The 57,671-nt window shown below is 62.8% G+C and carries 43 protein-coding genes and 1 pseudogene (2 of these 44 only partly in view); 13 read left to right on the top strand and 31 right to left on the bottom strand.

Annotated features, from left to right (window positions below; genetic code table 11):
- A protein-coding gene (locus tag EKO19_RS00270) for an aldehyde dehydrogenase family protein (RefSeq protein ID WP_217705050.1) crosses the window boundary here: on the bottom strand, nt 1-1,054 show its 5' portion. Its footprint begins 356 nt before the window's first position; only the first 1,054 of its 1,410 coding nucleotides appear in the window; it begins with the start codon at nt 1,052-1,054; the stop codon falls past the left edge of the window.
- Between the two features lie 142 nt (nt 1,055-1,196).
- On the opposite strand from EKO19_RS00270, the gene EKO19_RS00275 reads away from it, so the two are divergent.
- The 5 genes from EKO19_RS00275 to EKO19_RS00295 all read left to right on the top strand — a co-directional run bounded on the left by EKO19_RS00275 (nt 1,197) and on the right by EKO19_RS00295 (nt 8,957).
- Nucleotides 1,197-4,076, top strand: coding sequence for a TonB-dependent receptor plug domain-containing protein (locus EKO19_RS00275; protein ID WP_129774419.1), 2,880 nt, complete (start codon nt 1,197-1,199; stop codon nt 4,074-4,076).
- 76 nt (nt 4,077-4,152) lie between these two features.
- Complete coding sequence (locus EKO19_RS00280) at nt 4,153-5,142, top strand: DUF6282 family protein (RefSeq protein WP_129774420.1); 990 nt, start codon at nt 4,153-4,155, stop codon at nt 5,140-5,142.
- 97 nt (nt 5,143-5,239) lie between these two features.
- Entirely contained in the window at nt 5,240-6,589 is a 1,350-nt protein-coding gene (locus EKO19_RS00285) for an MFS transporter (protein ID WP_129774421.1), read from the top strand.
- 8 nt (nt 6,590-6,597) lie between these two features.
- Complete coding sequence (locus EKO19_RS00290; RefSeq protein ID WP_129774422.1) at nt 6,598-7,602, top strand: alpha/beta hydrolase; 1,005 nt, start codon at nt 6,598-6,600, stop codon at nt 7,600-7,602.
- On the top strand, nt 7,599-8,957 hold the full coding sequence (locus EKO19_RS00295; protein ID WP_217705051.1) for an MFS transporter: 1,359 nt from the start codon (nt 7,599-7,601) through the stop codon (nt 8,955-8,957). The genes EKO19_RS00290 and EKO19_RS00295 overlap by 4 nt, the downstream gene beginning before the upstream one ends.
- Here the strand turns inward: EKO19_RS00295 and EKO19_RS00300 are convergent.
- From EKO19_RS00300 to EKO19_RS00335, 8 genes are read right to left on the bottom strand one after another with little or no spacing between them, the layout of a single operon-like run.
- Complete coding sequence (locus EKO19_RS00300; protein WP_129774423.1) at nt 8,954-10,735, bottom strand: ABC transporter ATP-binding protein; 1,782 nt, start codon at nt 10,733-10,735, stop codon at nt 8,954-8,956. The genes EKO19_RS00295 and EKO19_RS00300 overlap by 4 nt on opposite strands.
- 18 nt (nt 10,736-10,753) lie before the next feature.
- Nucleotides 10,754-11,782, bottom strand: coding sequence for an ABC transporter substrate-binding protein (locus EKO19_RS00305; RefSeq protein ID WP_129774424.1), 1,029 nt, complete (start codon nt 11,780-11,782; stop codon nt 10,754-10,756).
- Nucleotides 11,763-13,595 (bottom strand): extracellular solute-binding protein, encoded by a 1,833-nt coding sequence (locus tag EKO19_RS00310; protein ID WP_129774425.1) that lies wholly within the window; start codon nt 13,593-13,595, stop codon nt 11,763-11,765. The genes EKO19_RS00305 and EKO19_RS00310 overlap by 20 nt, the downstream gene beginning before the upstream one ends.
- The gene (locus EKO19_RS00315) at nt 13,592-15,169 is read right to left on the bottom strand and encodes an ABC transporter ATP-binding protein (RefSeq protein WP_129774426.1); all 1,578 of its coding nucleotides are present in this window, start codon (nt 15,167-15,169) and stop codon (nt 13,592-13,594) included. The genes EKO19_RS00310 and EKO19_RS00315 overlap by 4 nt, the downstream gene beginning before the upstream one ends.
- Complete coding sequence (locus tag EKO19_RS00320) at nt 15,166-16,260, bottom strand: ABC transporter permease (RefSeq protein WP_407676631.1); 1,095 nt, start codon at nt 16,258-16,260, stop codon at nt 15,166-15,168. The genes EKO19_RS00315 and EKO19_RS00320 overlap by 4 nt, the downstream gene beginning before the upstream one ends.
- Nucleotides 16,261-16,282: 22 nt before the next feature.
- Nucleotides 16,283-17,302, bottom strand: coding sequence for an ABC transporter permease subunit (locus tag EKO19_RS00325; RefSeq protein ID WP_129775930.1), 1,020 nt, complete (start codon nt 17,300-17,302; stop codon nt 16,283-16,285).
- A gap of 29 nt (nt 17,303-17,331) precedes the next feature.
- Complete coding sequence (locus EKO19_RS00330) at nt 17,332-18,414, bottom strand: ABC transporter substrate-binding protein (protein ID WP_129774428.1); 1,083 nt, start codon at nt 18,412-18,414, stop codon at nt 17,332-17,334.
- Nucleotides 18,415-18,448: 34 nt separating this feature from the next.
- A complete protein-coding gene (locus EKO19_RS00335) occupies nt 18,449-20,653 on the bottom strand; it encodes a TonB-dependent receptor (protein WP_129774429.1) in 2,205 nt (734 codons plus the stop codon).
- Nucleotides 20,654-20,945: 292 nt separating this feature from the next.
- Here EKO19_RS00335 and EKO19_RS00340 point away from each other — a divergent pair, with 292 nt between their 5' ends.
- On the top strand, nt 20,946-22,013 hold the full coding sequence (locus tag EKO19_RS00340) for an ABC transporter substrate-binding protein (protein ID WP_129774430.1): 1,068 nt from the start codon (nt 20,946-20,948) through the stop codon (nt 22,011-22,013).
- Nucleotides 22,014-22,030: 17 nt separating this feature from the next.
- Here EKO19_RS00340 and EKO19_RS00345 read toward each other — a convergent pair whose 3' ends face one another.
- The 7 genes from EKO19_RS00345 to EKO19_RS00375 all read right to left on the bottom strand — a co-directional run bounded on the left by EKO19_RS00345 (nt 22,031) and on the right by EKO19_RS00375 (nt 31,282).
- Nucleotides 22,031-22,675, bottom strand: coding sequence for a response regulator (locus EKO19_RS00345; RefSeq protein ID WP_129774431.1), 645 nt, complete (start codon nt 22,673-22,675; stop codon nt 22,031-22,033).
- A 51-nt stretch (nt 22,676-22,726) separates the two neighbouring features.
- Nucleotides 22,727-24,646: a hypothetical protein gene (locus EKO19_RS00350; RefSeq protein WP_129774432.1), complete on the bottom strand. Its 1,920-nt coding sequence runs from the start codon at nt 24,644-24,646 to the stop codon at nt 22,727-22,729.
- A 26-nt stretch (nt 24,647-24,672) separates the two neighbouring features.
- Nucleotides 24,673-25,605 (bottom strand): hypothetical protein, encoded by a 933-nt coding sequence (locus EKO19_RS00355; RefSeq protein WP_129774433.1) that lies wholly within the window; start codon nt 25,603-25,605, stop codon nt 24,673-24,675.
- Between the two features lie 61 nt (nt 25,606-25,666).
- The gene (locus EKO19_RS00360; protein WP_129774434.1) at nt 25,667-26,512 is read right to left on the bottom strand and encodes a hypothetical protein; all 846 of its coding nucleotides are present in this window, start codon (nt 26,510-26,512) and stop codon (nt 25,667-25,669) included.
- Nucleotides 26,513-26,563: 51 nt separating this feature from the next.
- Nucleotides 26,564-27,316 (bottom strand): hypothetical protein, encoded by a 753-nt coding sequence (locus EKO19_RS00365; protein ID WP_129774435.1) that lies wholly within the window; start codon nt 27,314-27,316, stop codon nt 26,564-26,566.
- A 39-nt stretch (nt 27,317-27,355) separates the two neighbouring features.
- On the bottom strand, nt 27,356-30,121 hold the full coding sequence (locus EKO19_RS00370; RefSeq protein ID WP_129774436.1) for a TonB-dependent receptor: 2,766 nt from the start codon (nt 30,119-30,121) through the stop codon (nt 27,356-27,358).
- 114 nt (nt 30,122-30,235) lie between these two features.
- A complete protein-coding gene (locus tag EKO19_RS00375; RefSeq protein WP_129775931.1) occupies nt 30,236-31,282 on the bottom strand; it encodes an aromatic ring-hydroxylating dioxygenase subunit alpha in 1,047 nt (348 codons plus the stop codon).
- Nucleotides 31,283-31,371: 89 nt separating this feature from the next.
- Between EKO19_RS00375 and EKO19_RS00380 the strand changes: the two genes are divergently transcribed.
- Nucleotides 31,372-32,361: a LysR family transcriptional regulator gene (locus EKO19_RS00380; RefSeq protein ID WP_129774437.1), complete on the top strand. Its 990-nt coding sequence runs from the start codon at nt 31,372-31,374 to the stop codon at nt 32,359-32,361.
- A gap of 5 nt (nt 32,362-32,366) precedes the next feature.
- Here the strand turns inward: EKO19_RS00380 and EKO19_RS00385 are convergent, their stop codons facing one another.
- The 4 genes from EKO19_RS00385 to EKO19_RS00400 form a co-directional block, all read right to left on the bottom strand.
- Nucleotides 32,367-33,986, bottom strand: a complete 1,620-nt coding sequence (locus EKO19_RS00385; protein ID WP_129774438.1) for a serine hydrolase — start codon at nt 33,984-33,986, stop codon at nt 32,367-32,369.
- Nucleotide 33,987: 1 nt separating this feature from the next.
- Complete coding sequence (locus tag EKO19_RS00390; protein WP_175596909.1) at nt 33,988-36,429, bottom strand: TonB-dependent siderophore receptor; 2,442 nt, start codon at nt 36,427-36,429, stop codon at nt 33,988-33,990.
- 92 nt (nt 36,430-36,521) lie between these two features.
- Nucleotides 36,522-37,520 carry a FecR family protein gene (locus EKO19_RS00395; protein WP_129774440.1) on the bottom strand — a complete coding sequence of 333 codons (999 nt, stop codon included), beginning with the start codon at nt 37,518-37,520 and terminating at the stop codon, nt 36,522-36,524.
- Complete coding sequence (locus EKO19_RS00400) at nt 37,517-38,092, bottom strand: RNA polymerase sigma factor (protein ID WP_157995033.1); 576 nt, start codon at nt 38,090-38,092, stop codon at nt 37,517-37,519. The genes EKO19_RS00395 and EKO19_RS00400 overlap by 4 nt, the downstream gene beginning before the upstream one ends.
- Before the next feature lie 152 nt (nt 38,093-38,244).
- On the opposite strand from EKO19_RS00400, the gene EKO19_RS00405 reads away from it, so the two are divergent.
- Nucleotides 38,245-38,703 (top strand): phosphate-starvation-inducible PsiE family protein, encoded by a 459-nt coding sequence (locus EKO19_RS00405; RefSeq protein ID WP_157995034.1) that lies wholly within the window; start codon nt 38,245-38,247, stop codon nt 38,701-38,703.
- Entirely contained in the window at nt 38,700-39,476 is a 777-nt protein-coding gene (locus EKO19_RS00410; protein ID WP_129774443.1) for a bestrophin-like domain, read from the top strand. Before EKO19_RS00405 ends, EKO19_RS00410 begins: the two co-directional genes overlap by 4 nt.
- 9 nt (nt 39,477-39,485) lie before the next feature.
- Here EKO19_RS00410 and ppk2 read toward each other — a convergent pair whose 3' ends face one another.
- From ppk2 to EKO19_RS00435, 5 genes are read right to left on the bottom strand one after another with little or no spacing between them, the layout of a single operon-like run.
- Nucleotides 39,486-40,277, bottom strand: coding sequence for a polyphosphate kinase 2 (ppk2, locus tag EKO19_RS00415; RefSeq protein WP_129774444.1), 792 nt, complete (start codon nt 40,275-40,277; stop codon nt 39,486-39,488).
- A 10-nt stretch (nt 40,278-40,287) separates the two neighbouring features.
- A complete protein-coding gene (locus EKO19_RS00420) occupies nt 40,288-41,412 on the bottom strand; it encodes an ABC transporter permease (protein WP_129775932.1) in 1,125 nt (374 codons plus the stop codon).
- A gap of 2 nt (nt 41,413-41,414) precedes the next feature.
- Complete coding sequence (gene rbbA / locus EKO19_RS00425) at nt 41,415-44,213, bottom strand: ribosome-associated ATPase/putative transporter RbbA (RefSeq protein WP_129774445.1); 2,799 nt, start codon at nt 44,211-44,213, stop codon at nt 41,415-41,417.
- 8 nt (nt 44,214-44,221) lie between these two features.
- Nucleotides 44,222-45,268 (bottom strand): HlyD family secretion protein, encoded by a 1,047-nt coding sequence (locus tag EKO19_RS00430; protein ID WP_129774446.1) that lies wholly within the window; start codon nt 45,266-45,268, stop codon nt 44,222-44,224.
- 4 nt (nt 45,269-45,272) lie between these two features.
- Nucleotides 45,273-46,808 carry an efflux transporter outer membrane subunit gene (locus EKO19_RS00435; protein WP_129775933.1) on the bottom strand — a complete coding sequence of 512 codons (1,536 nt, stop codon included), beginning with the start codon at nt 46,806-46,808 and terminating at the stop codon, nt 45,273-45,275.
- A gap of 256 nt (nt 46,809-47,064) precedes the next feature.
- Here EKO19_RS00435 and EKO19_RS00440 point away from each other — a divergent pair, with 256 nt between their 5' ends.
- On the top strand, nt 47,065-47,769 hold the full coding sequence (locus EKO19_RS00440) for a VPLPA-CTERM sorting domain-containing protein (protein WP_129774447.1): 705 nt from the start codon (nt 47,065-47,067) through the stop codon (nt 47,767-47,769).
- 46 nt (nt 47,770-47,815) lie between these two features.
- On the opposite strand, the gene EKO19_RS00445 is transcribed toward EKO19_RS00440, so the two are convergent.
- Entirely contained in the window at nt 47,816-48,064 is a 249-nt protein-coding gene (locus EKO19_RS00445) for a hypothetical protein (RefSeq protein WP_129774448.1), read from the bottom strand.
- 125 nt (nt 48,065-48,189) lie between these two features.
- Between EKO19_RS00445 and pgm the strand changes: the two genes are divergently transcribed.
- Complete coding sequence (gene pgm / locus EKO19_RS00450; RefSeq protein ID WP_129774449.1) at nt 48,190-49,824, top strand: phosphoglucomutase (alpha-D-glucose-1,6-bisphosphate-dependent); 1,635 nt, start codon at nt 48,190-48,192, stop codon at nt 49,822-49,824.
- A 147-nt stretch (nt 49,825-49,971) separates the two neighbouring features.
- Nucleotides 49,972-50,400: a hypothetical protein gene (locus EKO19_RS00455; RefSeq protein WP_129774450.1), complete on the top strand. Its 429-nt coding sequence runs from the start codon at nt 49,972-49,974 to the stop codon at nt 50,398-50,400.
- 400 nt (nt 50,401-50,800) lie between these two features.
- On the opposite strand, the pseudogene EKO19_RS00460 reads toward EKO19_RS00455, so the two are convergent.
- Nucleotides 50,801-51,673, bottom strand: a pseudogene (locus EKO19_RS00460) (alpha/beta fold hydrolase); the annotation flags it as partial.
- 142 nt (nt 51,674-51,815) lie between these two features.
- Between EKO19_RS00460 and EKO19_RS00465 the strand changes: the two are divergent.
- On the top strand, nt 51,816-52,721 hold the full coding sequence (locus tag EKO19_RS00465; RefSeq protein ID WP_129775934.1) for a LysR family transcriptional regulator: 906 nt from the start codon (nt 51,816-51,818) through the stop codon (nt 52,719-52,721).
- A gap of 12 nt (nt 52,722-52,733) precedes the next feature.
- On the opposite strand, the gene EKO19_RS00470 is transcribed toward EKO19_RS00465, so the two are convergent.
- The 4 genes from EKO19_RS00470 to EKO19_RS00485 form a co-directional block, all read right to left on the bottom strand.
- A complete protein-coding gene (locus EKO19_RS00470) occupies nt 52,734-55,676 on the bottom strand; it encodes a S8 family serine peptidase (RefSeq protein WP_157995035.1) in 2,943 nt (980 codons plus the stop codon).
- Between the two features lie 148 nt (nt 55,677-55,824).
- Nucleotides 55,825-56,538: a DUF6445 family protein gene (locus EKO19_RS00475; protein WP_129774453.1), complete on the bottom strand. Its 714-nt coding sequence runs from the start codon at nt 56,536-56,538 to the stop codon at nt 55,825-55,827.
- Nucleotides 56,539-57,258 (bottom strand): SapC family protein, encoded by a 720-nt coding sequence (locus EKO19_RS00480; RefSeq protein ID WP_157995036.1) that lies wholly within the window; start codon nt 57,256-57,258, stop codon nt 56,539-56,541.
- A gap of 20 nt (nt 57,259-57,278) precedes the next feature.
- Nucleotides 57,279-57,671: the end of a tryptophan halogenase family protein gene (locus EKO19_RS00485; protein ID WP_129774455.1), read on the bottom strand. The gene runs 1,152 nt beyond the window's last position; 393 of the gene's 1,545 nt are visible here — the last part of the coding sequence; its start codon lies beyond the right edge, outside the window; the stop codon is at nt 57,279-57,281.

Below are 57,671 nucleotides of genomic sequence, written 5' to 3' on the forward strand. Positions count from 1 at the left end.
GCCTGTTCAGCGCCGCGCCTCCCGCCAGCGCGCGCCCGCCCCGACTCAGTGCATCGTCGATCAGACCCAGGACACGCTCGAACTGGGGGCGATTCTGAACCGGCCCCAGCTCCACCCCCGGCTCGAAGCCATCGCCGACTTTCGCCTGTTTCGCCAACTCGGCCAGCGCCGCACCGAGCCGGTCGAGTAGTGACTCGTGCACCAGCACTCGTTTGATGGCCATGCACCGCTGGCCGCTGTTGGCGAACGCCGCCGAAAAAATTTTCGGCGCGATCGTCTCGACCTCGGCGTCGGCCAGGACGATGGCGGCATCGTTGCCGCCGAGCTCGAGTGACACCCGCTTGAGATTCGACGCGGCGGCACTGGCCAGCACGCGTTTGCCGGTCGCGACCGAGCCCACGAAGCCGATCTTGTCGATGCCGGGATGTTCGGTCATCCATCGGCCCAGATCGTTGCCTCCGGACAGCGTGTTGAAGAGGCCTGGCGGCAAGGTCCTCGCTGCAATCTCTCCCAGCTGCAGCGTCGCGAGCGGCGTGAACGGCGAGGGTTTCAGGATCACGCTGTTGCCGGTCACCAGCGCCTGCGCGGCAATCTGTGTCGCCAGCAACACGGGCGAGTTCCAGGGCGCGATCGCCCCCACCACTCCCATGGGCTGGTAATCGAGTACCACACGGCCGCGTTCATCGGCGCGCAACGTTTCGGGAGTCAACTCGAATGCGAGCAGTCCTTCGATTCGAGCCGCGGTGGATTCGATCTCGCGAACCGCCGCCGCCAGCGGTTTGCCCTGCTCACGAGTCAACAGCGGTGCGAGGATCTGCGTCTCGGCGCGAATCGCCGCGGCGAATCCAGACAGGATTTCTCGTCGGCTCGCCGTTGGAACCGCTCGCCAGCGTTGGAACGCGCGCCGTGCCGCCTCCACCGCCAGGTCGAGCTGCGCGTGACTTGCGTCCGGCGCCTGAGCGAACGCACTGGCGGTTGCCGGGTTGATGACATCGAAGAGCCCGACTCCGTCGACCGGGCGGCCGTCGATGGTGTGTGTATGTCTCATTGCCATGAAAGAACTGTAGCTATGTCAGCCAGGCTGATCAATGTGCGTTGACAAGCCGCCCGCCATATATCATCTTAGCTGATATCAGCTCGGCTTACATAAGATCGAAACAGATCATCAGCTCTGCAGATGCAGATAAGGGGGAAAGATGCTGAAGAAAAGGAACGTTCCCGCGCGGGGTTCGCGCATGGGGATGCCGTTGCGTGAGACGCTGCTGGCAGCGACTGCTCTGGGCGCGATGCCCGCCCTGGCGCAGGACACGCCTGCGCCGGAAACGGCGGAGCTCGTGGAAATCGTAGTCACCGGTACCCGCGCGGCCCGCGACGGCTATCAGGCACCCAGCCCGACCAACGTCATCAACGCCGCGGTCATCGACAATCAGGCCGCCACCGGCCTGGGCGAAATTCTCGAACAGACCGGCATGGTCAAGGGCACTCGCAATCCCAATTCGAACGCGGTCAACACGGCCAGCCCGGGTCAATGGACCGCCGACCTGCGCGGCCTCGGCGGGCAGCGAACGCTGGTGCTGGTCGACAGCTCGCGCATCGTGCCCTTCGCGCCGGCGAGCAATCTGTCCGTGCCGACCACGACCGATCTGAATCTGATCCCGACCTTGATGGTGGAACGGGTCGAAACCGTCACCGGCGGCGCCTCGGCGCAGTATGGTTCCGATGCCGTGTCCGGCGTCGTGAACATTCTGTTGCGCCGTGAATTCGACGGTGTCCGCGTGCGTGCGCAGACCGGCATCTCCGAAGAAGGCGATGCCGAGGAAAATCGCGTCGGCGTGCTCGGCGGCTGGAATTCGGACAGCGGTCGCGCGCATGTGGTCTTCAGCGCCGACTGGGTCGACAGCGAAGGCATGGGCGACATCTACACCCGCGATTGGGGCCGTCGCGAAACCATGATCGTTTCGACACCCGGCAACCCCTCGCTCACCTGGGGCGACAACGTCCATACCGCGCTCGGTGTCGGCGGCGTCATCGGCCAGGGCCGCAATGCCGCCAACACGGCCAACGCGGCATTTACGTTGACCGGTCAGACCTTCAATCCCGACGGCTCGATTCGTCCGTTCCAATACGGCTATCCGCTGGCGCCCGGCGCCACCTCCAGCACCATGATCGGCGGCGAAGGCGAGTCCATCACCAAAGGCGTGTCGCAGGTCCCTGGCGTCGAACGTGCCTCGACCTATGCTCGTTTCGGCTTTGACTTCAGCGACCGTCTGTATGGCTACGCATCGCTCGGCTACTCGCAGTCCAAGGGATTGTTGACGGCGGCCCAACCGCGCCTCACCTCCACACAGCTGTTCATTCGAGCGGACAACGCGTTCCTGCCCACGGCCGTCCGAGATGCGATGACCGCGCAAGGTGTCGGCGGCTTCCGGATGACGCGTCAGGGCAACGACCTTGGCAACAACTCCTACGACGTCGAAAACAAATCGCCGCGCTTCTCGGCGGGCCTCGAGGGTTCATTCGCCAACGGCTGGGACTGGGATGCGCACGTTTCCTATGGGCGCAACGACTACAACTACGATTCCGAAAACAATCCCATCACGGCCAATCTGGCATTCGCGGTAGACGCGGTCCGCGACGGCAACGGCAATATCGTCTGCGCGGCGACCATTCCCGGCCACGCCCGCTTCAATGCCGCCGCCGCCGGCTGCGTCCCGCTCAATCTGTTCGGCGAAGGCAACACCTCGGCCGAAGCGCGCGATTATTTCCAGGGCAATCCGCACGCCGAAGTGGTCTACAAACAGAAGACCTTCGGCGCGAATCTGAGCGGCAAGCTGTTCGCCACCTGGGCGGGCCCGATTGCCGTTGCCACGGGTGTCGAATATCGCGATGAAGAGGAAGATGTGACGGCGGATCCGATCGCCACGGCGGGCGGATTCTTCACCGGCAACAACTCGCCGTACTCGGGTTCCTTCGACGTGTCGGAAGGCTATGTCGAAGCGATCGTCCCATTGGCGCGCGAGAACAGCTTCGCCAAGCTGATCGACCTCAACCTCGCCTACCGTTACGCCGACTACAGCACGGTCGGCGGGATGGAAGCATGGAAGACCGGCCTGGTGTGGGAACCGTTCGATTTCCTGCGCCTGCGCGTGAGTCAGTCTCGCGACATCCGCGCCCCCGCCATCAATGAGCTGTACAGCCCGGGCGCCGCCGTGACCAACAACATCACGATGATCAACATCAACGATCTGGGCACCGCCAACCCGACCGTGCGCAACTATGTGATTCCGCAACGGACCGCGGGCGGCGACGTGAACGTGCAGGCCGAGGAAGGCGACACCACGACCATCGGCTTCGTGTTCTCGCCCAATTACGGGCCGCTGACGGGTTTCAATTTCTCGGCCGACTACTACGACATCCAGCTCGACAAGGCGATCACCAATCTGAACGGTGCGAACATCGCGAACTTGTGCATCTCCGGCGTGCGCTCCTTCTGCAACCTGTTCACGTTCAACGCGGCGGGCGATCCCACCGCGTTGAATGCGGGCTCGATCAACCTCGGCAGCTTCGAGCAACGAGGCTACGATCTGCAGCTGGACTACTCGCATGAGCTGTTCAACGGCACGTGGACCATCGGCTACACCGGCACGTTCGTCACGGACTCGATCGTCGACACCGGCCTGCCCGGTGCCGTTCCGGTGGACCGCGCCGGCGAGCATGGCGCAGCCAACTTCGCAGCAGTGCCGGACTTCCGCGGCAACCTGACGACCAGCTTCAAGACCCATACCTGGTCGACCACGCTGCAAGCGGTCCACGTCAGCGCGGGCAAACTCGACAACCTCTACAACACGCCGGGCAATCCGACGATCAGCAAGAACGATATTCCTTCCTACGTTCTGTTCAACGTCTACGGCTCGTACACCATCAACGACCGGGTCCGACTGTTCGGCTCGATCCGGAACGCGCTGAATCGCGATCCGGTGATGACGCCCTACACGGTGCTCAACACTCCGGTGTACGGCGCCTACTACGATAAGGTGGGACGTCAGTACTCGCTCGGCTTGGACGTGACCTTCTAGCTCCGCGGCGACGACGGGCGCTTTTCTCAAACGCCCGTCGTTGCATTCGCGGTATGTACAGGCAGGAGAACGCGCGATGCCCACGGTTAGCAGGCGCAAGTTGATCGGGATGGGCGCCGGCCTGGCGTTGGTGACGAGCGCGGCATCGTATGCGCAGGAGGCGAGCCCCGCCGCACGCGCCTTGTTACGCGACGCTATCGACGTTCATACCCATCTCGACCCCGACAGTTTCGGTCCCCACAGCAATCAAGCGGCCCGTTCGCTCGATGTCCTCGACATGGCCCATCGCGCGCAACGCGCGGGCATGCGCGGCTTTGTGATCAAACAGCATTACGATCAAACCGCGCACCTCGCTTATCTCGCTCGCAAGGCAGTTCCTGGTGTTGAAGTGTTCGGCATGCTCTGTAGCAACCGGACCGTCGGTGGCCTGAATCCCGAGGCGGTACATCATTTCGCCGAAGTCCTTGGCGGGCATGCGCGCATCGTCAGCATGCCGACCTGGGATGCCGAGAATTACGTGCGTCAGTCGAAGAATCCCGCTCGTCCGGCGGTTCCCATCGCGCGTGACGGCGTGCTTCTGCCTGAAACCGTCGCACTGATAGAAACCATCGCTCACGCGCAGGTTCGTGATAGCAACGTCAAACTCGCCCTGGCCACCGGTCATGTGTCCGCTGCAGAGGCGCTGCTCGTCATTCGCGAGGCCCGGCGACGAGGCATCGAGCGGATCGTCGCGACACACGCGATGGGCCATCCGATCAACATGAGCATGGCGCAGATGAAAGAAGCCGCCGGGCTCGGCGCGTATGTCGAATTCGTCGCCAACTTCCTGAGCGGCCCGCGCGGCAGCTTCACCGTCCGGCAATATCATGACGCGATCCGCGAGATCGGACCGGCGCGAGTGATTTTGAGCAGCGACGGCGGCCAGGCCAATCGGCCGTTCCCCGACGATCTGATCGCGCAGGCCGCTCATCAGTTGCACGAGCAGGGCCTGAGCACCGCCGAGTTGCGCACGATGCTGGTCGAGAATCCGGCGACGTTGCTCGGTCTGCCACAGCGGCCGGGCTGATGCGCATGATGCGCCTTCGCGATGCTTCGAGTTTGCATGGATAATATCAGACAGGCTGATATCATCGGCCCAACCATTTGAGAGAGGAGAGCATCGTATGGCGGCACCCTCCACGTCCGGGGTGAAATCGATTGGCCAGGATGGGCCGCTCACGTTCTGGCAGATCGCCGTCGTCGCTCTGTGCGTGCTGGCGAACATCTGCGATGGCCTCGACACCACCTCGATCGCCTACGCCGCGCCGACGCTGCTGCGTGAATGGAACATCTCGCCGCAGGCTTTCGGCATCGTCCTGAGCGCGGGCGCTCTGGGCATGCTGGTCGGCGCCATCCTGGTCGCGCCACAAGCCGACAAAGTGGGCCGCCGCGCCATCATTCTCGCCGCCACCACCACCTCCTCGATCTGTATGTTCGGCCTGGCCGCCAGTCAGAACCTGACCCAACTCATGATCTTCCGATTCATGGTCGGCACCTGCGTCGGGGCGCTGCTGCCATCGCTGAGCATCATGGTGGTCGAGTTCTCGAACGAGAAACGTGGCAACCTCTTTCTGGCCCTGGTGCACATCGGCTTTGCCATCGGCGCGATCCTGGGCGCCGCGATCGGCGCGACCGTGGTCGAAACCTATGGCTGGCGAGCAATATTCCTTACGGGTGCGATCGTCACCAGCATTACGACGCTTGCCTGTTACGCCGCCCTGCCCGAGTCGGTGAACTTTCTGCTGGCGCGGCAGCCGCCGAATGCGTTGGCGCGCGTCAACAAGATTCGCGAGCGCTTCGGCCAATCGCTGCTGACCGAGCTGCCGCCGAGGCCGCAAGCCAAGGTGCGAACATTCGACGGCATCGCCGCGATCCTGTCGCCCCAACTGATCCGTGCGACGCTGCTGCTGTGGCTGGCATCGTTCACGCGCTTCTTCATCAGCTACTTCCTCACCGGCTGGAAACCGCAAGTGCTGGTCATGGCGGGCTTCACCGACAAGGCGGCCATCGCCGTCGGCATGGCGACCAGCTCAGCGGCTTCCGTAGGCGTCCTGTGCATGGGCCTTTTCGCAGCGAAGATCGGCGCCGCGCGCGCCACAGCGATCATGCTTGCTGGCTGCGCCGCTGCGCTCATGGGCTTCGGCTTCACCCAATCGCCACTGCCACTCGTCCTGCTCGCCGTGGCGTGCATGTTCACGATCGAGGCTGCGTTCACCGGCATCCTCATCACCAGCACCCGTTTCTATTCGGTCGAGAACCGCAGCACCGGCGTCGGCTTCACGGTCGGCATCGGCCGCCTCGGCGCGATCGTCGGGCCTTACGTCGGTGGCGCTCTCATCGGCATGGGCTTCGACCGATCGGTGTACTTCCCGGTGTATGCCTCCGCGGCGGTCATCGGCGCAATCGCCATCGTCGCCGCCATGTCCCGTCGGCCGCCTGATGTTCGCGAAGGCCAGCCCGTCAACGCCAACTGACAAAGCTCATGCGTGTGATCGCACGACTATTCGTTTTCGCCGCGGCGGCACTCATCACCGGTTGCTCGTCACAAAAACCGCTGCTCATCGCTTCTCAAGGAAGCATTGCCGTCGGCGGAAAGATCGTGGGCGACCCCGGGAAGGCGTCGCTCCATTGCGATCACGGTGTCGCTGAATATCAGATTCCTCCTCGAGCCCGCGCGGTGAATCTGTTGATGTGGCACAGCGCCAGTGCCGTCGCCTGGCAACGACGATGGGATGGTGGCGAAGGCTTCCAGAGCATCTTCGTGAGGCGTGGCTACCCCGTCTATCTTTGGGACGGGCCACGCGTCGGCCGCGCCAACTGGGGCTGCGCCGAAACCACGTACACGCCGCGCGCGCGGGCCGATCAGCAGAACTTCGTCGCGTGGCGCTTCGGCCTCACCTATCCGAGCTGGTTCGAAAATGTGCAGTTCCCGAAAAACGATTCCGAAGCCTGGAATCAGGCCATGCGCGCCCGCTACGATGAATTCGACACCGTCGCGAACGCGCAGCTGGAAAGCGATGCCGCTGCGGCACTGGCGGATCGTATCGGGCCCACAGTTGCACTCACGAATTCGGCGGGCGGCTTGCGTGCTCTGCTCACGGCACTCAAGAGTGACAACATCAAAGGCATCGTGGCGTACGAGAACGTGGGCTGGGTCTACCCGCAGGGCGAAGGGCCCGACGTGCCCGAGGGACCGTTTGGTCCGGTCGAAGTGTCGCTCGAGGAATTTCGCAAGCTCACGCGCTTTCCGATACAAGTCGTCTGGGGCGACAACATCGAGCAATCCGCCGTCTATCAGGCGCGACTGGCGGAATCACGCCGCTTCGTCGACATCGTCAACAAGCACGGCGGCCAGGCCGAAGTGCTGGTGTTGCCCGAGGCCGGGCTCGATGGCAACACGCATCTGCCGTTCGCCGATCTGAACAACGTCGCCGTCGCCGATCTGCTCTCGACGTTTCTTGCTGATCACGGCCTCGACCGGCGGTGACCCCTCACACCCTCTACCCAGACGGCCTGCCCTCGCCGCGCCGTTACTGGTCCATGGCGACCACCATGATGGTGATCGCGATATGCGTCCTGGACAGCACCATCGTCAGTGTGGCTCTGCCGTCGATCGCGCGAGACCTCGACACGAGTGCGGCGACGTCCATCTGGATCATCAACAGCTATCAGATCGCGATTCTGATCGCGCTCATCCCGCTCGCGTCGCTGGGAGAGATCATCGGTTATCGACGGGTTTCCCAGGCAGGCCTGATCATCTTCACGATCGCCTCACTCGCGTGCACACTCGCGCACACGCTGCTAGAGCTGACGATTGCCCGCGCCGTACAAGGCCTCGGCGCCGCTGGCATCATGAGTGTGAACGCCGCTCTGGTTCGATTCACCTATCCCGCGAACACGCTGGGCCGCGCTACCGGCATCAACGCGATGGTGGCTGCCGTGGCTGCGGCAGCTGGCCCGACAGCGGGCGCGGCCGTGCTGGCGATTGCGGACTGGCGATGGTTGTTCGCCATCAACGTTCCCATCGGCATCGTCGCGGCGGCAATCGCGCAGTTTTCGTTGCCCTACACCGAACGCGCGCACCGTTCATTGGATTACGTGAGTGTGATACTGCACGTCGCAACGTTCGGTTTGCTCATCGCAGGGCTGCAATCGCTCATACACGAGAACGCGCGGCCCGGCGCCGCACTTCAGATCGGCGCAGCGTGCATGTTTGGCATGCTGCTGATTCGCCGTGAGATCCACAGGCCCGCCCCGCTCGTGCCTTTTGACTTGATGCGCCTGCCGATCTTCTCTCTGTCGCTCGCCATCAGCATGTGCTCGTTTTTCGCGCAGATGGCAGCATTCGTCGCGCTTCCCTTCGAGATTCAGCGACTGGGCCGCAGCGTCGTGGAAACGGGGTTGCTCATGACGCCGTGGCCGGTCGCCGTCGCGTTCGCGGCGCCTGTCGCCGGGCGACTTGCGGATCGTCATTCCTCAGCGATCCTCAGTGGCTTCGGGCTCATTGCGCTCTCGGCTGGACTCGTGTTGCTCGCGCTATTCCCGGAGCATGGCACCGCATGGGATCTCATGTGGCGCATGGCACTGTGCGGACTGGGTTTCGGCTTCTTTCAGGCGCCCAACAACCGCACGATGATGTCATCGGCTCCCCGCTCGCGCAGCGGCGCCGCCGCTGGAATGCTGAGCACGGTGCGCTCGCTCGGGCACGCCAGTGGCGCTGCCATCGTGGCCCTGCTATTCAGCACTCATCTGGAAGGCGGCACGAAGATCGCCCTGACTACTGCCGCAGCCATGGCAGCGATCGCCGCGTTGCTCAGCTTTTTGAGGTTGCGCCGCCATTAGACCGGCAAGGGCTCGCCGACGCCAAGATCCGCGCGATTCCCGCTTTGAATGGAGTGCAAGCGCGCGTACAGCCCATCGGCATGATTCACCAGGGTTGCATGCGTGCCTCGTTGAACGATGCGCCCACCCTCCAGGACCAGAATCAGATCCGCGCTCATCACCGTGCTCAGTCGATGCGCGATGACCACGGCAGTTCGTCCGCTCATCAGGCGTTGCAGCCCCGCCTGGACCAGATGCTCGGATCGGGAATCGAGCGCACTGGTGGCCTCATCCAATATGATCAGCTCGGGTTTCTTGAGCGTGGCGCGTGCGATGGCGATACGTTGCTTCTCGCCACCGGAGAGCTTGATGCCGCGCTCGCCGACCAATGTTTGATATTGCTCGGGCAAGGCGTCGATGAATTCATCCGCGTGCGCCGCGCGAGCGGCGGCAGCTATCTCCTCCGGCGTCGAGCTCGGTCGCGCGAAGGCGATGTTCTCCTCGATGGAATCGTTGAACAGTGCCACGTCCTGAAGCACGACGCCGAGACGCGCGCGGACCGACTGCTGACGATACCTGCTCAGATCCACGCCGTTGACCAGAATGCGGCCCGAGCTGGGATCGTAGAACCGCAACAGCAGTTTGATGATGGTGGTCTTGCCCGCCCCGCTCAGGCCCACCAGTGCCAGCGTCTGTCCTCGATGCAGCTTGAACGAAACATCGGCGAGCACGACGCGTGCCTGTTCGCCATAGGCAAAGCTGACGCGATCGAATTCGAGCGTTTCGATCTCGTCCAGGTCGATGGCGTCGGGCGCATCCAGAATCTCCGCGTCCGCGTCGATGAGCTCCATCAGACGCTCGGCATTGGTTTCGATATCGCCGGTCTGATTGATCAGGCGGGTCAACGGTTGCACGCTGTTGATCAGGTTCTGCGAGAGCATCAGCACCAGCAGAATGTCGCCTGGGGTGAAGCGTCCACCCAACGCGCCACGCGTGACCCATACAACCGCGAGGATGATGGCGATGGTCTGCACTGCGTTGATCAGGGTGTTGTGCTTCCACTGCTCCATGTGCATCTTGCCGCGTACGCCTCGCCACTCAGCTTGAGTCGAGTCATAGCGCTGCTTCACCGCCGGTTCTCCGCCGAAGCTGCGCACCGTCGCAATGCTCGAGACCATTTCCGCCAGCAGGCCCGACAGTCGCCCCGCCAGCCGTTGCCATCCGCGCCGATACGGCGTCGTCACTTTGAAAGACCGCATCGACACCGTCACACTGACCAGCAGCACGCCGATCATCAATGCGGCGACAGGCGGCGCCTTCACCGCCAGCACGGCGACAATCACCAGCATCTGCATGACGTTGGCCAGATTCTGCTCGATCAAAGTTCGCAGCCACATCGTGACCTGCGTGATGCCGTTGAAGCGATCCATGATCTCGCCGACCCGGGTACGCTCGTAGTAGTCGATAGACAGGCGGGTCATGTTGTCGAACACCCGCTGACGCAGTCCGCCGACCATGTCGATCCACAGATCGTCGGACTGCTTCTCCTGCACGAAGTTGAAGATCAGGACCGCGACGCGTAGCACGACGAACAGAGCGATCATCGTCGTAACCGAGCCGCCCGCCTGCGCGGCACTCACATCGTCGCCGAGCAGTCGCGCAATGACGTCGACGATGTGCTTGTAGATATAAGGAGTGCCCGCCCCGATCGCTCCCAGCACCAGACTCACGGCCAGCACGGCAAGCGTGCGGCCGCGATACTCGGGAATCAGCCTGATGACCCGCCAGATCTTCGACATGAAGCAAATTCTTGTTGGTTATTTGGTGAGCGCCGCCAGCGGCCGCGGATCGATCCAGTTGCGCACATCGAAATCCTGCGCCAGAAAGCCCCACTGCAACAGGAAGTTCTTGTAGCCCTCGAGCGCCACGATGGAGGACTCGGCCAGATCGGTGACCTGACGCAAATGCAGATCGGCGCCGTACGCCCGCCGCACATCGGCCTCTCGCGAACCCGTTTCGCGAGCCACATACGCAACCGTCTCGCCTGGATGCGCGACTGCCCACGCTCCCACATCCACGATGCGTTTCAAGAAGCGAGTGACGATGTCCGGTCGGGTCTGCAACAGATGCAAGTCCACTGTGACGGGGCGCGGCGCCCCATTGTTTGCCCGCACGCGCGGGTCCGGATGATTGCGAACGTCGAAGACCACGTGTGCCTTCAGCTGCTCGGTCACTTCGATACCCCGCGAGCCCTTGACGAAGATCGCATCGACACGCTTTTCGAGGAGTGCTTCGACTTCCTTGCCATAGGCGGCACGCTGGCCACCCGTGAACGCGGGCGCCCGCGGAGAGTCGCTGTAGTCGGCATCGATGAATTCGACTTCCTTCGGGTCGATACCCGCGAGCTGCAACGTGACCACGACGCCACGCAGTGCCGAGGCGCGACTGTGGTCGATCGAGTTGTGATGACGAGGCAATGCCACCCGGCGCCCGCGCAAATCCGCCGGCGCCTGGATGCCCGAGCCAGGCAACGTCAGGATGCCTTGATACTCATCGACCCAGTTCAGTCCGATCACGCGTGTCTCACGGCCCTTCGCTCGCGCCCAGATCGGCGGCACATTGCCGCCCTGGCGAAACGAATTGTGCAGATGATGATCGTAGTGCGACTCGCGCACTGTCGCGTCTTCGGTTTCCTGCAGAGTGCTGATCTGAATACCGTCGGCGGCGAACTCCTCGTTGAACCAACCCAACTGCGCGGCCAATCCGAGCGGAGTCGGCACCGGGCATCGGGTATACCAGAGCTGTCGCAGCTCGGCGTCGGCAAGGTCATCGGGTTGAGCTGACATGAATGATCTCCTGGGAGGGCGAAGCCGGCTTGCGCCACCACTGACTCAAGACCCAGTCATAGGGAGCGTAGTAATCCGGCAATTGTTCGGCGAAGGCCAGAGCGGTGTTGTAAGCAACGCGATGCTCGAACGAATAGCGCTCCGGCACCACGTAGTAGCCATGCATGAGGACACGATCCAGCGCACGAGCCACCGTTTTCAATTCATCGGCGGAATGCGCGAGCGAGAGCTTGTCGATCAGCGCATCGATCACGGGCGACTTGACGCCGATGGTGTTCTCCGAGCCGGGCACGTCGGCGTCGGCACTGTTGAGCTTGGCACGCAGGTCGCTACCCGGCACCCGCGACTCCCGGAACACGATCATCGCCATGTCGTAATCGAAGTTCTGCATGGCCTTGCGTTGCGCGACCTGATCGCCGAGCCGGCGTTTGACGATGATTCCGTAGCGCCCGATGTTCCTCAGATAAGTCTCGATACGTGGCAGGGGAATGCCCTCGCTCAAGCTGGCTTCGAGCACGAACGGCTCGCCCTTGGCATTGCGCAGGGCGCCGTCACGATAGGTCCAGCCCGCCTCCGCGAGCAAACGCTGACCTTTGATGAGCTTGTCACGCAGCGACGTGGGTGCAACCTGTGCGGAGTTTGGCACCATGGGACCGAACACCGCGGGATCGAGCTGATCGCGCCACGGCTCGAGCAGCTTCAATTCCTGTGCCGAGGGCTCGCCGGTCGCGGCCAGCTCGCTGTTGGAGAAATAGCTGTACGGATGTTTGTACTCGCCATAAAAGATGTTCTTGTTGATCCAGTCGAAATCCAGTGCCAGCGCCAGTGCCTGGCGCACGCGCACGTCCTGGAAGCGCTCGCGACGCAAGTTGAAGATGTAGCCGTTCATGCCTGGCACGTTGGTGTGCGGGAACAGCCGCTTGGTGAGCTCGCCGGCGGCGAAGCGTCCGCCCGTGTACACGCAACACCAGTTGCGTGCCTTGCCCTCCACCATGACGTCGAACTCGCCGGCTTTGAACGCTTCGACTTGCAGGTCATAGTCGCGAAACAGCTTGTAGCTGACGACGTCAAAGTTGAACGCGCCCCGCCGCACCGGCAAGTCGGCCGCCCAATAGTTCGGGTTGCGTCGATAACGGATGCCACCGCGCACATAGTCGGCCTGCTCGACCACGTAGGGACCGCTCGCGATCGGCGCATCAGTCTGTACATCGGCGAACGGCTTGCCCTGGCCCCAGCGAGGCGAGAACACCGGCAGTGTGCCGGCGACGAACGCCTGTTCATGGCTGGCGCGCTTGAACTCGAAGCGGACCGTCATGTCGTCCACCAGCACGGCTCGTTCGATGCCGGCGAAGTACAGCCGGAAACGGGGCGCGGCACTCTTGCCCGTCAGCGTATCGAACGAATATTTCACGTCGGCCGCGGTGACCCGGTCGCCATTCGAGAAGCGCGCGGCCGGATTCACGTGGAAGGTCGCTGCGCGCAAGTCAGATGCCACGGCGATGTCATCGGCGATCAATCCATACTGCGTGGTCGCCTCGTCCATGCTGTAGACCGCGAGCGTCTCGAACACCAGCTCGATCAATCCTGGCGCCGCCTTGCCTCGCAGAGTGTACGGGTTGAGCTTTTCGAAGTTGGTCGCTTCATAGGACGTTGACAAGCGCAGCGTGCCGCCCTTGGGCGCGTCCGGATCGGCGTATTCGAAGTGTTGGAAACCCGCCGGATATTTCGGCTCGCCGTACAGCGCAATGGCATGCGCCGCTTCAGCCCCCGGTGCCAGCAGCGCCAGCATGAAGATCAGAGTAAACCGGCTCATTGGGCCGCTCTCAGCAGACTTTGGGTGTAGGTGTGACGCGGCGAGCCCAGGAGCTGCTGTGTCTCACCCGTCTCGACGACCTTGCCATCCTTCATCACCAGCAGGTGATGCGACATCGCATTCGCAACGGCGATGTCGTGCGTGATCAGGATGTAGCTCAACTGATATCGGCGCTGCAGACGGGTCAGCAAGGCCAGCACCTGGCGTTGAATGGAAACGTCGAGCGCCGAGGTAGGTTCGTCCAGCACCACGATGAGCGGCTTCAACACCACCGCGCGCGCGATCGCAATCCTTTGTCGCTGGCCGCCCGAGAATTCGTGCGGATAACGCGACAGCGCCGACTCCGGCAACCCGACTTCGCCCAGCACTTCGATCAGCGCCGCCCGCCGCTGCGCCGCTGTCAGTTCGGGCCGATGCAACTCCAGCCCCTCGCCGATGATCTGCTCGACCGTCATGCGTGGCGACAACGAACCAAAGGGATCTTGAAACACGACTTGCAGTTGGCCGCGCATCGCACGCCAGGCATTGCTGGCGTACTTCACTCCCCGACCGTCATATTCGACCGTGCCGGCCGCGGGCCTCACCAACCCGAGCACCGCCAGCGCGAGCGTGGATTTTCCCGAGCCTGATTCGCCGAGCACGCCCAGCGTTTCGCCCCGCCGAAGTTGAAAGTCGACACCGTCGACGGCGGCGAGCGTATTGCGCCTGAATCGCTCACGCCAGCCACCGCGCCGATGTTTGAATTCGACGCGCAGGCCGGAAGCCTTAAGCACGGTGGGTTCGGAGGCTTCGACCGGCGTGACCGCGCGAACCGGCTGACTGTCCATCAGACGGCGCGTGTACGGATGTTTCGGCGCTTCGAACAGCTGCTCGGTCGGCGCCACTTCCACCAGCACGCCCTGCTCCATCACGGCGACGCGCTGAGCGAACTTTCTCACCAGGTGCAGATCATGCGTAATCAACAGCACCGCGAGCCCGTCGCGCTGCTGCAGCTTCAACAGCAACTCCACGATCCTGGCGCGAATGGTCACATCCAGCGCCGTCGTCGGCTCGTCGGCGATCAGCAGTCTGGGCTTGCACGCCAACGCCATCGCGATCATCGCGCGCTGCCGCTGGCCACCAGACAACTGATGAGGATAGCTGTCGACGCGACGCGCGGGATCAGCGACGCCGGTGGATTCCAACAGTGAAATGGCCGCCTCGCGCGCCCGTCTCGCACTCAGGCCCTCATGGAGCACGAGCGTTTCGATGATCTGCTTGCCGATGGTGAGCACCGGATTGAGCGCCGACATCGGTTCCTGAAAAATCATGGAAATGTCCCGGCCACGGAGGGTCCGGATCTGCTCATCGTCATAGCGAGACAGATCCTCGCCTTGAAAGCGGATGGCGCCACTGATGCTGGCCTCCTCCAGGAGGCGCAACACCGACAGTGCGGTGACGGTTTTTCCGGAGCCCGACTCACCGACCAGCGCGACACGCTCCCCCGCCTGCACGGCCAGAGACAAATCGCGCACGGCAACGGTATCGCCGAAGCGAACCGACAGTTTTTCCAGCTCGAGCAGCGGCGCCGTCATGATGCCGCCGCAGCGCTGTCGCGCACGCGTGTATCGAGCGCGGTGCGCAGCGCCTCACCGATGAATGTGAGCAGCAACAACGTGATCACCAGCACGAAGAACGTCGGCACCGAGATCCACCAGGCATATAGATAAGTTTTGCCCTGCGCGAGCAGCTCGCCCAGGCTGGGCGTCGGCGGTGGCACGCCGAGACCGAGAAAGTCCAGGCTCGTGAGCGCCATGATGGCGGCGCTCATGCGGAACGGCAGGAAAGTGATCACGGGAGTGAGACTGTTCGGCAGGACGTGCCGCCAGATGATCTGCAAGTTCGTCAGCCCCATGGCACGCGCCGCGGTTACATACTCGAGCTGCCGATTGCGCAGAAACTCCGCGCGCACGTAGTCCGATAGCGAAATCCAGCCAAACGCGGACAACAGCACGAACACCAGCAACAGGCTCGGTTCGAAGAACGAGGCAAAGATGATCAGCAGATACAGCTCCGGCAGCGCGCCCCAGATCTCGATCAGGCGCTGCGTGACCAGATCCACCCGCCCGCCGAAATAGCCTTGCAGAGCGCCGAGCGCCACACCGATCAGCACTCCCGACACCGTCAGTGCCAGACCGAACAACACCGACAGTCGAAACGCGTAGAACAAACGGGCCGCCACGTCGCGACCGATGATGTCCGTGCCCAGCCAGTTGCTGGCGGAAGGCGGCGCGGGATGCGGCGTCTCGGGGAAATAGTTCATCGCCTTGTAGCCCCAGCGATTGAACGTGAACAACGCGAAGTTGCCCGGTGCCGTCAGCTGCTGTTGCACGAAGGGATCGTGATAGTCGGCTTCGGTGAGCAGTTCTCCGCCCAGATCCGCCTCCGACAGGGTCTGCACGATCGGCACATACCAATGCCCGTCGTAGCGAGCCAGCAGTGGCTTGTCGTTCGAGAGCAGCTCCGCCAGCAGGCTGATGGCCAGCATCGAGGCCAGGATCAACAGGCTGTAATAACCGAGGCGCTGACGTTTGAAACGCTCCCACACCCGCCGGCCGGGTGAAACGGATTCCACCACGGTCGGCCTCGTCGCCTCGGCGACCGGCGGCACCAGAGAGAGGCCCACATCATCCGGCAGAGTACTCACGTCAGCTCCGGTGCGAATCGAACTTGATGCGCGGATCGGCCAGCACATACGCGAGATCGCCGATCAGCTTGGTGAACAGCCCGAGCAACGTGAATAGAAACAGCGTGCCGATGACCACCGGATAATCCCGCCGACGCACCGATTCGAACGACAGCAGACCGAGCCCGTCGAGCGAGAACAGCGTCTCGATCAACAGACTGCCTGTGAAGAACGCGGCGATGAAGGTTGCGGGAAAGCCCGTGACCAGCGGCAGCAACGCGTTACGAAACACGTGTCGCCACAACACACTGCGTTCCGACAGTCCCTTGGCCCGGGCGGTGAGCACGTACTGACGCCGGATCTGTTCGAGCACCGCATGCTTGGTCAGCATCGTCTTCACCGCGAACTGACTGACGACCGTAGCGGTGACGGGCAAAGCGATATGCCAGAGATAGTCGAGCACCTTTCCGGTCGCGCTCAGCTGTTCCCAGTTCTCCGAGGTGAGCCCTCGCAAGGGAAACACCGTCCAGTAAGTCCCGCCGCCGAACAACACCAGCAACAGCACGCCCAGCACGAAGCCCGGAATCGCATAGCCAGTCATCACCAGCACGCTGCTGACCAGGTCGAAGCGCGTGCCGGCGCGGACGGCCTTGGCAATGCCCAGCGGCACCGAGATCAAGTACGTGAGCATGAAAGTCCACAGTCCGAGCGACAGCGACACCGGCAGCTTGGATTTGATCAACGACCAGACACTTTCGTGCGTGAAGTAGCTTTCGCCCAGATCGAAACGCGCGAAGCGGCTGATCATGAGCCAGTAGCGTTCGAGCACGGGCTTGTCGAAGCCGTACATTTCTCGAAGCTGCTGCAACTGGCTGTCGTCGACCCGGCCGCCCGCGCTGTAGTTCAAACCGCCACCGCCGCTGGCCTCGGCGCCGGTGTCGGTGCCCTGCGCTTCGTTCAACACATGCTCGATCGGTCCGCCGGGCACGAACTGAGTGATGATGAACGTCAACGTCACCACGCCGAACAGAGTCGGCAGCATGACGAGCAGGCGTTTGAGGAAGTAGAGCACTACTTCCCCTGCTCGAGCAGCTTGCGCGCGTTCTCGAGCGGGCGACGATCGGTCCACTCCTCGAGATCGAAATCGCGTTCCAGGAAACCGTGCAACAGCAGGAAGTCGATCTGCTTGCGGAACAGCGCCAGCCGTTCCGGCGACAGATCGGGATGCAGCGACTTGTGGAAGTCATTGCGATAGGCGGCGGCCACACCATCCGCGCTCCCCCGCGTCTCACTTTGCAGCACCTCACGCACGCCAGCTTCGTTGTTTACCGCCCAGTCGGCCGCGCGCAGGCTTTGCGCGATGAAACGACTCACCAGATCGAGATGGTCGTTGAGGAAATCCTCGTGCACAGTGATGGGCCGCGGCGTACCGTTGTTCACGCGGAAACGACGATCAGGCAACGTGTCCAGGTCGATGGCGACCACGACGCCGAGCCGCTTCGCTGCATCCACTGCGGAAGCGCCCTTCACATAGACGGCATCGACCCGTCCCTGCACCAGATCGTTGAGTCCCCACCAAAGGTTCTGCAGCGCTTGAGCGTTGGCGGGAGCGGCGCCTGATTCGATCCGGCGTGCCTCCACTTCGACGAAAGTCACATCGTCAAAGCTCAGTCCGGCATACGCCAGCGCGCCTCGCACACCGGCGAGCGTCATGCCGCGACCGATGCTGCTGCCGCGGATGTGACTCGGAATCCGATGCTCGATGAAACTGGGGAGCGCGATCCTGCGGCCCTTCAGATCCTTCGGCTCGCGGATGCCGGAATCGGGCCGCGCGATGATGGCCTGGCCTTCATCGATCCAGGTCAGACCGATCAAGCGAGTCTTCGCCCCCTGCGCACGAGCCGCGATCGACAGCATGTTGCCGCCTTCGCGGATCAGCGTGTTCAGCTCGTGATCGTAGTGATGCCGGGACAGATCGCTGTTGCGCGCGTCCTCCTGCAGCGTCGACAGCGGAATGCCGTCGCGGGCGAACTCCTCCGTGAGCCAACCGAGCTTGTACGCCAGACCCGTCGCCGTCGGCACCGGGCAGCGTGTGAACCAGATGCGATCGACGGCGGGCGTATTGGACGGCTTCAATGCAGCGTTGCTGGACATGATTGATCCTTTGATGAGTGAGTGAGCTCGAGTTTCAGTACTTGACGGTGACAGCGACGCCGTAGGTACGCGGCGGACCGTTCGAGTACGAACCCGTGATCAGCGAGGTGTTGCGATAAATCTTGTCGGTCACGTTCAGCGCATAGGCGCGGAACTCGTAGTTGCCGGCCGGCGACTGATAGCCCGCCGACACGTTACCCAGCGTGTACGCCGGCTCGATCAGCGCCCGGCTGGTCTGATCGGTGGCATTGAAGTACGACTTGGTGCGATACGCCCAATCGGTATCCAGCGCCAGATGACCGCCGTTGGAGAGCGGCAGCTTGTACCCGAGCTGCAGATTGCTGATCACCCGAGGCACCCGGTTGAACCAGTTGCCGCGCGCGTTGCTGGTCGGCGAATCCTGGAAATCGGTGAACTCGGTGTTGTTGTAGCCAAGGTTCAGACGGACGTTGAGATTGGTGATGGGGACGACCGCCAGCTCCACTTCCGCGCCCTTGGAGACGCCGCTCCTGGCGTTGATGAACGTCAGCACCTGCTGGTTGTTGGCGTCGAGCGTGGTCGCCTTCTGCTGGATGTCGGTGTAGTCGTAATAGAACGTCGCGACGTTCAGCACCACGCGGCTGTCCCACCACTCGCTCTTCAAGCCGAGCTCGTAGGCCTTGAGATATTCGGGCTCGATCACCGTCACCTGATTCTGGCGCGTCGCGCCGGCGTTGAAACTGCCGCCGTTGAAACCTTTCGAATGGCGGAAGTAGACGCGCAGGTTGTCATTGATTGCGTAGCCCGGAGTGATTTCGTAGGTGAAGGCGTTCCAGGTCTTCTGCTGATTCTGAACCGCGTCGTTGCGCAGCGGACGGTTGACGATCAGCTCCGGCACCCACCACTGATTCAGATCGCCGAACGCAAAGCCGGTGACGCCGGTCTGGTTGAGCAGATCGACCCGCTTGGTCTCCGAGGTTTGCCGCACACCCAGGCCAAGATCGAACTTCTCGGTGAAGTGATAGGTCGCGTTCGCAAACGCCGCGTAGCTCTCCGCCTCCAGCGTGTATGCGTTGATGGTGTAGCTGATCGGTTTTGCCGCGCCCGCGGCGGTAAGCGAGCCCGGCAGCGCCGCGCTTTCGCTGTCGGCGACCAGCTTGCCGTTGAAGTAGTGCGCGCCCAGGATCCAGGTCAAGCGTTCATCGGCGCGCGACGTAAGCCGAAACTCCTGACTGAACTGATCCACTTCGAACGCCGTGTGCGTGCGGGTCGATTCGTAGGGTACGGCATCGCCACCCAGCTGCTCGCGCTCGAAGTTTTCGTATCCCGAGATGGACGCGAGCGTCCAGCCGTTGGCGAATTGCTTGTTCAAGGTCACCGTGGCACCACGCTGCTGCAGATCGTCTTCGCGATCGGCGAGCGAGGGAACGTTGAAGCGCGTCTGCTCCCGATTGTTGTAATTGCCGCTGGTCAGCACCGGACCGCTGAAATCGCGGTAGTGCAGGTTCACGACCCCGTCGAACGTATCGGAGAACTGCGTGAGCAGTTGGAAGCGGACACCCGCGTCGCTCCAGCTGTCGGTGCCGGGCAGGAAGCTGTTCTGGGTATAGAGATCGGCCTCGTTGTACTGGCCCGACAGGCGCGCCGCGAACACGCCGTCCTTGAGCCCGCCGCCGATGGCGCCTTCGATCAGCTTCTCGTTGTAGTCGCCGTAGGCCACCTTCAGATAGCCATCCGGATCGAAGCTGGGCTTGCGGGAAATGAAATTGATCGCGCCGCCCGTGGTGTTCTTGCCCCACAGCGTGCCCTGCGGACCGCGCAGCACTTCCACCCGCTCCAGATCGAACAAGGGAAAGCCCACCGTGGAAGCATTCCAGATATATACGTCATCGACATACGTGCCGATCGGATTGGTGTTCCAGATGGATGCATCCGACAGACCGATGCCGCGAATGTAGAACTTCGGTCGTCCGTGGCCGTCGGTGGTATCCGCGGTCATGTTCGGCACGAAGCGGATCACGTCGCCGGCATTGCGCACTTCTGAATTGGCGACGGTCTCGCCGCTGATCACGCTGACCGCCGATGCGATCTCCTGCACGTTCTGTTCGCGGCGCTCGGCGGTCACGACGACCGTTTCGACCGCGTCGCCGCCGGCGACATTCTCGGCAGCGGCGGTGGTTACCGCGGCGAACGTCAGAGACAAATAGCTCAAGGCCAGCGGAGCACGCACGCTCCACTGTGCCATTTCACGGGAAAACATGGGAAACCTCAGGTGAGGCGCATGACTGCGCTGTTCGAATCTTGATTGCAGTCTACGAAGCACCGGTCACCGGCGCTGTTATGCCGCGGTTACGGATGAGTCACAACTTCACTCTGTCAGCGACGCAGAGCGGCCATTCCGTGCGGAAAATCGTGCACGCCGCGAAGTAACGATGCTTACAAACGTTGTGGTTACAACACATGAGCTCATAACGAGTCGATCTGAAGGCCGCGCTTCCCGACCGGCACTATCCTGCGCACATCGGTCGACTCATCAACGTCAGGAACCTCGCGTGAGCAACGTCAACTCCAAAGTCGAAACCCTCTGGTTCACTCGCTGCGCGGGCGGCGGTCGCGGCGGCGTGCCCACCGCCTCGGGCATCGCATACAAGCTGGGCTACCTGGAACAGGAGTTCAGAGCCGACGGCATTCAGTTGCGCACTCTGCAGGAGGATGCCGGCCCGGAATTGTTACATCATCATTACGAGCATGGTCTGCCCACGCTGATCCGCGAAGGCGGCAACCTGTTTGCCATTCCCGCCAAGGCCCAAGGCGCTCAGACCCGTCTGATCGGTTTGACCTGGATCGATGAAGCGCAGTCCATTCTCGTGCGACCCGACTCGGACATCCGCTCGCCGGTCCAACTCAAAGGCAAGCGCCTCGGCGTGCCCGCCTTCCGCGCCAACGATATCGAGGAGAATCGCCGCGGCCGGAGCATCAATCGGCTGGGCGCTCTGCATGGTTACAAAGGGGCGCTGGCGGCGGCCGGCCTGACGCTCGACGATGTCGAGCTGGTTGAAATCCCCTGGGACCAGGCCAGAGATGCCGATGCCTTCGGCGGCTGGCGCCAGGGCTTTCAACCGTTGCTCGACGGCAGCATCGATGGCTTCTATGTGAAAGGCGCCGCGGCTCAGGATGGCGCACGCGTCTTCGGCCTGGAGGTCGGCATCGATCTGGATCGCCTGCCCGAGCGCCGCTTCCGTGTGAACAACGGCACGCCGCGGCCCATCACCGTGCACCAGGACTTCCTGGACAATCATTTCGACTTGCTGGTTCGTTTCCTGCACCAGACGCTGCGCGCCGCCGAGTGGGCCAAGAACAATCTCGCCGGCGTGAGTGAGATTCTCCAGAGCGAGACCGGTGCGACCGCCAGCGGCGTGGCTGCCGCGTATCGCAATGGCTTTCATCTGTCGCTCGCTCCGGATCTTTCCGCAGAGCGCCTCGCACTGTTCCGTCAGCAGAAGAATTTTTTGTTCACGTACGGCGTGCTGGATCGCGACTTCGATTTCGATGCCTGGATCGATCCGCGGCCGCTGGATGAAGCCTTGCGACGGCTGCATTCGACCAAGGCCGCGGCCTGATCGCTCACTGGTTCCGCTCAGAACGGCGGAACCAGCCCCAACCGGATGGCCGCCCGCAGCAGCTGTGTCCCGTTATCCGCGCCGAGCTTCTGCCGGATCGAAGACTGATGATTGGCGACGGTCTTCGGGTTCAGGCCCAGCTGCCGGGCGATCTCATTGAGAGCACAGCCGTCCGCGAGCAGCTTCAGCACCTCGAACTCCCGCGCCGAAAGAATCTCGTGGCTGCCTTGCTCGGTGCTCAGCGGCTGCAGCGCCAGCGTCTGCGCCACATCGGGACTGAGAAACCGGCGGCCGCCTGCGACGCTGGCCACCGCCTCCACCAGCACGCGAGGTGCGGCCGCTTTCGTCAGATAGCCAGCCGCGCCAGCTTCGAGCGCACGCCGGGCAAAGATGGCGTCCTCATACATGCTGAACATCAACACGCGTGCCTTGGGTTCATGCACCAGAATCCGGCGGAGGGCTTCGATGCCGCTCACGCCCGGCAAGGCGATGTCCATGACGGCGACATCCGGCATCAAGCTGCAAAACATGTGATAGGCCTCGGTGGCGCTGGCGGCCTCGCCTACGACCGTGATGCCGCCGCTGACTTCCAGCAATCGCCGGTACCCCTCACGCACGACGGAGTGATCGTCCACCAGCAGCACCGTTGTTCGCGCACTCATGGCGTCACTCCTGGGCTGATCGCCGTTTCCCGTTGGGCCCTCCCACGCCCATCACGGTATCACAGGAGGAAACACCAGAGGGCCGCCGTTGAGCGTCGTCGTTCTCGTGCCGGGCCGCGGGAAAGACTGGACCTCGTGCAACACGGTGCCCGCGAACGTCACGGTGCGATGGCCGAGAGTATCCGGCAACGACACCGACACCCCGTCGCAATCGGCATCACAACGAAACGCCTGACTGACCGGGCTGCTGTAAGTCACGCTCACCACCGCTCCGGCGCGCAGGATCACTTCAATCGGGGCGAAACTCTGATCGTCGAACATCTCGAGCTTCTGGTCGCCATTGTCGAGCACCGACGTTGTCCGGTTCGCCTCCGCCGAACAGAAGTTGAAAGGACCTGACAGGACGTCGATCGCCACCGTATCGGACGCTGGGTCGCAACCCGCGAGCGCCGGAAATACCAGCGGCGTATTGGGATCGACGAAGTAGACAGTCGTGAAAGAGGCCTTGAGCGTCGCAGTCGTACCGGTCGGCGCTCCAGACTCTGTCATTCCCGACAGCGTCGTGTTCGCAAAGCTCACGTTCCGAACCAGCACGGGCATGTCGGGTCCCAGGTCCGTGTTGACGGTCACGGGGCCGAGGGTGATTCCATTGCACGCCTCAGCCTCGCACGCGAAACGAACGGTCGGGATGAGCGTCGCCGGGTCATACTGGAAGAAATAAACGCTCACGACGCTGTCGTTGCCATCCGTCACCAGCTCGACCTGCGGATAGGCGGGGTCCGCTCCACTCGTGTCAGCGAACGCGTAGACCGCCCGTGATGGCGTCGCGCCGCGCGATGTATTCAGCGTGCCGCCGATATTCAAAGGATCGAACGCATCGACGCATTGAGCGATGACGGTATTGTCCGCGAGGACCACGAAGAACTTGTTGGTGCTGCATGGGAGCACCGGCAGCTCCACGCCGGGAATGGCGCCCCTGAGAACTCCGTTCAGCACGGCACCCTCCGATGTGCCTGTCAGCGTCGCGCTGGTGAACGTCAAGGAACGCGTCTGATCGCTGGCGGCAACTCCTAAGATGACTCCGCCGCAAGCACTGCCGCTGCAGGAATAGGTGAGACCCGCGTTGACGTAGTCCGCACTCAGAATTTCATCGCCGCGCACCCTCACGGTAAGCGTGTCGTTCGTGGGCGCCGAGAAGACATAGTCAATGACGCTGTTGTCGTCCTCCTCGCGATTCGCCGTCTTGGTCGCCGGACAGAACTCCCGCGACACGCCGGCGATGTCTATTACAACGTTCTCCTCGATGCACAGGCGTGCCAGTGAAGCCACCTGCCGAGAGAGCGTCGCGAGCGTACTCCCATTGGTTACCAGCACCGCTTCGAGCGCCTGAATGGTGTCGAACATCGGATCGCCGGAGGTTGCATTGAAGGCCGAAGTAATGAAGCTCGCATCCCCCGATCGAACCGACACGCCCAGCACATCCCGCAGATAGGCCGTGACCTTGGCTTGCGCTGCCCGGATCTTTTCGTCGGTGACCATTTCAGTGCCGTTGGCGCCGAAGGCCGCGTACGCCGCCGTCGGATCCTGCCCCATCAGCTGAGCGAACAGGAGCGTCGTGAGCGGCGTGACATTCGCCGTCCCCGCTTGTGTGGCGACCGAATACAGGAAGACCTGCTGATCATTTGCGTCGGGGCCGATCCAACGCAACGCGTACGGACCGGTCAGCTGTGACAGGTCCACGCTGTAGCGATTGGTCCCGCTCGAATTGCTGGCGGTTCGGGGCAGGCCCGCCGTTCCCTTCGCCGTTACCGGCCCTGCCGTCACTCTGTCGTCATAAGCAGCGGTTCCGGCGAGCGTCGGCGTTGTGAGTGTGGTCTGCTTGGGGGGGGCATCTTCGCCGCACCCCGCGAGCAACATCGCAAATGCCAGGGCGATCAGCCCGAAACGCCGCCCGTGCCTTCTCTCCAACATGTGAGTTGATCCCCGGGAACTGGCGCCTACATCGGTGGCAGGATGAGAGATCCGTTCAGTACGGCATTGCTCTCGCCGCTATTCGTGTCGATCAGAGTGGTGCCGGCAAAAGTGAAACGGCGCGCGCCTTCGGCGTTTGCCACTGAGATCCGCACGCTGCCGCACTCGACGGACCGGCAGGCAAGTGAGACCTCGCCCTCGTACTGCACTCGCCTGACCTGCTGATCCTGATCGGCGGCCACCACGATCGATTCGCCATCGAGACTGGTGAAGCGGTAACGCCGGGTGCCGTCATCGGCAACCTCGAAGCCCGCGCCTCCCTGCGGACAGAAAGTTTGCGACGAACTGTCGCTGGTGACGATGCTGACGCCCTGCCCGGGACACGCAAGGTCGGAGAACTCCTCGGCGGGGATCTCGATGCGTCCGCTCAATTGCAGAGACTCTTGCGTGGCCGACGTTTCGTTCGAGCTCGTTCGCATAAGCGCCGTCCGCTCGAGAGTCATCACGCGAGCTCCCTGCGCGTCGCGCCTGCTGATCGTGATGCCCTGGCACGCCGCAGCCACGCAGTGGAACTCCGGCCGGACGTCACTGCCCCAAGCCGCCGACAGGATGTTGCCCCCGGCGACTTCGACACGCAGCCAGCGCTGTGGCGCGGTGAGCGAAGCAATTTGATGGGAGCGCACGCTGCCGTTGTGTTTTGTGATGAGCGCGCCCATGCACACGGACTCGATGGAGTCATCCATCGCGATTTCGAGCTGCTGTCCGGCGCAGGCAGATGAGGACTTCGCTGCCTCCGCGATCTCCCTGGTGGGCTCGACCTGCTCGTGGTCCAACCCGGCCGCAAGCCGATCGGGCGGTCGCGGTTCAGTGCGGTCGCCGTGTTTCACGACGCCAAGCGCGACGATCGCCACGGCCCCGAGCAGCGAGAGCACAACCCATTTCCGTTTTGGTCTTGCCACGTCGACGATCTCCTTCGGCGGGCGTCGCGATGACGACGCCCGCTTGCCCCGGCTCATTGCATCAGGACGTCTTGCAGGCATACGCCTGCGCCTGAATGTTGGTCGGAATCTGAGTTTCCTCGCCGCCCTGCCAGTACTTGATGGCGAAGCTGGTCAGCGCGTAATGATCGCTGGTGCCGCCGAACGGGCAGTTCTGCCGCACGAACAGCCAAGGCGACCAGATGCTGTTCACGCCATCCGGATCGAAGACATTGGTATCCGCCCAATACATGACCCTGCCGTTGTCCCGGTCGGCCGCCGAGCCCGGGGGTACGACTTGGTTGATGCCCTTATAGGTCTTGCCGGTGTATTCGAGATACTTCACCGCCAGCGAATTGTCGGGATCGGTGCCCGAGGTGCTGCCGCTCCCCATCCAATAGCTGACCCAGGCCGACAGCGATGCGCCAGTGCCGCGGATGTTTCGAAAGAAATTGTTGATCTCGAAACAATCGTTACTGGTGCCGCTCCACAGCGGGCAATTGGGATTGCGGGCCGGGAAGTTCACCGGCGTCGCGGCCATGCGGACCCGCGTGGCCAGCATGAACGTATTGGTCGCATCGCAAGTCGAGCCGGTGCCCAGACAATAAACGCGGTCATACAGAGTGCCGACGTTGACGCCGCTCACCGTGATGTTTGCTGTACGCGTCGCTTTCAGAATGTAGCCCGTGAGACCGCCGGAGCCGCCCGGCAGACCACCGACGATGCAGGTCGCCGGCGGCGGAACGGTGAATGGTTTGGGGTTCACGGTAATGATCGGTGGGTCCATGTCGGGCAGCAGGCATTCGGTCGCTTGCGCCGGCGCCTGATGAAACAAGGCCGCCGCCGCACCCAGGACCATCGCACATGACAAGGCATTTGATGTTTTCACGGAATATCTCCTTCCTGTAGAGAATCTCGCGTCGTTGCAAGCCGGGCAGCGTTATTCCTCGCCCTCCTCCTCGTCGTCGTCATCCTCCGGTGGCGGCACGCCGTTGGGTTGATAGCTGGTCGTGTAGAAATCCACCGCGTCGAGCGGATCGTCGACATCGGAGTTGAGCACCCGCAGCCCCAGCGTGTTGAGAGAGATGCCGGTGGGCGCGCGCGTCTTGGTCAACAGCCAGGGCGAACGCGCGCTGCTCGTGCCGTCCGGGTCGGCGGCGTTGGCATCGATACGAAAATCGACCCATGTGTTGTCGCGTTCCGGCTCGTCGCCCTCGAACTCGTTCAGGCCTTGCACAGTGCGTCCGGCCTCGTGCAGCGCCTCGGTCGCGCCATCCAGGAAATAGGCCACCGAGACGGCCTTTCCCGGACGCGTCTGGCGGAACAGATCGTTCACGTTGAACGAGGCACCGCTCGAGTCCCATGGGTTCGCGTTCATGATCACGCGCACGCCAAAGATATAAAGCTTAGGCTTGCCGACGTTGCGCCAGACCCGCTCGTTCACCGTGCCGATCTCGATGTCGTTGTAGATCAGCGGCGCCGACCGGGATGCCACCAGGGCGTAGCCCGGCTCGCCCGGCAGGCTGGTCAGCCTGCAGCGCTGATTCCAGCCCGCGCTGGTGGGGTTGCAGCGGGTCAGCACCGAATCGCCGGTTTTCGAAAGCCGTTCGAATCCCGCCGCCGCAGCCTCGCCCGTCGCCAGCCCCAACCCCGTGCACGATACGATCAATCCGTAAAGAATCTTCCGTTTCATCTGCTCGCTCCTCTTCTTGTGATTGATGGCGTCCACACCTCATCGCGATTCATACGTGAAACCGAGCCAGACCCCACGCGGTGCTCCGGGTCCGACGTAAGTCGAATTGCGCCACTCGCTGGAGTTGTAGTTCCAGCCGCTCGGGCCGAGCGCGCCATTGACCGAAGGCGAGAATGGATTCACCCCCAGCCGGCCGGCGCTGAAATATTCCTCGTCGAGCAGATTGCTGATCCGTGCGAACAGCGTCAGGCGCTCGCCGATCCGATAGTTGGTATCGAGATCGACGACCACGAAGCCGTCGGTCCGTCCCTGGTTGGTGAACGGACGGCCGCGACGCACGTACATCTGCTCCAGCCCGTTGTTCGCGCAGCCGCCACCGAGCGAACAGAAGTAGAGCCCGGTCTCCTGATCCGTCCCGGCGGGCTCATGCAGGTTGTTCTCGTTGCCTCTGACGAACGAGGCGGAATGCGCGGTGACGTCCACACCAACCCGCCACGCCGGGGTGAGATTCAACGTCAGTGTGCCGTTGTAGTTGTGCTCGGGAATTCCCGGCAGACGCGCCCCCGGATCGATGCGGATCATATGATAGGTGCCGCGCCCGCCATTGGCGCTCGCCGTTGGCGAGGGCAGCGAATTGAATGCGCCGAGCTCGGGAAGATTGGTCGACGCCTGCGAGTTCTGGTTGAAATCCGCGGTGCTGTTGTGCGGGCTCACTGTATAGAACGTCGATTGGAACGTTGCTTCGGTATAGGAATACGCGAGTCGCAGTTCGAGCGGACCCGCCGCGCCCGCCAGCCCCACTTCGAAGCCCTGACGCCGCGTCTTGCCGACGGTATCGAAATAGCTCTTGCCATCGCCGACACCGACGAAATAGATATCGTCCTTCAGATCGGTGCGAAATACGCTCGCATTCCACTGCACCCGGCTTCCCAAAGTGCCGCGCGCGCCTGCCTCCGCCGAATCGGAACGGATTTGCGGCAGATGAGGATCGCCGGAGAGCGTGGTCGGCAGACTGCAGCCCGGCGAGACCAGGCTTCGCGGCGCTCGCGATGTGAGATTCCCAAACGGGATGTCGATCAGCGTGTCATCGAACGCGCATCCCAATTCGACCACCGATGGCACGCGCGCGCCGCGACTCACATTCCCGTAGAGATTGAGCGAGGCAACCGGCAGCCAGTTGATGCCCACCTGGGGATTGAACGAGCTGTAGTCGAAAGATTCCCGGGTGCGAGTCTGCCCGTTGACGAGTTGATCGATGATGGCGCTGCCGGTACGCAGCTCGTGCAATTCATCCAGCGCCGCCCGCACCAGCAGATCGCTGTCGACACTCGTGCTGTTGTATCGGCCGGCGAGGGTCAGATGCAGGTTCGGCAGCATCGACCACGTTTCGCTGAAATAGGCGCTGCGGGTCGTTGCCGTGCCATGGAAGTCGTTGCCGGGCACATCGTTCGCGGCCGCATAGTACTGAGACGCGATGCTGGACGGATCCAGATACACCCGATGCGAAGCATCGATGAGCGCCAGGCGCTGAACCATGCGATACGCGGCACGGCTGCGGTCGATGGACACACCCACCATGAGCTTGTGACTCGCGAGATTCCAATTCGACTGCACCGCGCCGCCATAGGTCGTCTGAGTCAGAGTTGTCGGCGTCATCAATCCGATCGGTGTTCCGTCGACGACGCCCGATCCCGAGGTGATACCGCCCACGAGACGGCTCTGCACCGCGCCGTTACGCGCGAGAAACTCTCCAGGCTGTGTCGGGTCCACGACCGCATCGTGGTCGAAACTGAAGTCATCGAACCCTTCATAGGCATCGCCGTTCAACGCATCTCGATCGCTGCCGCGGCGGTAGACCTGCGCGGTGATGTTGATGGCTTCAGAGACGTCGTACGCGCCGCTCAGTGCGAACTGTCTGAGTCGGTTGCGTGTCTCATCGGGTGAGGTGAAGACGGATTCCGGCCGCTCGTCGTAGAGCTCGCTGGGAATCAACCCGTTGCCCACCAGGTCGTTGTCGGCGAGCAGCGCGGACGCCGTGATCACGCCGAACCGGCCTCGCCAGTCCGCTCGACCGAAGAACTGCCGGACCTGCGAAGGCGAGTTGTCGCGCCAGCCCTCTTCCTCGAAGTAGTTCAGGGCGGCAAAGCCGCCGATCGCGCCGTTGTTCGCGCCAAGAGTCAGCTGTCCCTGGCGGCGGCCGAAGGAGCCCGCCAGTCCGCCCGCTTCGATTCCCTGCGACGAGAATCCGCTGCGCGTGCGGACGGAAAGCGCGCCGCCCAGCGTGTTGAGACCAAACAGTGGATTCGAACCGGGAAAGACATCGAACCGTTCGATCGCATTCAGCGGGATCAGATCCCAGTTCACCACATCGCCGAACGGCTCGTTGACCCGGATGCCATCGAAGAACACCGACAGGCCCTGCGGCGTGCCCGCCTGCGGACTCGCCGTGAAGCCCCGGTAGTTCACGTCCATCTGAAAGGGATTGCCCGAATACTCATTGATGCTGACGCCTTGCATCTTCTCGTTCATGAGCTCGCCGATGCTCAGCGCGCCCGCCTCGGCAATCTGGCGCTTGCCCAGACTCTGAACGTTGCCTGGAATCTGATCTTTGTTGAGCAGCAAGCCCGGCATGGGGCCGGCATCGGTCGGACGGACGCCTGCCACGATGACATCGGGCTCGACATCGCCCGATGTTTGCGCCGCCGTGATGTCCGACAGTGTCACGCCACAGCATACGAATGCGACGGCGATCGGCGAGGGCAGCGAGCAAACAGCGCTTGCCCGGTCCCGGCTTTGTTCCGACATCACGCATTCCCTGTGCAGCTGTCACCAAGGTCTCGTGGCCGGCAGTCTAAGCATCCGGCACCTGGACAAGCCACGGAGAAGCTCCCGAAGAATCCATGAAGGATTCCTCGATTGTCACGGCACAGGCGCGACACTCTCCTTCTTCAGGAACTGAGCCACCACCCAACGGAACTGTGACAACGCCGTATCGACGCTCAGCGGGGTCATCGTGAAGCCGGGATCGAGCGCCAGGTTGTGCTGTTGAGCCGTGATCATGGCACGGTCTTCGTTGAATGCCTTGACGATGCCGGCGTGGATCTCGCGGGTGACTTCGGGACGATCGATCAAAAAGTTGTGAGCGTGCCCGAAGAAATAGTGTGTCGAGGTCTCGGTCTCCGGCGTGAGCGCCTGGCAGCCGCGGAATGCCAGCGCATCCTCGCGGTGACTATCCTGACCGCCTGTGCCGGCAGGCATCATTCCGGAATCCATCAGCAGCACGCCGGGCACCACGAAGTCGTAGTACATCCAACGATCGACGCGAGCGCCTTCCGGATAGTTGGCGTACTTCGCCGAGTACTCCGGAGGCTGGGTATTGGCAACCCACTTGGTCAGACGCACGCCGCGTTGATTGCGCTCCACTTTGGGCAGTACCGCCGCATAGTCCGTCGATCCGCCTACCGTGGTCGGATGCAGGAACGGCAGATGCGAGAAGTCGAGGAGGTTGTCGGCGATCAACAGATAGTTCACGTCATAGTGCAGATAACCATCCAGAGAACGCCATTGCGGATGGTCGAGCCATTGGGTATCCGGAATCAGCGCCGGATCCGCGAGCGCCGGGTCGCCCATCCAGACCCAGATCCAGCGATGACGTTCGACGACCGGGAAGGCCCTGACTTTCGCATTGGGGGGAATCCGGGTCTGCGCCGGGGCACCGATGCATTGCCCGGACCGGTCATATAGCAGGCCGTGATACATGCAGCGGATCTGATCGCCGCCCTGCTCCGTCCGTCCCATCGAGAGCCGGGCCGCGCGATGACAGCATCGATCCAGCAGGGCCACGACCTGCCCGTTGCGATCGCGCCAGAAGACCAGCGGCCGATTGATGATGGTGCGGCTGAACAGCCCGTCCGCGGGCACCTCTTTATCCCAGCCGGCGACGTACCAGCAATTCTCGATGAACAACGCGGCTCCCCCCAGCAATGCCCGATTGCAAGCCATTCTGATCGGCTCATAATCGACGCTCAAGACGATGGCACGGACTCTGACTATCTGTGGAAACGATAATCCTCGGGGCGCAAGGTTTCGATCTGAACCTGCTGCGCGTCCTCATTGCGCTGGATCGCACGCGTCATGTCACCAAAGCCGCCGCGCTGCTGGACATGAGTCAATCGGGTTTCAGCTCCGCCCTCGCCCGGCTGCGACAGCACGCCGGAGATGCACTGTTCGTCCGTAGCGCGGCGGGCATGACGCCAACGCCACGTGCGCAGAAGATGATCGAAGCCGCGCGCAATGCTCTGATCACGGTGGGCGAAGGCGTGCTGGCACCGCCGGCATTCGAGCCCGCAACCGCGTCGACTGAATTTCGGTTCGCGATGTCCGATCTCGCCGAGATCGTTTTCTTGCCGAAGCTGCTCGGCCACCTGCAGCGAGTCGCTCCGCAGGCGAGCGCGAGCAGCGAGCAGTTGTCAGAGGACGCGGTGCCGGCCGCGCTTGCCGACGGTGCGGTGGATCTGGCGCTCGGTTATTTTCCGGAGCTGTCGACCCAGATCCATTTTCATCAGCGCCTGTACCGGCATACCTTTGCCTGCCTGGTCCGCCGGGGACACCCGCTCGATCAGGGGCGCCTGACGACGAAGGCGTTTGCATCGCTGGGACACATCGTCGTCGCATCGCCGGCGCGCAGCGGCAGGTTGTTCGATACCTGGCTGCATCGCAAGCGGATCAAGCGGCGTATCGTGCTGCGAACGCCGCACCACCTCAGCCTGCCGACCATCGTCGAGAGCACCGACTTGATCGCCATCGTGCCGCTGGCGGTCGGCGCGCGCTTTGCGGAGACCAACGCCGTCGACCTGATGGCTCTGCCCTTCAAGCCGCCGATGTTCAACGTCGAGCAGCATTGGCATCGACGCTTCCAGCACGACACGAGGCACCGCTGGCTGCGTCAACAGATCGCCACCCTGTTCAACGACCGCAGCGACGACTGGGCGGCCGTTGAACAGAGGCTGTATGGCGCCGGGCTGCGCAAGAAAGCCGCTCGATAGCGGCGTCAACGCACGCGTTGTAACGACTCTCCCAGCAATGCCCAGCCGGGATCGAACGATGCCACGCGTCCTTGCGGATCGATGCCGAACGTGACGAAGAATTGCATCAGCTCGGCGCCGGCGCTGCTGACATGCAAGCGAAAGGTCTCGCCGCGCCAAGGTTCGAGGCGCCAGCGGAAGACTCCAGGTAGCCGCAGGAACAACTCGTTGCCCACGTGTTCGATACCGACCTCGCCGAGCTCCGCATTCCGATACGGGCCGGCATATTCGCGCAGCGGCAGCGAGGGTGGCATTCGCTTGCCGCGACTTCGCTGCAATTCGAGCTGGTGGCGTCGTTCTTCCGCCTCGGCGCGCTCGGCGACTCGCAGCAGATCCCCACTCCAATCGTGCGGCTCGACTTCCAGTAACGCGTCCAGGATGCGCATGGCAATCGCTGAATTCATCAAACCGTGCCCGCCGCGCCCGTAGCTGTTGGCAAGCACGACCACGCCCATGCGCCGCTCCGGAATCATCGCAATGAGCGACATCGCGCCCAGCAGCGCGCCGCCATGATCGATATAGCGATAGCCACGAAAAGTGTCGGTGAACCAGCCGAGCGCGTAGCCCGGCGGCCCGCGACTCGGACTCACCCGCTCGACCACGCTCGAAACCGCGCTGAACGACGACGACGGCGATTCGCGAATCAACGTCTGGGTCGTATGCAACTCCGCCAGCGTCGCCTGGCGCAGCATCGGTTGCCCGTCGCTCAGATGCCAGCGCGTCCATTGCAACAGGTCGTCCAGATTGGAGACGGCGGAGCCAGCGGCGGCGCCGCCTTGCAACGATATCTGCCAGGGTAAAACAACGGCCGCCGGGGGCGCGTGCCAGTGAGGCATCGAAACGTTGTCGTTGAGCGCGAGCTCCAGGCTCACCGCACCGGCCGGCGCCTGACCATACATGCTCGGTGCCAGATGTTCCGGTCGCCACAGCCCCGCCGTATCGACACTCGCGAAGCTGTTCTTCATGCGCAGTGGCGCGAACAACCGTTGCTCGACGAACTGCGCCCAGCTCATCCCCGAGACCGCGCTCACCAGCTCGCCGGCCACGTCGTAGAGCGAGTTGCTATAGAGCATCGAATCACGGAATGACGTGAATTGCCGCAGAATCCGCGTGCGGTTCAATACATCGCGGGCGGTCATGGGCACGACGACCTCGGTGCCGCCCTCGAAGCCCACGCGATTTGCGAGCAGATCGCGCACCGTGACTCGGGACGTCACCCACGGGTCTGAGAGTCGAAACGCCGGCAAATGATCGATGACCAGATCATCCCAACGAATCCGCCCCTCCTCGACCAGCAGCGCCAGCGCCGCCGCGGTCACCGCTTTGGTCAGTGAGCCGATCTCGAACAGGCTCTGCGTATCCAGGCGCTGCGGCTTGCCGATCTCTCGGGCGCCATAGCCCCTGGCGAAGACGACCTCGCCATCGAGAACGACGCCGACCGCCACGCCGGGCACTTGCCAATCCCGGCGGGCCTGTTCGATATAACCGTCGAGAGCGACGACTCGCGAGTCGTCGGCCCTCACAGTGCAGGTGACGAAGCAAAGCGTGATAACGATCCGCCACGCGCAGCGAGCGATGTGACTCATGTCAGAACCGATACAACGCCTGACCCGTCACGGTCCGCGCCGGATTCACGTGCACGCCGAATCCGAAGCCGTTGTACGCCGGTGTGTAGTACTTCTCGTTGAATAGATTGGTTGCGGCCACTTGCAAGCGCCAGCGTTCGAAGTTGCGAAACACCCGCACGTCGAACTCCGTGAAGTCGCCGAAATCGAAGCGGACCGGCCGGCCGTCGAGGCCAAGATCCGCGGAGAATGCGACGCGGCCGCGTTTGTGAACGACACCCGCGCCCACGCCGAACCCCTGCAATGCGCCGCCCTGGAACTGGTAGCTGCTGAACATCGACAAGCCGAACTTCGGCGCGTTCTCCGGCTGATAGCCCTTGAACTCGCCGTCGATGAATTCGGCGTCCATCCAGCCCAGCGAACCGAACAATTCCCAGCCGGCCAGCACCGTGCCCTGAAACTCGACTTCGACGCCCCGGCTGCGCTGGGTGCCGATGGCATCGGAAAACGGCGTATTGATGCGCGACTGCGCGATGTTGCTACGTTCCATATCGAACACCGCCAGCGAATAGGAGAAGCGCGGCGACAGCGTGCCTTTCAGGCCGATCTCCTTGGCGACCCCCTCCTCCGGAGCGATGAATCGATTCACATCGCTCAGCAAGGTCTGCGGCTCGAAACTTTCGCCATAGCTGGCGTAGAGATTCAGGTTCGGCGTCAGCGCATAAGTGACACCGCCTTGAAACGTCCAGACGCTGGTCTGCAGATCGACGCGATCGTACGGCGTATCGCTGCCAGGCAAGGTGGCGTCGCCCGATCGCGTGTGATCGCTGTTGTCGTCGCGCGAGTAGCGACCGCCGATCAACACCGTCAGCCGGTCGATGGGACGAATGAACGCCTGCGCGGTGACGCCGAGACTCTCCTGCTCCAGGCGCCGCTGAAAATAATCGCTGTAGTATTCGGGCCCGTTCGGGCGCGGCGTAGCGGTATTGTAGGTGGGATCGAAGACGCTCGGCGTCGGCGCATTCGCGCTGGAGTACAGCAGCGGATTCTTCAGCGTCGAGTAGTCCGCGCCGACGAACAACGTGTGGGTATGTCCGAACAGCTCCACGTCGCCATAGACGTTCACTTCCGCGCCGTCGAGCGTGAAGCTGTTGTCGTTACGCTCGGCGAAAGAGAACAGCGGCACGCCGTCGGCCTGGAGGTAACCGCTGTTCCGTTGCGAGTACAGCAAGTCCTGTTGGTTGTGTTGCGCATTGAATCGCAAGGTCCAGTCGCCCGCGAAACGATGCTCGAGGCTCGCCTGCAGCAGCTTCGCCTCGAACTCGCTCCTGTTCCAGGACGCGCCGTTGAAATGCGAGCGCGGCAGATTCGGCACCACCAGCAAGTTCGGATCCATGCCCGTCGCGAAAGCCTGGTCGAGATCGCCCAGATACTGCAGCCCCGCGCTCCACTGCGGCACCAGGTCGAACTTCTGATAATTGAAACGCACGTACGCCGAAGTATCGGGGCTGAACTCGTACCGCAACGTCGGTGCGATCACGGTCGTTTCCTTGCCGGCATAGTCGAGATAGGAATTCTCATCGAGGCGCGCACCGACGAAGCGATAGGTCAGTGCGCCATCGTCGGTCACCGCACCGTACACATCCGCATCGGCCCGATAATGATCGAAGCTGCCCACTTCCAGTTTCAGCTCGCCGCCGAACTCGCTGTGGGGCATTTTCGAGGTGGCGTTCAGGGTGCCGGCGATCGAGTTCTGGCCGTACATGGTCGAAGTTGCGCCCTTCACCAGCTCCAGCCGTTCGAACGAGGCGAAGTCCAGATTGAAGTCGGCGCGCAGCCGGAAGCCGTCGATCTTGACCGCGTTGTTGCTCTGCTGACGAAAACCGCGAAAGTAATTGACGGTGAAATTGTCGGTTCGATGGGTCGTGCCGCCGGTCGCATCGACTCGATAGACGTCCTGAAAGGTCTTGATGGCGGCGAAGTCCATCACGTCGCCGGTGATGGCCATGACGGTCTGCGGGGTGTCCTTGATGGACAGCGGCACTTTCAACGCGGTGCCGGCGGTGTCGTCGTGGAAGCGGGCGCCATGCACCACGATCTCATCGACGACCTGCGTCTGTTGCGCCCCTCGCTCGGCGGCGGCGCGCACGACGATGGAGCCATCGCCCTCCATCACATACTCCAGCTGCGTGCCTTCGAGCAATCGTTCGACGGCCTGCTGCATCGTCATGGTGCCCGAGACCGCCGTCGACCGCTTGCCGGACGTCATTTGATGAGGCGCGATCACGATCACGTCGGACTGGCGCGAGAACTCCACGAGCGCTTCGGCCAGCGACTTGGCGGGAATATCAAACTTCTTTACCGGCGTCTCCGCGCCTTGCGCGGCCGTCGTCACTACTGCGCCGGCCAATGCGATCGCCACGGCGCAACTCAAACGCCAACGGCGCAGGCTGTTCGACACCATCGACTCACTCCCCATGTTTTTGTCGACCCGCAGGGGGCCTGTGCGAGTGAGACAATCGAGCGCGGGCGATTCGCACCGCGGGCGGGAAAAAACTATTCGGCGCGCGGCGCCAGACGAATCGTGCGCTCATCGACGCGAATCACCTCGATGGGCAAAGCGCGCGCCAGCACTTCCAGCATCCGGTCGATCTGATCGGCGCGAAACGCCGCGGTCAACTGCAGGTCGCCGACCGACGGATCGGCGAGCTGAATCTCGCCGCCGTAGTAACGAGTCACATCGGCGACAACGTCACGCAAGCGCGCATCGACATAAACGAGACGCCCGGATCGCCAGGCGGCCAGATTCTCCTGCGCGACTGGAAACGTGGCGTTCAGCTGTCCGGAATTCGAAACGCTCGCGCCCTGCCCCGCGGTCAATGCATGGGCGCCACGCAGTGTCGGTTGTGCGTCGGCCTTGGCAGTTGCCGTCGTGGCCTGCGCGCCGCCGTTCAATACTTCGACGCGCCCTTCGAGCACCGACACCCGAATCGAATCGGCGGCCCGTGTGACGTCGAACCGTGTGCCCACCACGCGTACCGTCGTAGCTCCGGCCGATACGAAAAACGGCCGGCTCGGATCGTGAGCCACATCGAAGAACGCCTGCCCATCGAGCAGCTTCACCCGGCGCTCCCGATCGTTGAAATCGACGCTGATCCGCGAAGCGGCGCCGAGCGAGATGGTCGTGCCATCATCGAGCGTCACTTCCTTGAGCTGCGCCACCTCGGTGGAGAACCGCTCGCCGGTAAGCAATGGCACTCCAACCCGGAACAGCAACGCACCGATCACCGCCACGACTACGGCCGCGGCGGCTGCAAGCGGCCAGGCCCGCCTGGTCGCAGACGGCGCGGGGCTCGTGGGCACTTCATCGATCAAATGCCCCATTCCACCGATCATCGACCAGGCTGCCCGCTGGGCCTGGAACACTCGCTCATGCTCGGCGTCGGCGCTCAGCCAGGCAGCGAAACGGTCACGCTGCTGGCTCGACGCGCTCGGGTCGCTCAGTATCACCAGCCATTCGCTGGCTTCCTCTTCGATGCGCGAAAAGGCGTTCATCGGCCGCCTCGCTTGCTACCGCCCGCGTCGTTTACTTCCAACAACATGCGGCCGCATTCCCGCACGGCCAGAGCGACATGTTTACGAATGACTGACTCCGACAATCCGGCCCGCCGCGCGATCTCGGCGTAGCTCAACCCTTCGACTCGATTCAGCAGCAAGTAGGATCGGCGCGGCTGAGGCATGGCGCGGATGGCGGCCTCGACCAGCGCGTAATGCTCCTCGGCCTGCGCGCTTTTCTCCGGGCTGATCTCATCTCGAACCTGCTGCAGCTCCTCCGTCTCGGGCATCGGCGTGAGAAAGCGCCGGCCGATACGCTCACGCTTGCGGTAGTTGAGCACGATGTTGACAGCGGTGCGGTACAGGAACGCCCGTGGATTGAGTACCTGACTGGGCGCGACCGTCGCGAAATTGACGAATGCCTGCTGAGCCACGTCTTCCGGCTCCGGCGGTCCGCCCCCAAACCGGGAGCGAACGAACGCCACCAGCTCCTTGCGGTAGCTTCCATACAGCACCGATAAGGACATCTCAGACCCGGCCAGCGCCGCTTCTTCAGCTGAACCCTCGCTCACGGATTCGAGCTTACTACGGGCCGCGGCCGCCGTAACAAAATCCGCGGGCCGGTGCGGATCGGGGTGGCTCGATTGTCTATGTGTTTCATGGGCGCCGAATCTGCACATTGCCTACATTGCCCGGCCGTCGCGTCCGTGAGTTGATGCGATCCATGCAACCGCCGTCGCGCCTGTGGCATCTGTTCGACCGCTGGGTCCTGGGCATTCTCGAAGCCATTCTGGCGTTTGGCATCGTGGCGGCGATCGTGGTCACGGTGTGGCTGGTCATTCGCCGCATCCCGCACGCGATGATGCAAATCGACAACGTCGCGGAATTGCAGCAGGCGGTACAGGCTCTGTTTGCCGGCATCCTGCTGGTGGTGCTCGGCCTGGAGCTGATGGATACGCTCAGGAACTATTTCATCGAGCACCGGATGCGCGTCGAGCTCCTGATCAGCGTGGCATTGATCGCAGTCGCACGCCACGTCATCCAGCTCGATTATGAGCACAGCGAACCCAAGCTCGTAGCCGCGATGGCCTTCCTGGTACTGGCGCTCACGGCCAGCTATGTCGGCGTTCGCGCGCTGATGCGCAAAGACACCGAGAGGGAGCAAAACAGCCCTGGTCCATGATGCGCATACTCATCGCCGCGATCTTCTCCTTTCTGCTGTTCCTGGGCACAGTGGCGTGCCTGCGAATGGGCTGGCGGCTGGGCCGTGCCCGGTTGCGCGCAAGTGGCGAAGACTCGGTCGCCGGCCTCGGCGCGATCGAAGGCGCGATCTATGCATTGATGGGCTTGCTGATTGCCTTCACCTTTACCGGCGCGGCCCAGCGCTTCGAGAATCGCCGCGATCTCATCGTTGCCGAGGTCAATGCGATCGGTACTGCATGGCTGCGACTCGATATTCTCGATGCCGAGGCGCGTCAGGAGGTAAGGACCCTCTTCAAAGAATATCTGGACGTGCGCATCGCCACGTATGCGAACGTCAGCGACACCGAGCTGACCGCGGCCCGCGTCGCCAGATCGCTGGAGCTGCAGAAGGCGATTTGGAACCGGCTGATCGCGGCCGCAAAGCAGGACCCCACGGTCCGCACCACTTCGAGCGTGCTGCCGCCGGTCAATGAGATGTTCGACCTCGCGAACACCCGGCTGCTGGCCACGCGGCAGCATCCGCCGCTCGCCATTTATCTGATGCTGGCGTTTCTGATCCTCGTCAGCGCGGTGTTCGCGGGCTTCGCCATGGCCAAATCGGAACGACGCAGCATGCTGCACATCGTCGGCTTCGCCGCGGTCGTCAGTATCGCGGCCTATCTCATTCTGGATCTGGAATTCCCCCGCCTGGGACTGCTGCGGGTCGACGCCTTCGATGAAGCCTTCCTGCAACTGCGACGGTCGATGGAATGAATCCGTGCCTCAAAACCGCTCCGCTACATATTTATAAGGATAGTCCGGCTCCCGATAGCCCTTCGGCCCCTGTCGCTTCGGCAGTTTGACTTTCTGGTACGGCGCCTTCTTGTACGGAATCCGACTCAGCAGATGACTGATGATGTTCAGACGTCCCTTTCTCTTGTCGTCGGTCCTGGCAACGAACCACGGCGCCCACTCCGTGTCGGTGGTCTTGAACATGTCGTCGCGCGCGCGGGAGTAATCGTACCAGCGTCCGTAGGACTTCAGATCCATGGGCGAGAGTTTCCAGATCTTGCGGCCGTCGTCGATGCGATCCTGCAGGCGCCGCGTCTGCTCCTCCATGGACACTTCGAGCCAGTACTTGATCAGGATGATCCCGGAGTCGACGATGGCTTTCTCGACTTTGGGCGTGGTGTTTAGAAACTCCCGGGCCTGGCTTTCCTTGCAGAACCCCAGCACGCGCTCGACGCCGGCCCGGTTGTACCAGCTGCGATCGAAGATCACCACCTCGCCGGCCGCGGGCAGATGCGGCACATATCGCTGCACGAACATCTGACTCTTCTCGCGATCCGACGGCGCCGGCAAGGCGATGACGCGAAACACTCGCGGACTGACCCGCTCGGTGATGGCCTTGATGGTGCCGCCCTTGCCGGCGCCGTCGCGCCCTTCGAAGACGACGCACACCTTCAGCCCCTTGTGCACGACCCACTGCTGGAGCGCGACCAGCTCGACGTGCAGTTTCTTGAGTTGCTGGTCGTACTCCTTGCGCGTGAGCCCGCCTTGCTTGGATTGTTTCATGTCGTCACCGTCACTTGGATGCCGCAATCGACTTGCGAAAGAGTGCCAGGCTGTAGACGAAGAACGCCAGCCCGACGCCGGCCACCATCAGGAATTCCTGCCACACCGCCGAGAGACCGCCGCCTCGATAGATGATGACTTGCGAGAAACTCACGAAGTGCCGCGCCGGCAGAAAATAAGTGAGTGCCTGCAGCCAGCGCGGCTGACTCTCGACCGGCGTCGAGCCGCCGGACAGCAGCATCAGCACCACGATCACCAGAATGATCAGCAAGGCGAACTGCGCCATCGATCGTGAGATGGTGCCGAGAAATATTCCCAAGGCGGTCGCGAAGAACAGATACAGCAGCACGCCGACGAACCACAGCGTGAAGGAACCCGCGAACGGCACCTTGAGCGCCCACTGCACGATCAGGAACAGCGAGGCCGCGGTCGCGATCAGGATCACCAGACTGTTGGCCCAGACCTTGGCCATGGCGATCTCGAATGCCGTGAGCGGCATCACCAGCAGATGCTCGAGCGTGCCGTGCTCGCGCTCGCGAATGACGGCGGCCCCGGTCAGGATCACGGTCAGCAGCGAGATCTGATTGATGATGGCCACGACGCTCTTGAACCAGGAGGACTCCGCGTTCGGATTGAACAGGCGGCGCACGACGATCTGGATCGGTGGCGGCGATGCCAGATCGGTACGTTCGAGGAACGAGGAGACGCGGTCGGTAATGATGTTTCGGATATAGCCGGCGCCGATGCCGGCCTGCTGCATCGCTGTCGCATCGATGCTGACCTGGATGGCGGGGTTGCGTCCGGCGCGCAGGTCGAGCTCGAAGCGCGGCGGCAATGAGACGACGAACATGTACAGGCCGCGGTCCATCGCCTCCTGCACCACGCTCGCATCGACCAGCTCCGGATATTTGAAGCGCGGCGGATAGAACGCGTTGAACAGTTCTTGCGACAGCGCCGAATGATCCTCGTCCACGAAAGCGATCGAGGCATTGTTCACTTCGCTGGACGTGCCGGTGGCCTGGACGTAGATGGCCAGCGTGAATGCATACACGACGAACAGCACCATGACCGTGTCGCTCATCAGGCTGCGGATTTCCTTGATCCCCAACCAGAAGATGTTCATGAGCGACGCCAAGATCATTTCTCCTGCTTCTTCAGGCCGATCCAGCTGATGGCCAGGAACACCGGAATGCAGGCGGCCAGAAACAGCACATCCCCGAGCATCAGGCCCGCCGGCAGTCCCTTGGTATAGGTGCCCAGGCTGGAATGCATGTAGTACGACGCAGGCCAGATCTCGCCGATCACTCTCGCGCCGCCTTCCAGCGTCGAGACCGGCTGCAACAGTCCCGAGAACTGGATGGTCGGGACGATGGTCAGGATCGCCGTGACGAAGACCGCCGCGACCTGGCTGCTGGTGAATGTCGAAGTAATCATGCCCAGCCCGGTCGTGGCCATGACGTACAGCAGCGTGCACAGCGTCAGCATCAGAAAGCTGCCCTTGATCGGGACCCCGAACACCAGCACCGTCATCGCCGCCAGAATGAAAAAATTGATCAGGCCGATCACGACGTAAGGCAGCTGCTTGCCGATCAGGTACTCCACCTTGCCGGTCGGAGTGACATAGAAGTTGATCATCGAGCCGAGCTCCTTCTCGCGCACGATGCTGACGGTCATGAGAATCGCCGGAATCAGCAGCAGCAACAGCGCCGGCACGCTCGGCGCAATCGAGTAGATGCTCTCGAACGTCGGGTTGTACATGAAACGTTCTTCGATGTCGGCCTGGTTCTTCTGAGGCTTCGACGTTGGCAGACCCACCGCCGGATCCTGCAGCGCTCTCGCATGCACGCCCAGGACGTACTGCGCGACCGTTTCGCCACGGAAGGTCATCGCGCCATCCACCTGCGCCAGTACTTCCGGTCGTGCGCCTCGACGAAGATTGCGGCCGAAATCCGGTGGCATCTCGATGACCAGCGAATCCTCGTCCGCCTGCAGACGCTTCAGCCCCTCCTCCGCCGACTGCACAGGCGCAGTCTGAGTGAAGTAGCGCGGTATCGACGCGAACTGCTCCAGATACGCACGGCTATCAGGCGATCGATCCAGATCGTTGGTCGAATAGCGAATGCGTTCGACGTCGGTCGTGATACCGAAGCCGCACACGATCATCAGCAATGCGGAGCCGAGGAATGCGAACGTCAGCCGCACCGGATCGCGCAGGATCTGCATAGTCTCGTTGCGCGCGTAAGCGAGCATTCTCATCAGGGGCAGGCGCCACGGCGCAGGCTGCGCGTGCTCGGGATGCGCAGGTGTTTCCGCCACGGTTGCGGCCGGTGTCGCAGTATCGCTTTTCGCTGCTCCGGTCCCGCCCGCCTTCTCCGCAATGGCATCCTCCATGTAACCAATGAAGGCTTCCTCCAGATTGGGCGCACCACGCCGCTCGATGAGCTCTTGCGGAGCGCCGTACGCCAGCACCTTGCCGGCATGCATGAGCGAGATGCGGTCGCATCGCATGCCCTCGTTCATGAAGTGGGTGGTGACGAAGATCGTGACGTTCTGTTTGCGCGACAGATCGATGAGCAGTTCCCAGAAGCTGTCGCGCGCGACCGGATCGACACCGGAAGTGGGCTCGTCCAGGATCAGAATCTGCGGATCGTGCAACACCGCCACGGCCAGCGACAACCGCTGCTTCAATCCCATCGGCAGATCTTCGGCCAGCGCATCGAGATGAGCTTCCAGCCCGAAACGTTGCACGAGCTCGTCGATCCGCGCCTTCGCCTTCTCGGGCGCGAGATGGTACAGACGCGCATGCAGCTCGAGGTTCTGACGAATGGTCATCTCGCCATAGAGCGAGAACGCCTGCGTCATGTAGCCCAGATTCTCTCGCACCTCCATGCTGCCGGCTTCGACGGAGCTGCCGAAGATGGTCGCCGTGCCTTCCGTCGGTGTGAGCAATCCAGTCAGCATCTTCATGGTCGTGGACTTGCCGCAGCCGTTGGAGCCGAGAAAGCCGAAGATCTCGCCGCGCTCGATCGACAGCGTGACATGATCCACCGCGGTGAAATCTCCGAACCTTTGCGTGAGTCCTTTCGCATCGATGGCGATCTCCGCCTTGCCGGCCGTGCGTGGCGGGATCGTCAGCTCCTTGTGTCCGCGGCGCTTCTCCTCCGGCAGCAACCGGATGAAACATTGCTCCAGATCCTTCGACGCAGTCCGCTGCATCAGTTCGGCCGGCGTGCCGGTCGCGAGCACTTTTCCGGCATCCATCGCCACGATCCAGTCCCACATCTGAGCTTCATCCATGTAGGCAGTCGCGATAACCACACTCATGCTCGGCCGGTCCCTGCGGATATCGTCGATGAGCGCCCAGAACTGTCGGCGAGACAGCGGATCCACGCCGGTGGTGGGCTCATCGAGCACCAGCAGATCCGGCTCGTGAACCAGCGCCCCGCACAGCCCCACCTTTTGTTTCATGCCGCCGGAGAGCTTGCCCGCGGGGCGCTGAGGAAACGGCGCGAGCCCGGTGGCGTCGAGCAGTTCCTGCACCTTCGCCGGACGCTCGGTGCGCGACAGCCCGAACAGCTGAGCCATGAAATCGATGTTGTCCCACACGCTCAGCTCGAGATACAGATTCTTGCCGAGCCCTTGCGGCATATATGCAATCCGCGGACAGACGAGCCGGCGATGACGGATGTCACCGATATCGCCGCCCAGCACGGTCATGGTGCCTTCCTGCATTTTCCTCGAGCCCGCCAGCAGCCCCATGAGCGTGGACTTGCCGACGCCGTCCGGACCGATGATGCCGACCATCAGGCCGCTGGGAATATCGAGCGTGATTCCGTCGAGCGCGAGCACCTCGCCGTAACGGTGCGTAACGTTCTTGATCGCGGCGACTGGGCCGCGCGCCGATGCGGTGGCAGGCGCTGCAGGAACGGTGACCACTGGCGCTCCTACCTGGCCGCTGGAACAGATTCGTTTTGAGCGGCCGCGGGTGCTGGCGTCGCAGCCGGATTCACCAGACCTTTTTCGAGCCAGTCGGGCCACACCGCCGAGTCATTCACTTTCACGTAGCCCACGCCGCGCACGCCGGTCTTGATCTGCTCGATGTATTCCGTCGCCAGCACATTCGGCAACTGAATCTTGACCCGGAACATCAGCTTCTCGCGCTCGCTCTTGGTCTCGACCTGCTTCGGGGTGAACTGAGCCTCCGGCGACACGAAGCTCACTTTGCCAGCGACCGAACGACCGGGCGCATGATCGACCGTGATGCGTGCATCGGCACCGATCTTGATCGCCGCCGCCTCGGCGCTGGGCAGGAAGATCTCCATATAAACATCTTCCAGATTGACCAGCGTGAGCGCCTTACCCCCCGGCCCCAGCACTTCGCCCGGCTCGGCCAGGCGATACAAAACTCTGCCCTGCACGGGTGCGGTCAGCGTCGCATCGGCGATACGCGACTGCGTCTTCGCGACCTTCGCTTCAGCGGTCTCGATATCCTGCTGAGCGGACTGCAATCGGGCCTGATCCTGTTCGAGCGACGCCTCGGACGCCGCCAATGCCGTGGTACGCACGTCGAACTCCCGTTGCGAGCTGGCCCGCTCCGCCAGCATCTTGCGCGAACGATCCACTTCGATGCGTGCGAGCTTCACTTCGCTGGTTCGCTTCACGATGGCCGACTTGGCGGCCGCCAGTTGTTCTCTTGCCGCCAGCGCCGCCGATTTGTCGCCGGCCAGCTCTGCTTCGATCGTCACCGTGTCGAGGTGCGCGAGCACCTGACCTCGCTGCACCAGATCGCCTTCGTTGACCAGGATGTCCTTGACGCGCAGCGGCTCCTTCGCCGAGACATCGACGAGCTTCGCTTCCACGCGGCCATTGCCCGAGGCGATTCCCTCCGGCAACGCGGCCTGCTTCGATTGCCAGAACTGGTAGCCGAAGATGGCCGCCACCAGGACCACGATCCCGACGATGAACCACTTGTTGGTGAGTATCTTGGGCATGGCGCTACCTCGAGACGGGCGAATGCAACTTCGGCTGCTGCGAGAAATAGTCGCCCCAGTCGGTGCGTTTCTGCATTTCCTCTCGCATGTTCTCGGGAACGAACGGCTGACCGGCACGCGTCTCCCAACCGCCACCCAATGCCTTGTACAGCGCGATCAGATTGGTCGCGACCGCCGAGCGCGCCCGCGCCAGATTGTTTTCTTCCTGCAATTGCGAGCGTTGCGCATCCAGCACGCGTTGAAAGTCGACCGCGCCCTCGCGATATTGAATGAAAGCGAGCTCCACGGAACGTCGCGCCGAGTTGGCCGCGTTCTGTTGAAAGCCCGTGACCTCCTGCGCTTTCAGATATCCCACCAGGCTGTCCTCGACTTCCTGTGCTGCCTTGAGCACCGTGTCCTGGTAGCCGACCATCAGCCGCTGAAAGCGCGCGTCTTCGACACGCACCCGGTTCTTGGTACGACCGTAGTCGAGGAAGGTCCATGAGATGCGAGGGCCGAGCGCATAGAACAGACTGCCGGAATCGAACAGGTTGCCGCTCTCGATGGTGCTGCCGCTGGTGGTCTGGAATCCAATCGTTCCAAACAGCTGGATGCGCGGATACAGATCCGCTTTGGCCACGCCGATCCGTTCTGACTGCGCGATAGCGGAGAATTCGGCGCCACGCACGTCGGGTCGTCTTCGTAACATCTCGGCAGGAACGCTCAGCGCCACTTGCGCCGGCGGCATCGGAATTTCGTGCGGCCCTTGCAGCAGCGCCAGCACCGAACCGGTCGGCTGACCCAATAGCGTGCTCAGCGCGTTCTGAGACTGCGCCAGGCTGGCCTCGAGTTGGGGAATCGAGGCCCGGGTGCTCTCCAGCAACGCACTCGCCTGACTGACATCCAGCTCCGAGGTGGCCCCGTTGCGATAGCGCGATTCGGCGATTCGCAGCCCCTCTTCCTGGACGCCGACATTGTTACGGCCTTGCGCGATCAGCACCTCGAACATCCGGATGGTCGCGTACGTGCGGGCCACCTCGGCGCTCAATGAAACGAGCGCGTCCTGATAGTCAGCAACCGAGCCGAGATAGGCCGCTTCCTGCGATTTCACACCGCGACCGAACCTGCGCCAGAAATCCGCTTCCCAGGTGGCATCGAAGCCGACCTGGTAATCCCAGAAGTCGCGGTCGAAGTTGATGCTGTTGGCCAGGTTCTCGCTCAGACTGATGCGGGTCGCGCTCGCCATCGCCGCCTGCAATTGCGGATATTGCTGGCCGACGGCGATGCCCAATGCAGCGCGTGCCTCCATGATCCGCACACCCGCCGCCCGCAACGAAAGATTCTGGCTGCAGGCCAGATCGATCAGGCGATCGAGGACCGGATCGTTGAATGTCTTCCACCAGGCGCTGTCGGTCGCGGACTGAGTCGTCACCTGGGCATTGGCCGCTGTGCTCCAGCCTTCGTTGATCTTTACCTGCGGCCGCACGTACTCGGGCCCGACCGCGCAGCCGGACAGAACCAGCATCGCCCCCAGCAGCGCTAAGACGGACTCTCGTTGCATGCTTTGCGTGCGCACGTTGCGAACCCTCACTGTGCGGGCGGAGCCGCGAACTGCGAGCACGCTCGAACTTTAGTCCCGCTCCTCAGGCCCCACTATTGCGTCAAGGGGAAGGTTCCGACGGCCAGATGCTCACGTGCGGACGACATGCGTCATGCATCGCTGCACAACCATCACGGCAAATTCAACGCGGCATCACGCACGCAATTTATAAGACCTCGTTGATCGAACATCCGCAGACGAGCACGAGGTTGAGAGAATGAAACATCAAATGAAACATCGGTGGCTGGCAGCGGCGCTGCTGCTGGTGGCGGGAACGTCGGCCCAGGCGGCGCTGGTCCGCGTGAATTTCGAGGGCGCCAATTCGAGCCCGACCGCGGCCAACGTGTTCGGCGAGCCCGTTCCGGGCGTGTCGGGCTACGTCATCTATGAGAGCAACACGACCGGCACGTTGTTCAGCGACTTCAACGGCCTGACCTACAACTACGCGAACGCCATCAAGGAAGTCGGCTTCACGCTGCACGATGGCGACACCGACATCGTGTTCTCCGGCGTGAGAACGGGCAGCTTCGGCTCCGCGCAGGTACGCGACGGCGCGGGCAACCTTCAGGACAACATCTCGTTCAACAACATGACATTGACCGCGGCTCAGGTGAACGGTGAGCCTGCGGGATTCCAGAACGCACAGCTGACGCTGCGCCTGGCAACGAGCGGCACGTCGCCCCTCAACCCCTGGTCCGCGACGGCTCTGCCGAGCACGTTCGATCCGCTGCAGTTCGATGGCCAGAACCAGTTGCAAGTGTTCATTGCGCGCGCCGCCGGTTCGCAGCCGACCGGTGTCGCCGTCAACTTCAACTACAACCTGTCCGCAGTGTCGGTCACGCCAGTACCGCTGCCGGCCGCTGCCTGGTTGCTGCTAACCAGCCTCGGCGGCCTGGTGACGATCGCTCGTCGCCGCCGCTGAGCTCACTTGTAAGATCGATCCGGCCGGCGCAATCGGCGCCGGCCGCTCAATAGATACAGCGAAACGTGGTGATGTAGCGCGTCTTCTCGTTCGGAGCGCCTGCGTCTTTCTGGACGGTTGAGACCACCTCTGCGCGCACGGCGCGGGCCTTGCTGCAAGCCCGATTGGCCAGCTCCTTGCCCTTCTCGTCGCCGCCGGCATGTTCGACGCTGTCGGTGGCGTCATGGTTGATCTTGACCACGGCGCAGCCGGCGAACAGCGTTGCAGCCACCAGCAGCACGATCGAATTCCGCATGAATCTGTCCTCGCGAGGCGACCGAAGCGTCCTCGCCGCCGATTCTAACGCCAGCCTCCGAGGGACCCGAAGGGCCTTTTGAGGTATTTTGACCCTGATCCGGCGATGCCCTAGCGAGGTGAACCATGACCCTTTCTCCATTGGCTGGCAAACCTGCCCCCAAGGAACTGTTGATCGATCCCGCGCAGCTCGAGCGTGAGTACTACGCCCGTAAACCTGACCCGACCGATCCCACCCAGCTGGTGAGCTTCGGTACCAGCGGCCATCGCGGTTCACCGCTCAATGGATCGTTCAACGAGACGCACATCCTCGCGGTCACGCAAGCCATCTGCGACTACCGGCGCGCTCAGAGCATCAGCGGGCCGCTTTTCATGGGCCGCGACACGCATGCGGTGTCCGCGCCGGCGCAGCGCACCGCCTTGGAAGTGCTTGCCGCCAACGGCGTCGAGACGATCATCCAGAGCGCGGATGGATTCACGCCGACGCCGGCGATATCGCGGGCCATTCTCGTGTACAACCGCGGCCGCACCGAGCGGCTCGCGGACGGCATCGTCATCACGCCTTCGCATAACCCGCCGGAGGATGGGGGATTCAAGTACAACCCGCCGAACGGCGGACCGGCCGAGTCCGATGTGACCGGTTGGATCCAGGCCCGCGCCAACACGCTGCTGCGCGAAGGCAATCGAGACGTGCGACGCATGGCGCCGTCGACGTCCACATTTCAGGAGCAGGACTTCGCTGCTGCATATGTGGACGACCTGCGGCACGTCATCGACATGGACGCAATCCGCGAGGCGCGCTTGAAACTCGCCGTCGATCCCCTCGGCGGCGCCGCCGTGCACTACTGGGAACCGATCAATCGCGTGTACGGGCTGGACATCGAAGTGGTCAATCCGCGGGTCGATCCGACGTTCTCGTTCATGACCGTGGATCACGACGGCAAGATCCGCATGGATTGCTCGAGCCCGTACGCGATGGCCAGCCTGCTCAGGCTAAAGGATCGCTTCGCCGTCGCCTTCGCCAACGATACCGACGCCGATCGTCACGGCATCGTCACGCCATCGGCAGGATTGCTGAATCCCAACCATTATCTCGCGGTCGCCATCCGCTATCTGTTGACTCATCGCCCGCGCTGGAACACGGGCGCGGCGGTCGGCAAGACGCTCGTGTCGAGCAGCCTGATCGACCGCGTGGTTGCAACGGCCGGCCGTCGCTTGTTCGAGTCGCCGGTGGGATTCAAATGGTTCGCACCGGGCCTGCTCGACGGCTCGGTCTGTTTCGGCGGCGAGGAAAGCGCGGGCGCAAGTTTCCTGCGCATGGATGGAACGGCCTGGAGCACCGACAAGGACGGCCCCATTCTCGCGCTGCTCGCAGCCGAAATTACTGCGCGAACTGGCAAGGATCCGGGCGAGCACTATCGTGAGATCACGGCGCAGTTCGGCGCCCCCTACTACACGCGCATCGATGCGCCCGCGACGCCAGAGCAAAAGACCCGCCTCGGGAAACTCACTGCCGACGCGGTGCAAGCCTCCACGCTCGCGGGTGAACCAATCACCGCGAAGCTGACACGCGCGCCGGGCAACAACGCACCCATCGGTGGGCTCAAAGTTGTCACCGACACGGGCTGGTTCGCGGCTCGTCCGTCCGGTACCGAGAATCTATACAAGATCTATGCGGAGAGCTTCCGCGATACCCGGCATCTGGAGTTGCTGGTCGCCGAGGCCCGGCAGATCGTCTCCGAATCCCTCGGCGCGTCCTGAGCGGAGGCTCATCCGCATTAGATGCAGCAGCCGGTGGCCCTTGCCACCGGTCCAGCGTCGGCAGGACACCGACCGTCCCGAATTCCAGCCATGTCATTCTCAGGACACAAGCCGTCGTGAGCATTGACTGGAGGGAGGTCTCGTCCAATGAAACTTCTGGTCATTACCAACGATCCGGTGCGCGGCACCGAGCTGGCCGACACTCTGGAACATGGCGGCCATCTGGTGGTTCGAGCCTGGAGCGCAGGCGAGGCGCTGCTGCTGATCCGCAACGATCCGCCGATGCTTGCGATCATCGATCGGTGTTACGGCGACGTCCCCGAGGCCACGAGGCTCGCCGACTACCTGCTCGATAAACGCATCGACATGCTTTGGCTCGGCGAGCCACCGCCGCTGCTTCCCAAGTCATCGAATGCACTGGTCGCGGCACTCGCGCCGCCGTGTGATCCCGGCCGTGTCAACCTCGCGCTGGAGGTAATCGCGCACACGCGTGCCGGTGCGGAAATGCCGGCGCGCCCGGTCGGGCTGGCTTATCTGACGCCGGCGCCGTCGACGGGACCGGCCATCATTTCTTGACGTACTCAGTATCGGTCGGTCCCTCGCCGGTGATGTAGACCACAGCGGGTGCGTCGCCAGTGAAAGCAAAATGCGCGACGCCCGCGGGTTCGGTGTAGAAGCCGCCCGGTCCGAGCGTGGTGGTTGCGCCTTCGCTGGCACGTTCACCGTAGCCAAAATGCCATTCGCCTGAAACGACGATGGCGTTCCGGTTGTCGCGATGGCTATGCGCCTCGATGCGCGTATGCGCTGGCACTCGAATTTCGAACGCATAGGGACCGGATGCATTCGGATTGCCCGAGAGCACCGTCGTTTGCACGCCGTTGAGCCCCGACGTACCCACGCCACCCTCGCCTCGCGCCATCTCGTCGACCTGCGCTTTGGTCAGGCGCGTTTGCCGCAATGGTGCGTTCGATGCGGTTTGCAGGAAGCTGCGAATCGCGGCAATCGTCGGTCCCGGCTGTTCCTCCATGAGCCAATGACCGGAGTCGGCAATGACGACCTGATGCACGTCGTCCGCCGCGAAACGCATCACGAACGCCATGGTGGGACCGAATGAATGATCGCCGCCCACCGCCAGCACCGGCATTTGCAAACGCCCGCGCGTCAGCAAGTTACGATTGTCGATTGCGTCCTGATCGAAGGCGGCGAACTGCGCAAAACCCGCGTGCATGCGCCCGGTGCGTGCGTACAGAGCGGCATAGTGAGCGCGCGCGGCTTCGCTGAAGCGCGCCGGATTCGCCGCGAATTCATTCCAGAAGCGATCCAGATAGATGCGCTCCCGACCGGCGACGAGGCGCTCCATGTCGGGGCCGCCGAAACGGAAATGCCACAGCAGCGGGTTCTTCAGGACTTCTTCCCAAGGCCCCACGCCGGGGACCGGAGCGTCCATCATCACCAGACGCGTCGTGCGCTCCGGATGTGAGGCGGCGAAAGCAAACGCCACCATGTTGCCGATGTCATGAGCGACGACATCCGCCTCGCGCACCTGTAGCGCATCGAGCACGCCGGCCATGTCCTCGGCCTGGTTCTTCTTGGTGAACCCATCGGCGGCGACAGCGGACAGGCCCATGCCTCGCAGGTCCGGCACGATAACGGTGCGATCACGCATCAGTTGCGCGGCCAGCGGTGCCCACATGTCGCCCGTGTCGCCATAGCCATGAAGCATCAGGACCGCCGGCCCCGACCCGCCGACTCGCACGTGGAGGGTCGTGCCGTTGGTCGCGATGTCCTGGGTACGAAAGCCCTTCGGGTATTCGAAACTCTCCGCGCCCAGCACGGTCCCGACCGACATCCAGGCGACCGCGGCCAGCAACAGACTTCGTGGGCTCATTCTTCTCTCCGTCGAGCGACCAGTGCGCGAAATCAGTATGCTCAAAGACGATGAGCCTGAGCAGGTCGAAAACGTCGAACCAACCTTCCGGAGATTCCGAACGATGAAGCTCGATGGAGTCGCTGCCTTTATCGCCGTGGCCGACACCGGCTCGGTCAACGAAGCGGCGCGTCGGCTGCGCCTTTCCAAGTCCGCGGTCAGCGAGCGGCTCACCGAATTGGAGCGGGCACTCGGCGCCCATCTCATCCAACGCAACAGCCGGCAGCTGGCCCTGACCGAGGATGGCCTGGCGTTCTTGCAGCGGGCGAAACGAATAATCGCGGAAGCGGATGCGGCCGCCGCGGAGCTCGCACATCGGCGTGGTGAGATCACCGGGCCGCTGCGTATTTCAGCCCCGCGCGGCTTCGGCGACACGCATCTCGGCCCTGCCCTCCACACCTTCATGGAGCGCTATCCCGAAGTTTCGGTCATCGCGGACTACGACGACCGCATCGGCGATGCGGCCGGCGGCTATGACGCGGTCATTCGAATTGCCCAGGGCGAGATGCCGAAGCTGGTCACGCAAACACTGACTGTCAGCCGCCGCACCCTGGTGGCATCGCCGAGTTACCTCGCGCAGTACGGGCGGCCCGGAACCATCGAGGATCTCGCTCAGCATCAAGCCATCCACTACATGGAACGCCACCCGGACGATTGGAGTTTCAGGAGCGGGACGGATTTGCTGGTCGCTCGCGTCGCCCCGCGGCTTCGTATCACGTCCTGTCTGGCGATGCGCGACGCTGCGATTGCAGGGCTCGGGATAGCATCGTTGCCGACTTTTCACAGCCATCAGGCGATCAAGTCGGGCGCGCTCGAAATCCTCGACATCGGCGCGGACCCCGATGTCACGCCGATCGTGATCGCCCACCAGAACGACATGCGACCCTCGGCAAAACTGACCGCGCTGATCGAACATCTGAAACTCGCGTTCGGCAACCCGCCCTATTGGGACGATGGCCTGCCGCTGTGAGCGCCGGGCCCGTCAGTTCAGGCCGGTCAACTGCAGATCGAAGTTCACTCGTTCCTGCACGCCCGTGAACTCGATGGGCGCGGGCAAGGTTCGCACCGGATACATGCCGCACACTTCGCCGGGATCGCACAAATTGCCGTCGTTGTTCATATCGGTACCGGCGATGGCGACATAGCCACCGAGCGGCAGATCGTCGAACCGGAAACGACGGATCCGATCGGAGATCTGCACGGTGCGAATCGGGGCGGCGGAGTTGGCGTCGATCGCGCGCACGTACAGCGCTCCGACGCTCGAGCCGATGCCGAAGAACACGTTGTTCACCACCACCGGCAGTTGCGTGATCCCCGCGGTGGATTGGATTTCGATGGTCGCGTGATGCACGCCTCGCGACAGCGTCGAGTAGTCGGCGACAACCTCGTAATTGCCCAGTCCATTGTTGTCGACCCCTTGCGGCGTGACGGTGAGCCACGACTGCACGGCGCGCACGCTCGTCACTGACAGCACACCGATACCCACGTTTTGCAGCTTGAAGTAGTCCGAGCGATAGATGCGGTTCAAGCTGATCGTATTCGGTGTCGACCCCACCCGCGCCGGCGGCGTGAAATCGTCGTTCGCGGCCTGCACCGCCTTATAGGCATTGATGAGGCCGTGACCCAGCTCGGGAATCGAGCTGTTGGTGGCCACCGGATCGGTGAGCCAGCCGCCTGCCAGCAATTGCCGGAGCTCCAACGGATTGAGCGACGGCCGCACCGACTTCATCAGCGCAAAGATGCCCGAGACGTGCGGTGCCGCCATCGAGGTGCCTTCGAGACTGGAATAGCCGAGGCCATTGGGTTGTCCGCCGGTGCTGAACACGCCGTCGGGGAAATGATCGTTGTCGACGTCGTTCAAGGTGTCGCCGCCGGGTGCGCCGAGCGACACATATCTTCCATAGTTCGAATATCGCGCCAGACTGCCTCCCGAACCAGTGGCGGCCACCGTGAATACGGTCGGACATGACGCAGGCGTGTACTCGACATTGGATTGATCGTTGCCCGCCGAAGCCACCACGATGACGCCGCTGTTCGACACCGCAGTAAACAACTCCGCCGTCGCCGGATCGCAGCTACCGTAGGCACCCAGACTCATATTGATGATATCGGCTCGTCGCGCCGGCACTTGCCCCGAATCATTGGGCAGACCCGCGGCATAACGCACTGCTTGCAGGATGTCGTAGGAAGTACCGCTGCGCCCATTCAACGCTCGAATCGGCATGATCCGGCTGCCCCAGGCGATGCCGCTGCCTCCCACACCATTGTTGGCAAGCGCGCCGATGGTGCCCATGACGTGAGTGCCGTGATAGATGCGCACGCCGCCCGTGTCGTAGCCGCTATCGGCGAAGTTCGTGTCGCGATCCACCATGTCGTAGCCGTCGACGAACTTACCCTGCAGGTCGGGGTGATTGACGACCGCACCGGAATCGATCACCGCGACGATGACATCGCTCGAACCCGTCGTGACGTCCCATGCCGCGGGCAGGCCGACAGCGTTGTAGTGCCAACGCTGGCGAGCAAACATTGGATCAGTCGGCACGGCCTGCGCATGCATGATCCGATTTACGCTTGCGTGACGCACATCCCCGAGCTGCGACAGCCGCTTGACCTCTCGCAGAGTCGCGAGCTTGTCGCGCATTTCGGCGGAGAGATTCATTTCCGCCTTCTGCCCGAACCAGGGACGGCGTGACTTGGTAGCCGCGCCCGTCACAGTCGACGGCGAGGCGGTCGAGAATGTCACCAGTGTTTCTCGCGCAGGCGCACTCGATTTGCGCTGGAACGCGCCGCCGTTCGAGATCTCCCGCGTCACGATGGCTTGGCCGGGCACGAACTCGCTCGCCAATGTCGCCGGCCGACCGACATTCAGGACTGGAGGATCTTCGAGTGTCAGCAGGTAGTTCATGCCGCCGCGTTCGGCCTTCACGCCGACGACGAAGGTGCCGGTGCGGGGCAGCGCAATCAGCTCTTCATTGGTGGCTCCCATGGAGGCATCGACCAGGGCGCCGGTGTCGCGGTCGTATAGATACAAATCCGCGTCGTCACGCTGCCCTGCCGGCACGGACAGATCGACCGAGGGCAGGCGCAACCGCACGACCTGATCGGCGAGGTCGCTCGCGAAATAGAAGTAGTCCCACTGATCGCCGGCGGCGAACGAACGTCCGGCCGGCCCCTGGCCAGCAACGTTCACATAGCCAGGCACGGCGCCGAACGCCGGTATGTATCCCACCGCTGTGCTGTCGTTGGACACGTACTGCGCATTCGGGTCGTTCACATCCGTGTCGATGTAGACTCCATCCGGAATGCTCAGCTCTCCCGACAGCGTCTTCACCGGCGCTTCCACGGTCTTGTACCAGGTGATATCGGGCCCGGTGCATTGCACGCCGGCTCGGATAAAGCTCGAGGAATAGCTGGCTTCGATGGAATATTGCACCGAGCCTGTCGGCGGCAGCGTCGGCGGGGTGCCGGTGACCGCCCATTGCGCGACACATTCAGTCGCCCAGGGTGCGGACCAGGCAAAGGTGACCACGCTGCCGCGCTCGACCAGCGCCGGCGTTATCGTGAACTCGATGGGCGGCGGCGCCCGGACGACGGTAACACTCACACTGCGGGACACCGAGCCTGCACTGTTGGTACAGGTCAATGTGTAATTCGCCGTCTGCTGCAAATCGGCTAACGTCTCGGCGCCTTCGATCGCGCGACTCCCCGACCAGGCGCCGGAAGCCGTGCAACTGGTGGCCGATGCCGCGTTCCAGGTCAGCGTGACCGGATCGCCTTGAGTCACCATGAGGGCACTGGTGTTGAAGGTGAGCGTCGGCGGCTGCCGGGCGCCGTCGCCGCCACCGCTGCTGCTGCCTCCCCCACCTCCGCCACTTCCGCCGCCACCACCGCACGCAGCGAGACCGACGACCAGAAGCAACGGCAAGAAATCCATCCCGCGCATAGAAACTCACCCAGCGCCGTGCCGAGAAAATCCGTGTTATCGGCGCTGTTTGATACTAGCCCACGGGGTGCGGCCTCGCTAGCGCGGGCGCTTGGCTCCCAGGGTCAGGCTGTTTGAGAGGAGAAACGACTCAGCCCGGCGGCATCCGCAATGACTCCAGCAAGGCCGTGATGGTCAGGCGCCACTCGCTCCGATCTTGCGGAGGCTGGAACTGCGGTTCGATCCTTGCCGCATGCAGCACCCTGGCGGGATAGACGATCGCGCGGTTGAACTTCAGCTCACTCGCAAAGATCCTCTCGAACAACGAGCTGTCGCCATTGATATAGCCTCGAGGCGGCGGTCCATGGATCCGCATGTCACCGTTCATCGCGAGCTGATAATTGGTGACGTTGTCCCTGGTTATCTCTTCGTAGCCGGTCCTGCGATGTCTGTAGAACGCGGTTCCGGAAAACCTCGGACCGCATAGATAGATCACGGCCGCGAACAGAGTCGGGTCGGTGGAATCATAGTGAGGAATGCACTGGATGGGCCGCAGATCCCGGCTCGCCGTGGTCACTACAGAAAAGAAACTGGTATCGCTGGAGATGACTCGATCGTCCTCCAGCATGCCGTTGCGCTGAAGGATCGGTGTGAGCCAGGCGCGAAACGAAGTTGAGAAGTTCTCGGGCACGGCGGCCCGCACGCCGGGGTAGAGATTGCCAGGGTCCTGACTGTAAGACTGAGCCAGGCCCACGGCGGCCACGCCTTCAGGGTCGCACAGAACATCATCTATCGAACTCACTTTGATGCCGCTGCGGCCGATGCGAACCAGCTCGACTGCCGCGTTGTCGTTGAACGCAACCACTCAGCTTGCGCTTGCCTGCCAGGCGCGACTGAGAGCGATGCGCTGGTTCTTGAGTCGAATCAGATTGAATATCTGGCCACTCGCGACCATCACTGCATAAATCAGGTCGAGCTGCCCCGCCTGCCACAGGCGGGTGACTTCCGCCGTCGCGAGCTGCCTGAATCTTTCCTCGTCGAGACCGTAGAGACCTTGAACCTGCAGCGGCGTGCCATCGTCCAGCACGATGTCGAGCACGATGGGCGCCAGCAGATCGAGGGACAGCACGGCCGCGATGAATTGCTCGGTCGCGGTTCTTCCTGTGACCAGTTCACCCAGGACGGCCAATATTTCCTTGAGATAGGCCGAGTCGCTGCCATCGGCATTCACGAGGGTTCTGGTCCCTGCGCCGTCCACAGCGGCGTGATCGAGATCGATGCACAGAACGTTTTCGCTGCCCACGTAGAACGGCTGCCGCCGCACGTTCAGCGGCACGTAGGCCACGTCGAGCCCGGTTCCCGTCCAGAACAGATTCTCCTGAACGTCCAGACCGCTCAGGACATAGGGCGCGAACCGCCCGGTGTCAGGATGTTTCGCAAACACGATCGGATACTGAGTCGCGGCCTTGCGAAATTCGCTCACGACGATGGGAATCAGATGTTGACGGGCAGCGTCGGCTTCGACCCGGTCCGCGCGGATCTTCAATTCCCGATGTTCGCTGCGCGACAGCTCGACTGGACGCATCCTGCACCTGCTCGCGATGGCTAGATCTTTTGCAGACCGAGCTCTTTGATCCGGTCGATCAGCGCACGATTCTTCGGCAGCGTTCGGGTCCATCTCGTCTTGAGTGTTTCGTTCTGCGCGAAGGCCCGTTGGGCGCCGCCGAGGTCCCGATCCAGCGACTGATGACCCAGATCCGTTCTGAAGCCCATGCCGAACAACACATATTGATAGCTGGCGGCGGGAAACATTTCGCAGTTGCTGGTGAAGTCCTGATCGCCCGGCGCCCGATAGCGCCACAGTTCCATCTGCTCCTTCAGACTGTGCGGAATGCCGGCCGGATCGCGATTGTCGATCCAGAACCTGGAATCGGTGCGACGGCTCAGAATGTAATGCAGTTTCAGAAAATCGATGATCCGGTCCCAGCGATACTGGGT

This window comes from Peristeroidobacter soli (assembly GCF_004138485.1).
Classification (GTDB): Bacteria; Pseudomonadota; Gammaproteobacteria; order Steroidobacterales; family Steroidobacteraceae; genus Steroidobacter; species Steroidobacter soli.

Excerpts from the sequence above, each read along its gene's own strand:
- EKO19_RS00275 (WP_129774419.1), top strand. The coding sequence starts at position 1,197 with ATGCTGAAGAAAAGGAACGTTCCCGCGCGGGGTTCGCGCATGGGGATG.
- EKO19_RS00280 (WP_129774420.1), top strand. The coding sequence starts at position 4,153 with ATGCCCACGGTTAGCAGGCGCAAGTTGATCGGGATGGGCGCCGGCCTG.
- EKO19_RS00285 (WP_129774421.1), top strand. The coding sequence starts at position 5,240 with ATGGCGGCACCCTCCACGTCCGGGGTGAAATCGATTGGCCAGGATGGG.
- EKO19_RS00290 (WP_129774422.1), top strand. The coding sequence starts at position 6,598 with ATGCGTGTGATCGCACGACTATTCGTTTTCGCCGCGGCGGCACTCATC.
- EKO19_RS00300 (WP_129774423.1), bottom strand. The coding sequence starts at position 10,735 with ATGTCGAAGATCTGGCGGGTCATCAGGCTGATTCCCGAGTATCGCGGC.
- EKO19_RS00305 (WP_129774424.1), bottom strand. The coding sequence starts at position 11,782 with ATGTCAGCTCAACCCGATGACCTTGCCGACGCCGAGCTGCGACAGCTC.
- EKO19_RS00310 (WP_129774425.1), bottom strand. The coding sequence starts at position 13,595 with ATGAGCCGGTTTACTCTGATCTTCATGCTGGCGCTGCTGGCACCGGGG.
- EKO19_RS00315 (WP_129774426.1), bottom strand. The coding sequence starts at position 15,169 with ATGACGGCGCCGCTGCTCGAGCTGGAAAAACTGTCGGTTCGCTTCGGC.
- EKO19_RS00325 (WP_129775930.1), bottom strand. The coding sequence starts at position 17,302 with ATGCTGCCGACTCTGTTCGGCGTGGTGACGTTGACGTTCATCATCACT.
- EKO19_RS00330 (WP_129774428.1), bottom strand. The coding sequence starts at position 18,414 with ATGTCCAGCAACGCTGCATTGAAGCCGTCCAATACGCCCGCCGTCGAT.
- EKO19_RS00335 (WP_129774429.1), bottom strand. The coding sequence starts at position 20,653 with ATGTTTTCCCGTGAAATGGCACAGTGGAGCGTGCGTGCTCCGCTGGCC.
- EKO19_RS00345 (WP_129774431.1), bottom strand. The coding sequence starts at position 22,675 with ATGAGTGCGCGAACAACGGTGCTGCTGGTGGACGATCACTCCGTCGTG.
- EKO19_RS00350 (WP_129774432.1), bottom strand. The coding sequence starts at position 24,646 with ATGTTGGAGAGAAGGCACGGGCGGCGTTTCGGGCTGATCGCCCTGGCA.
- EKO19_RS00365 (WP_129774435.1), bottom strand. The coding sequence starts at position 27,316 with ATGAAACGGAAGATTCTTTACGGATTGATCGTATCGTGCACGGGGTTG.
- EKO19_RS00370 (WP_129774436.1), bottom strand. The coding sequence starts at position 30,121 with ATGTCGGAACAAAGCCGGGACCGGGCAAGCGCTGTTTGCTCGCTGCCC.
- EKO19_RS00385 (WP_129774438.1), bottom strand. The coding sequence starts at position 33,986 with ATGAGTCACATCGCTCGCTGCGCGTGGCGGATCGTTATCACGCTTTGC.
- EKO19_RS00390 (WP_175596909.1), bottom strand. The coding sequence starts at position 36,429 with ATGGTGTCGAACAGCCTGCGCCGTTGGCGTTTGAGTTGCGCCGTGGCG.
- EKO19_RS00395 (WP_129774440.1), bottom strand. The coding sequence starts at position 37,520 with ATGAACGCCTTTTCGCGCATCGAAGAGGAAGCCAGCGAATGGCTGGTG.
- EKO19_RS00405 (WP_157995034.1), top strand. The coding sequence starts at position 38,245 with ATGCAACCGCCGTCGCGCCTGTGGCATCTGTTCGACCGCTGGGTCCTG.
- EKO19_RS00410 (WP_129774443.1), top strand. The coding sequence starts at position 38,700 with ATGATGCGCATACTCATCGCCGCGATCTTCTCCTTTCTGCTGTTCCTG.
- ppk2 (WP_129774444.1), bottom strand. The coding sequence starts at position 40,277 with ATGAAACAATCCAAGCAAGGCGGGCTCACGCGCAAGGAGTACGACCAG.
- EKO19_RS00430 (WP_129774446.1), bottom strand. The coding sequence starts at position 45,268 with ATGCCCAAGATACTCACCAACAAGTGGTTCATCGTCGGGATCGTGGTC.
- EKO19_RS00435 (WP_129775933.1), bottom strand. The coding sequence starts at position 46,808 with ATGCAACGAGAGTCCGTCTTAGCGCTGCTGGGGGCGATGCTGGTTCTG.
- EKO19_RS00440 (WP_129774447.1), top strand. The coding sequence starts at position 47,065 with ATGAAACATCAAATGAAACATCGGTGGCTGGCAGCGGCGCTGCTGCTG.
- EKO19_RS00445 (WP_129774448.1), bottom strand. The coding sequence starts at position 48,064 with ATGCGGAATTCGATCGTGCTGCTGGTGGCTGCAACGCTGTTCGCCGGC.
- pgm (WP_129774449.1), top strand. The coding sequence starts at position 48,190 with ATGACCCTTTCTCCATTGGCTGGCAAACCTGCCCCCAAGGAACTGTTG.
- EKO19_RS00455 (WP_129774450.1), top strand. The coding sequence starts at position 49,972 with ATGAAACTTCTGGTCATTACCAACGATCCGGTGCGCGGCACCGAGCTG.
- EKO19_RS00465 (WP_129775934.1), top strand. The coding sequence starts at position 51,816 with ATGAAGCTCGATGGAGTCGCTGCCTTTATCGCCGTGGCCGACACCGGC.
- EKO19_RS00480 (WP_157995036.1), bottom strand. The coding sequence starts at position 57,258 with ATGCGTCCAGTCGAGCTGTCGCGCAGCGAACATCGGGAATTGAAGATC.